The sequence below is a fragment of the Halorubrum sp. SP3 genome (assembly GCF_005435195.1).
Taxonomy (GTDB): Archaea; Halobacteriota; Halobacteria; order Halobacteriales; family Haloferacaceae; genus Halorubrum; species Halorubrum sodomense.
Genome location: NZ_SGTU01000019.1, coordinates 1 through 49,980, shown reverse-complemented (window position 1 = coordinate 49,980; position 49,980 = coordinate 1). Strand labels below are relative to the sequence as shown.

Here is a 49,980-nt window from a genome sequence, read left to right as displayed (position 1 = left end):
CTCGCGCGTGCTGTCTCGCGGCCGCCGATGGCGGCCGCTCGCAGGCACGCGCCACCGCACCGGGTTTATCAGTGGCCACGACTGTCGCTCGCGAGTTGCTTGCCGCAGGAGTGCGGGGGAAGGGATTCGAACCACAGTCGGACGTGCTCGCTTCGCTGCGCGCGACCTCTTTGATTCGAATCCCTATTGTCCGATTGCTGCTGCTCGCGAGTTGCTCGCGACAGCAATGCGGGGGAAGGGATTCGAACCTCACTCACTCCGCTCGCTTCGCTCGCTCCGTTCCCTGGTTCGAATCCCTTCTGCTCCTAGTGCTGTCGCTCACGTATTGTTCGCGACAGCATGCGGGGGAAGGGATTCGAACCCTCGAACCTCTACAGGAGCGGATCTTAAGTCCGCCGCTTTTGGCCAGGCTCAGCCACCCCCGCGCGGATTCGGCTACCGGCGGCGCGGTGAAACCCCTTTCGGAACTGGGGGCCGGACGCTACCAGTCGACCGAGAGCGTCCCGTCGCCGTGCGGGTCCGGCGCGATCTCCTCGTCCGTCCGGCGGTCGACGACGTGGATCACGCCCGCGTCCTTCTTGGCCGGACACGCCTCGGCCGCGGCGACGTTCTCTTCGAGGTCCTCCTCGCCGATGTAGTACGCCTCCGGCTTCGCCATCCCGCTCACGACGTCCATCACCCAGTTGTCCGCGACCTCAGCGCACTTCCCCGCCCCGAAGCACTTGTTCGCCTCGAAGACGATCTTGTACGGCTTCTCCTCGACCGGCGGCCCCTCGCCCCCGATGTCGCTGGCGCGGAGCACCTCGTCGCCGCCGTCCGTTTCGGCCTCGTCGCTCATGACGCCCCCTCGGCGGCCGCGGGACTTTCGTCTGTCGGTCGTTCCCGCTCGCTCGGGACGATCGACCGGGCCGGACGAGTCGGTCACTCCTCGATGTGCTCCGCGAGCAGTCGCTCCGCGTGGTCGGGGGAATCGGCCGGCTCCCAGCGCACCTTCGCGGCGTCGCCGTACGCGAGCGCCTCCTTCAGTTCGTCGCGGAGGACGCCCGTGCCGAACCCGACCGTGTCGCCGTCTGCGTCGCCGAGTTCGTACAGCGCGTAGCGGTCGGGGGCGCTCCCGACGGTCGAACGGTCGAGGTCGCGCCACGGCTTCGCGAGGCTCATCGCGTCGACTCCCCGCCCGGCCGCGCGCTCGGCGGCGTCACCGGTGGGCGTCCAGCCCGTCCTCGGGGCCCTCGACGATCTCGTAGCTCCCCTCGGTCCAGCCGTCCTCGACGAAGACGAACACCCGGCCGCCGGCGATCTCGGGGTCGGCCACGACCTCGTTGCGCTGCCCCTCGCGGCCGACGATCACGCCGGGGAACACCTCGTCGCGCTCGCCGTCCTCGACGATGACGCGGCCGACGCCGGACTCCGCTAGGATCTCGTCGTCGGTCTTGTAGTCGTTCACGTACGTCATCACGCCCTCAGTTTCCGTGGGGTCGGTGACGAGCACGTGGGTCTCCTTGCCGGGACCGGCGGTCACCGACCCCTCGGCGGACTCTGGGACGCCCCGGTAGAGGGTCGTCCGCCCGTCGAGGTACTCGACGACGACGCCCTCCTCGCGGAGGTCGACGCCGATCGACGTCGGCGGCACGTCGCTGCGCGATGGCGCGGACATACGCGACGCTCGGAGTGCCGGCCTCAAAAGGGACGCGCTCGGCCCTCGCGCCGACGCGCACCGGACGGCCACCCGACCCCGACGCCGCGCGGCGGGGCGCCTTCAGCCGCGAGAATCGGCGTGCCACATTTAAGTTCCTGCCGCGGGGAGTGCGTGTCATGCAACGGACGCGACGGACGCTTCTGGGCGTCGGCGCCGCCCTCGTCGGGACCGCCGGGTGTCTCGGCGTCGAGGGCGTCGAGTACCCCGCCGCCCCCGAGGAGGCCGGGTCGCCGGGAGACGGCGCCGCCCCCGGTGACAGCTCGTCCGGGGACGACGCCCCTCCCGACGACTCGGCGGACGCGGACGGCGACCCGCCGCCGACGAATCCCGAGCTGGCGGACGCGACCCGCGCGGTGGTCGACGACGCGGTGTGGTTCGCGACCGAGTACCCCGACGCGGTCGCGACCTACCGCGACGCGATAACCGACGCGGTCTCGACGGTCCGGTCGGTCCGCGCGACCGTCGACGAGGAGGCGACGATCACGGCCGAACAGGTCGATACGGTCGCGGAAGCCGCCGAAACCGCCGCCGCCCGCGCGGCCGACGCCCTCGAACCGCACTTCTCGCCCGGCCCGCGGATCCGCGCTCAGACGGAGTACCACGTCGACGTTCTGCGGGTCTTCGCGCCGCGAAACGACGTCGACCGCGCGCTCGAGGAACTCGACCGCATGCGGACCGACCTCGCGAGCGTCGGCACCGCCACCTACGTCGACGAGGAGTTCTCTCGGAACCCGATCCACAACCGGCTGTTCCGCCGCCTGCTGGCGCCGCTGCCGCCGGACGACCCCGAACGTGGGCGCGTCACGACCGGCACGCTCGTCGAGCTCGCCGTCGCGAGCCGGAACTTCTCGACGTTCGCACACCGGCCGTACGACCGCGACGAGGTCGACCGCGACCGGATCCCGCAGATCTACGGCGAGGCGTTTGCCCCCGATCGTCGGCGCGAACTGCGCGCACGGCTCGGCCCGATCCCGCAGCCCGCGGACCGGATCGAAGAGCTGTTCGTCGCGTTCGCGAGGCGCCCGCCGCTGGGGAACCGCCGTCGGGACGCGTTCGAGGGCTGGGCCCGCGAACTCGACGGCGTCCCGGTCCACGTCCAGCGGTATCCGGACCCGGAGACCGCCGAGGCGCGGCTCTCGACGGCCCTCGAGGCCGGTTCGACGGAGGGACGGGCGCCGATCGACCCCGAGGCGACCCTCGCCGGTTCGGACTTCGGCGGGAACGCCTCGGACGGCGGGAACGCCTCCGACGCGAACGCCGATACCGACGACGGCCCGACCGCCTGGCACCGCTTCTACCACCGCGAGGCGGAGGGCGAGCGGTACGGCTTCGACGAGCACGCCGGCGTCCAGTACGGCTACGTCGTCCGGGCGGGCGAGTTCCTGCTCGCGGCCGGCTTCTCCGGCGACGCGTGGGAGGAGCGGACCGGCTGGCACGGCAGACTGCGGTACGGATGGGTGACCGGCGCATGAACGCGAACGAGATCGGGCTCGTGGCGGCCGCGTTCGCGCTCGTCGGCGCCGGCGTCGGCATCGTCGGCGCGGCCGCGACGGGCTGGGCGGAGGCGGCGTTGGCGACCGCGGCGACCGGCGAGACCGCCCGGTTCGGCCCGGTGTTCGTCGCCCAGTCGTACCTCGCCGTGACCGCGACCGTCCTCGTCGCCGCGGTCCCGCTGGCCGGCGTCCTCGGCGTCCTCGTCGGGTCGCGGGCCCGCGGCGTCGTCGCCGCGGCGGCGACCTGCGGACTGGGGACCGGCCTCGGCGCGCTGACGTACGGGCTGATCGCGGTCACGGTGATCGTCGTCACGCAGGGCGACGCCGCCGCGCAGGCGCACGGCCTCGCCGACGCGTTCCTGCCGACGCTCGCCACGGCGTTCGTCTCCGGGGCCGTCGGCGCCTCGACCGGTGTCCTCGGGGCGGTGATGCGATGACCGCCGACCGAGACGAGCGGGACTCCGGCGACGGCGAGCGACCCGGCAGACGGACCCGACGCGCGTCGCGGCGCGGCGTCCTCGCAGTCGGCGCCGCCGGGCTGCTGGCCGGCTGCCTCGTGACCTCGGAGTCGGAGGGCGGGCCGGGTCCCCGGCAGACGGACGGCAACGGCTCCGATACCGGGAGCGACGGGTCCGACGGTGGCGGTCAGGGATCCGGCGACGACGACGGAAGCGGCGCCGGGGGCGACGCGGGCGGCGACGGCGGCGCCGGGAGCGACGGGGATTCCGGCGGTAGCGGCGACGAATCGACGCCGGAGACTGTCGCGCCGGACGGATCGGGACTGGTCGTCACCGACGCGACGGTCTTGGACGTGAGCGAAGGCGGGGGACAGACGACGGTTCGCGCTCGCCTCACCGTCGAGAACGCCGGACGGTTCGAGTACGGCGTCGTCGAGTTCCGGGTCGACGCGTACGCGACGCCGGCCGGGACCGACGAGCGCGAGCCGGTCGGGTTCGAGTACGACACCGAGCGGTTCACCGGCGAGAACCGGTTCGACGGCTCGCGCCCGCGGCAGTTCACGGTCGAGATCGTGTTCTCCGACGATCGGACCAGCGTGCGGCCCGACCCGGACTGGTACGCGGTCGACGCGGCGGTCAGGCGCGCGGAGCCGATCTGAGGCGGCGCGAGGGTAGCGATCGGGGTGGGGTCCCGGCAGAGAGACTCGCCGTTATCGCTACCTCTTTGTCCGCGCTCGCGAGCCGTGAACCCATGGAGGGACGGGCGGCGGCGCTCGGCGCCGGAACCGTGTTGAACGCGCTCGCGACCGGCACGGGCGCGGCGTTCGGCATCGACGTCGAGACGCGCGCGACGGTCGAGCTCGACCCCGCGGCCGACGGCGTCGACGGGGAGATAGCCGAGGACGCCGGCGCCGACACCGACCTGATCGAGCGCTGCGTCGCGCTCGCGACCGAGCGATGGGGCGACGGCGAGGGGGGCCGCGTCCGGACCGACAGCGACGTGCCCCTGGCCGCGGGGCTGAAAAGCTCCAGCGCGGCCGCCAACGCGACCGTCCTCGCGACCTGTAACGCGCTCGGGCTCGCGATCGGGGACGACCCGGAGGACCCCGCCGTCGACGTCACCCGCCTGGCGGCCTGCCGGCTCGGCGTCCGAGCCGCCCGCGAGGCCGGCGTCACCGTCACGGGCGCGTTCGACGACGCGACCGCCTCGATGCTCGGCGGCGTCACCGTCACCGACAACGACGCCGACGAACTCCGGACGCGAGAGGCCGTCGACTGGGACGTCCTCGTCTGGACTCCGCCAGAGCGGGCGTACAGCGCCGACGCCGACGTGGCGCGCTGCGAGGCCGTGGCGCCGATGGCCGATCTCGTCGCCGACCTCGCGCTCGACGGCCGGTACGGCGAGGCGATGACCGTGAACGGGCTGGCGTTCTCGGCCGCGCTCGGGTTCGACGCCGACCCCGCCGTCGAGGCGATGCCGCACGCGACCGCGGTGTCGCTCTCCGGCACCGGCCCGAGCGTCGTCGCCGTCGCGGACTCCGCCGACCCCGAGACCGACCTCGGCGCGGTCGCCGACGCCTGGGGCGATCGTCCCGGAACGCTGCGACGAACGACGACCAGAAACGACGGCGCGGCCGTCGAGTGAGCCCCCGTGACCACCACCCACTGACCCACTACCTACCAATGAGTGACACACCCAACACCGAGGACCGAAGCCTCGACGAACTGCGACGCGAGATCGAGGACATCGACCGCGAGATCGTCGAACTGATCGCCCGCCGAACCTACGTCGCTGACACCGTGGCGGCGGTGAAAGAGGAGCGCGACCTCCCGACGACCGACGAGGGCCAAGAGGAGCGCGTGATGGAGCGCGCCGGCGAGAACGCCGAGCGCTTCGACGTGGACGCCAACCTCGTGAAGGCCATCTTCCGGCTGCTGATCGAACTGAACAAGGTCGAACAGCGGGAGAGTCGCTAGAGTTCCCTCAGACCGAGGCTGTATTCGAGTGCCTCGTCGACTTCCTCCATACGGGACGCCGGCACTGAGCCGAGGCTGGTATTAATACGATGCTCGATGGACACCGTGCGAATCTGACTACAGAGAGCAACCGAGTCCTCTCGGAGCGGAGACTCGGCAGCCGAGACGAGTACCTCGAACGGGTACAGTTCGTCTCCTCGCGAGGTCGTAAACGGGACGACGATGGTCGTCGGCGCGTTCTCGTTCCCAACGTTGTTTTGCACGACTAGACACGGTCGTGTTCCTCGTTGCTCGGACCCCTCTGTCGGGTCAAGCTCGACGATGACGATGTCTCCGCGGCGAACGTCCATCGATTACCACTCGGGAACATCACCGAGGTACTCGTCGGCCTCGCGAGACACACCGTCCATCTCCTCCGCGAGGGCTTCGGATTCTGCTGCGCGTCGTCGGTACCCCTCAGCGAGCTCCTCACGAGACAGCGGTTTTTCGATGGTGATTTTCCCGTCCTCTTCGTGAACCAGTACCTCGTCCCCGCCGCGGATACCCAGTTTCTCTCTCAGTTCTTTCGGGAGGGTGACTTGCCCTCGTTCACCGACCTTACGTTCCTCGCTCTTGCTCATGAGCATTCATATCCTATTCATATCTAAATTCTTTTCGTTCGGAGAAGAGCTGAGAGGGAAGGGACCACGGGCGACATGCGCAACTTTCGGTCAGGGTGCGATATACTGGATTTCAGCTACCTGAACAAGGTCGAACAGCGGGAGAGTCGGTAAGCGCGTCGTCGCCGCGTCGTACCGCTCCCGAGGTCAGTCGTCGCCCGCGGGCCAGAGCCGACGCTCGGGCGCGAGCAGGGAGACGACCATCACCGCCGAGAGCCCGAGGAGACAGCCCGCCGCGACGGCGAACGCGACGAGTTCGATCATCGTGTCTAGTTGACGAACCGACAGGTATCAATCCCTCGGTTCGGCCGATTCCGCGTCAGAGGGTCCGGGAAATCCGAGGTCAATCGCCGTCCCGGATCAGCATCACTTTCACGCGGCGGACGGCGTCGAAGTCGCGGAGCCGGTACGTCAGTTCGCGGACCCGCGCGGCGTCGCCGCGACAGAACAGCGATTCGAGACACCACTCGCCCTGATGGGTGTGGCTCGTGTTGAGGATCACGTCCTGATACTCGTGTTGGACGCCGTGGAGCTCCCGGATCACGTCGTGATGGCGGTAGTCGAAGCCGACGAGCGCGACCACCTCGCCGGCCGTCTCCTCGAGCCGGGAGTGCGACTCGACGAACTCTAACATCGCCTCTCGCACCGCCCGCGACCGATTCTCTATGCCCTCGTCTCGCCATACCCGATCGAACTCCGCCACCACCTCGTCGGGGATGTTGAAACTCGTTCTCACGGTCTCGTGGTGAACGCCGCGGGCACAAGAACCTCGTTATGACGATACCCCCGGTCCGGTAGTAACAACTGCTAAACGCGGTCGTTTTCGAGTGTCACGCGAACGATGCTCCCAAGCGAACTGCTCGGCCCGCTCGCGGGTGCGGTCCTCCTCGGCGCGGTCCACGGGATCGAACCGGGCCACGGCTGGCCGGTCGCCGCCTCGTACGCGCTCGATCAAACCAACAAGTGGGTGTACGGGTTCGCGGCGAGTTTCCTCATCGGATTCGGCCACCTCGTCAGCAGCATCGCGATGGTTGCGGTCTTCTTCTACGCGAAGAACTACTTCGATCTCACGCAGGTCAACGAGCCGATCGCGGTGTTCGGCGCCGTCCAGATCGGTGGTCCGGTCAGCCTCGTGGCCGGCGTGCTGCTGATCGCTCTCGGGGTCCGCGAGTACCTCCACGGCCACTCTCACGGGACCGACGACGAGGGGCACGATCACGAGCATAGCCGTGATTCGACCGACCATCACGATCATGACCCGAGCGACCATCACGACCACCACGATCACGGCCCGAGCGACCGTCACGACCACCACGATCACGGCCCGAGCGACCATCACGACCACCACGATCACGGCCCGAGCGACCATCACGACCACAGCCATGATCCTGCCGGACCTCACGACCGGGGTCACGATCACTCGCACGACCACGGCGACGAAAGCGGCGGGCTCTACGCCCGCCTGAAGGGGTTTGTGCCGTTCGCCGGCGGTCACTCCCACTCGCACGGCGGTCTCGAGGAGGGGACCGACCGGGGGCTCCTCGGCATCGCGTGGTTCGCGTTCGTCCTCGGGTTCGCCCACGAGGAGGAGTTCGAGATCATCGCGCTCTGTGCCGGGTCGAACTACTGTCTCGAACTGATGAGCGCCTACGCGCTCACCGTCATCGCGGGTATCGTCGGACTGACGTTGCTCCTGATCGCGGGATACCACCGCTCGCAGGAGCGCGTCGAACAGTACGCCCCGTACCTGCCGGCGTTCTCCGCGGCGGTCCTCGTCGTCATGGGCGTCGGATTCATCTTCGGGCTGTTCTGAGCCCCCGCCGTCCGCGGTCCCCGGCAGCCGTGCGACGGAACCCGTCTCGGTCGGCCGATCGCTTTTGGTCCGCCCCGTCGAACACCGGCCATGACACGCGTCTGCGAACTCGTCGCCTACCCGCTGAAGTCCTGTGACGGCGTCGCCGTCGACCGCGCCGCGATCGGCCCGGAGGGCGCGCTCCGGGGCGACCGCTCGTACGCGCTCGTCGAGGCCGGCGTCGATCCGGGGGAAGCCTCCGTCGGCGGTGGCGGCGGCTACGTCAACGGAAAAAGCGAGCCGGCGATCCACGGGCTCCGCGCCGAGTACGACCTCGCGGGTCCGACGGACGCCACCCCGACGGCCGTGACGCTCTCGCGACCGGAGACCGAGCGCGCGCCGGCGGCCGAGCGCACCTTCGCACTGCCGGACGAGGGCGACGACTTGGCCGACTGGGTCGGCGAGTACCTCGGCTACGCGGTCGACCTCGTTCGCGACCCGGCGGGCGGCTTCCACGACGACCGCGCCGCCCACGGCCCCACGGTCGTCTCGCAGGCGACGCTGGAGACCGTCGCGTCGTGGTTCGACGAGATCGCGGACGCGACGGAGATGCGTCGCCGGTTGCGTCCGAACGTCGTGGTAGACGGCTGTCCCGCCTTCTTCGAGGACCGACTGTTCGCGGACTACGGGGAGGGCGTCCGCGTCGCGGTCGGCGGGACGGAACTGATCGGCGTCAACCCCTGTCAGCGCTGCGTCGTCCCTTCTCGGGACCCGGACACGGGCGCCGAAACAGCGGGGTTCCGCGAGAGATTCGTCCGGAAGCGCCGCGAGACGCTGCCGGAGTGGACCGAGAGCGACCGTTTCGACCACGACTTCCGGCTGATGGTCAACACCGTCGTCGAGGAGGCGTCGTGGGGCGACACGCTCGCCGTGGGCGACGAGGTCGCCGTCGAGGGCGTCGTCGCCGTCGACGAGAGCGGAACGCCCGTCGCGGACGCCGAGTCCGCGGCTGAGTGATCGACCGACGCCGTCGAAGCAATCGGCGGGAAGGGGACCACGCGGAGCCGCGTCAGCGGCCGCCGTCGGTCATCGCGACCGGTTCGTCCGCGTCGGTGTCGGCCGCGTCCGCCGCGGACTCGCCGCCCGTCGCGGGGTCGACGGCGGTGTCCGTGACCCCGAACTGCGTCCAGAGGGTGGCGACGACGACCGCGTACGCGACGAGGTCGTAGTGGACCGCGCCCTCCAGACCGGTGAACGCGGTCAGCGTGCTGTACCCGTAGAGGGCGACGACGCTCCCGACGAACGCGGTCTCGCCGGTGAACCGCCCGGCGCGCACGGCGGCGGTCGCGCGGCGGATCGCGGGACCGCAGGCGACGAGGAACGCGACCCCGGAGAGCGCGCCGAGGTTTATGAAGAAGTGCGTCGTCATCTGTGAGTCGAGGATCGACTGGAGGTACTGGACCGTCACGGGGTCGTAGAACAGCCACTCGACGCGCGTCGGGTACAGCACCGCGACGTACGGCGTCGCGACCATCAGGCCGAAGAGGACCGCGACCGCGACGCGGGCCGACGCGAACTGCGAGGCGCGGCGCGCCTCGAACGCCTCGTCGCCGGGCGCGACGACCAGCCCGCACTCCGCGAACACCTCCCGGAGCGCCTCGCGCGACAGCGACGCGTCGTGGTGGACGCCGACCGTTCCGTTGCGCCGCGTCGCCGAGGCGGCGCTGACGCCGTCGACGTCGCGCAGGACCGCCTCCAACAGTCCCTCGCGGCGGTCGGTGTCGATCCCCTCGACGGAGAACGTGTCGTGGTCGTGGTCCTCCGGCACGCGAGCGACCCGCGGTCTCGGCCCGGAGGTGTCGCTTGCGGTCGTCCCGCCTCCGGGCGACCCCGTCTCGTCCGACGGATCGGGCGCGTCGATTCCCCGGTCGCGGACCACGGCGTCGAGCGGCGTCTCGCCGCCGCGGTGGTCACGGTCTGCCATGAGACACACCTACGGTTACAGGAGCATGAAGTTTCCCCCGCGCGGTGCGGCCCGCGGCGGGCCTCGGAACGCGTAGTGCTGCCCACGGCGGGCCTCGGAACGCGCAGTGCGGCCCGCGGCGGCGAGGGAGCGCCGGCCGCTACGCGTTGACCGATTCGAGGTGCGAGCTCACGATCATCTGGCCCTTCCGAGTCAGCGTCGTCCCGGCCTCCCCGTCGGCGACGAGGCCCGCCTCGCGCAGCGAGTCGAGGACCATCGACGTCTGGGTGACGTCGCCGGTGACCACGTCGGCGATGGTCGCCTCGCCGCCGGCGGAGTAGATGGAGACGAGGATCTCCAACTGCTCTTCGGTCGGGTCGAACGACTCCAGATCCTCCATCGCCTCGTCGTACTCGATCTTGATGTACCGACCGAGAATGTTGAGCGCCCGCTCGTTCGGGACCGTCGTGATCGACGTCACCGTCTGCCCGTCGGCGACGTGTCGGAAGACGAGCGCCGGCCGTTTCTTCCCGCCCAGCGTGCGGTCGGTGCGCTCGTAGTCGATCACGGCCGAGAGGTCGACCGCGAACGGCTCGGGGCAGTCCCCGAACCGTATCTCTCCCGGCGACACCGACACCGAGGCGCGGTGGTCGGTGGCGTCCGTGACGCGGCCGCCGACCTTCGCCGGGTGTCGGACCGTGACGGTCACGTTCCGCAACAGCGTTTTGAACAGCAGCCTGACGAACCGGTCCATGTCCTCCGACTCGCCCTCCACGAGCGCCGAGCGCCGCGAGCCGTCGCTCTCGTAGGCGATCGTGACGCTCTCGTTGAAAAACGAGCGCAGGTCGCCGGGGACGCTTCCGACGACCACGTCGAACACCCGCGAGAGCGGGATCGTCTCCTTCCCGTCGTCCGTCGCGAGGACCAGCCGTCGCTGGCTCAACAGGACGCGGCCCGTCACCGGCTCGTCGGTCTCCTGACTCGTCGCGTGGACGCGGCCCACGAAGTCGGCGACGACGGACTCTCCCATCGATAGTTCCTGTGCGCCGTACGCTATTTATTGTTACTCACCTCGTATCAGTCGTGATAACGAACTGTCACTAGTGCGGTTCCCGGCGGAGAGAAACGGCAACTCCGCCCGTTCGAGACGTCTCCGAAATCCGTCGAAAACGCCGAGACGAATCGAACGTGTTCGGCTCTCCGGTGCGTCTCTCGGGGGCGGGGGATAAGGAACAGCAAAGCCTAATGAGGTGGGCATCAAACCAACTGGTGATGCCCACAGTAGAATACCTCAACTACGAAGTGCTCGACGACCACGGCTGGTCGATGGACGACGACGACCTCTTCGAACAGGCCGCCGACGCCGGCCTCGACGACGAGGATTACGGAACCCTGGAAGTCAATCAGGGCGAATACATCCTCGAGTCCGCCGAGGCGCAGGGCTACGACTGGCCCTTCTCGTGTCGCGCCGGTGCGTGTGCGAACTGCGCGTCCATCGTCAAGAAGGGCGATATCGACATGGACATGCAGCAGATCCTCTCCGACGAGGAGGTCGAGGAGAAGAACGTCCGCCTCACCTGTATCGGTAGCCCGGCCACCGACGAGGTCAAGATCGTCTACAACGCGAAGCACCTCGACTACCTGCAGAACCGCGTCATCTGAACGGCACTCTCTCACCGCGGTTAACGACCGCTCTCACCCGGGACCGCAGTCGCCGCGTCCCCGCATTCTCTCGTTTTCGTTCCGGATTAGTCTCGGCGTTCTCCGCCCTCGTCGCTCTCTCGGCGACGGCCGCGTCGCTCACTTCCCGAACTCGTTCGGGCGAATTTCGCGGCCGTGAGAACGCGCGAAACCCCGTTCGGGGGACCGTCCGTACGGGGGGTATGGTCGAGAAGACGAGTCGAAGCGAGGACGCGAACGGGCCGCGGTCGGCCGACGGTCGCCGGTTCGAGGTGTTCGTCCGCGAGGCGGAGTCGGACCCGCTCCGCCACGTCGGCACGGTCGCCGCGCCGACGCCGGACGTCGCCCACGAAGAGGCGAGCAAGCTCTTCGCGTGGTACGCCCGCGACGTGTGGGTGTGCCCGGCCGCCGAGGTGTCCCGGTACTCCGCGGCGTCGCTCGCTGACCAGGAGGACGGGGCGGACGCGGACGCCGAGGACGCCGACGAGCCGCGCGTCTACGAGGAGACCGAGGGGACGCCGACGGTCTCCTGCGGCGGGAGGCCAGTCGACGACGACGGAGAGGGTGCCGGGGAGCCGCCCGCGGAGGGATCGCGATGATCTCCGTCAGCAAGCTGCTGTGCGGGCTCGACGCCGAGAGCGACGGACTCCGCTACGACGCGGCCGACGGCTCGAAGGAGCCGCAGATCACCGAGGAGAAACAGCGGCGGCCGGTCGTCGTCTGGAACGCCACGAAGCGGTGTAACCTCTACTGCGAGCACTGCTACGCCGGCGCCGACGCTGACGGCGCCCCGAACGAGCTCTCGACGGCGGAGGGGAAGGCGCTCGTCGACGACCTCGCCGAGTTCGGCGTCCCGGTCCTGTTGTTCTCCGGCGGCGAGCCCCTCGTCCGCGAGGACCTCGCGGAGCTGATCGCGTACGCCGACGAGAGCGGGATCCGCCCGGTGCTCTCGACGAACGGGACGCTCCTCACCCGCGACCGGGCCCGAGAGCTGAAGCAGGCGGGGCTCAAGTACGCCGGCGTCTCCGTCGACGGCCTCCCCGAGCGCAACGACCGCATCCGCGGCGAGGAGGGCGCGTTCGACGCCGCGGTCCGGGGGATCGAGGCCTGCCTCGACGTCGGGCTCAAGACGGGGCTCCGGTACACGATCACCGAGCACAACGTCGACGACCTCGCGGGCGTCGTCGACCTGCTCGTCGACGTCGGCGTCGACCGCTTCTGCTTTTACCACCTCGACTACGGCGGCCGCGGCGCCGACATCTCGAACGTCGACCTCTCGCCCGAGGCGACCCGGCAAGCGGTGGCCGACCTCTGTGACCTCACCCGCGAGTACCACGAGCGGGGCGAGGAGATAGAGACGCTGCTCGTCGGCAACTACGCCGACGCCGGTCACCTCGTCGAGTACGCGGACCGCGAGATGGGGACCGACCGCGCCCGGCTCATCTACCGGTACCTCGAACGCAACGGCGGCGACCCCACCGGCGAGCGCGTCGCCGACGTCGACCCCGTCGGCAACGTCCACCTCACGCAGTTCTGGCAGGGGTACTCGCCCGGCAACGTCCGCGACCGCTCGTTCGGCGCGATCTGGACCGACGAGTCGAACCCGCTCCTCGCCGGACTCCGCGAGCGGGAGGAGCGCCTCTCCGGCCGCTGCGCCGACTGCGCGTATCAATCGATCTGCCGGGGCGGCTCGCGGCTCCGCGCGCTCTCGGCGCACGGCGACCCGTTCGCGCCCGACCCGAAGTGCTACCTCACGGCGGCGGAGCGCGCCGGCGAGGAGGCGCTTTCGCGGATCGACGCGGGGGACCGGTCCGCGCCCGCCGACGACTGAATCGCTTTCGGGCCCGGTCCTTATTCCCCGTTTCCGTCGGTGTCCGGTCCACCTCCCGTCCCGTACTTCGCGGAGAAGCGCTCCGCGGGCACCTCCCCGCGGGCGACGCCGATCGCGTCGCGCACGAGCTCGACGGTGGCGTCGTCTCGCACCGGCTCGACGGCCGGCGGGTCGTCGTCGCTCATGACCGGACGGAGGAGGTCGCGCCCCCTCGGCGTCCCGCTTTACCGGTCCACCGCTTCAAAGGCTCTCACCGCTCGGCGCCGTCAAAGACGTCCGTCACCAGCTTCGCCTGCGCGGTGCGGAGCCGCTGTGAGAGCGCGGACTTGCTGATACCGAGCTCGTCGGCGAGCTCGCTCAGGCGCACGTCGCGGTCGTCGTCGAAGTAGCCGCGGACGACCGCGAGCTCGAGCCCGCGGCGCTGCTTCGGCGTCAGCGCGGAGAGGTCGAAGGTGACCTGCTCGGTCGCGTCCGGCCCCTCGACGACCGCGAGTCGGACGAGGCGAACCCGGTCGACGACCCCGCGAAGCTCTTCGACGAGCCGGCGGACCGCGCCCCGGTCGTCGACGTACGCGGTGACGAGGATCGTCCCGTCCTCGACGCGCCGGAAGTGCGGGACGCAGCCGAGGCCCCCGAACGCGTGACAGAGGCAGTCGGCGTCGACCTCGCCGGTTCCGCGGCGCACGTCGCCGTCCGGCGTCGTCACGTCGACGACGCACTCGTCGCCGACCGCGTTGACCGCGACCTCGGTGGCCTCGTCGGCCTCGGAGACGATCGGACAGCCGCGGTCGCCGGTCGGATCGACGTCGAGGTCGACCCGCAGGCGACGGTCCACCTCGGCGCCGGCGGCGTCGGACATGTCAGTCGCTACGGACGGCGTCGGTTTTACTTTTCGGCGGATTCCCGCGATCCGGCGCGGCGGTCCGGGTCGGTTTCGAAAAAGTGAGTGAGAGAACGCGACCGCGTCGTCGGATTAGTCCTCGGACTCGGGGGCGGCCTCCTCGGCCGCGGGCTCGTCGGCTGTACCGCCCGACTCGGCCTCCTCGCCCTCCTCGGAGCGTGCGGCGACGAGGGCGCCGCTGGCGACGCTGTACATCGGCTCGTCGGCCGAGCGCACGCCGCTGATCGAGAACGGAATGTTCGCGTCCGCGAGGTGGTCGGCGAACAGGTCCTCGAAGCCGTTCGGGCTGGAGGTGCCGCCGGTGACGACGACGGGCACGTCGAGCCCCTCCTCGACGTCCTCCTCGTCCACCTCGCGGGTGATGTTCTCGATGACGTAGTCGAGCAGGTTCTCGTAGTAGATGGCGAGCGCGCCCTCGACGCCGCCCACGTCGGTGCGGAAGTCGAGTTCGAAGTCGTCCTCCTTGATGCTCGTCACCTTGTCGACGGGCGTGCCGGTCGCCTGCGAGGTCTGCTCGTCGATCCAGTCGCCCCCGCGGGCGATGGAGAACTTCATGACGGGGACCGCGTAGTAGGCGAGACAGACGTTCGTCATCCCCGCGCCGAAGGAGATCCCGAGGCCGGTGAAGTTGTTGTCGGCCAGCTCCGAGTAGATGACCGCCATCCCCTCGTTGATCGGCTCGGGATCGTACCCCATGTCCCCGAGCATCGATTCGAGCGTCTTTTCGTGGTACAGGGTCGTGAGCCCGGAGTCGATCGGGTCCGCGGGACTGGAGTAGAACAGCCGCTCGTTCGGCTTCGAGGGCTCGCCGACCACCTGCTCGGTAATGAGCTTGATCATCGGGATCGCGGACGCCTCCTCGCTGGAGAGGATGCCGTGCTGCATCGGCCGGCGGGTCTCCTTGTTGAAGATGTTCGCGAAGTTCAGGGCGTCGTCGCCGACGACGTACACCTTGTCGTCCTTTCGGATGTGGAGGACCTCGCTGCGCGAGAGCATCTGCTCGGCCATGTCGCTGTACTCGATCTCGACGAACGAGTTCCGCTGCTGTACGAACACCGTCTCCGCGCCCTCCTGCCGCCCGGAGAGGATGTTCATCGTCCCGACGTCTAGGCCTTTAGCCATGAACCAGTGTTTCATTTCGCAGGTGATAAACGTTCGTGGCAGGCCGGGCGCGGCCGCCTGCGTGGCCGGGGAGGTGTTCGGGACGCGGCGATCGCGGCGAGGCGCTCCCGGGCCGACCGATCCCGCACCGTTTATTTCTCGGCGGCGGAAGTACGGGGACGACGTGCGAGACACGCTCCGCGGTATCGTCGACCTCGCTCGCCTCGGCAACTGCGTCGCCGCCGGGGCCCTCACGGCGACCGGCGCGTTCGTCGCGGGCGCGAGCGGCGCCGCCGTCCCGACCGCGCTCGCGGCCGCGACGACCGTCTTCGCGGTCGCCGCGGGCAACGCGATCAACGACTACTTCGACCGTCAAGTCGACGCGGTCAACCGCCCGGACCGCCCCATCCCCCGCGGCGCGGTGTCGCCCCGGGGCGCGCTCGCGACCGCCGCCGTCTGGTTCGCGGTCGCGGTCGCGGTCGCGGTCCGCCTCCCGCCGTTAGCGATCGGCATCGCCGCGGTGAACCTCGTCGCGCTCGTCACCTACACGAGCCTCTTCAAAGGGACGCCCGGGCTCGGCAACGCCCTGGTCGCCTACCTCGTCGGCTCGACGTTCCTGTTCGGCGGCGCCGCCGTCGGAAACCCCCGCGCCGTCCTCGTCCTCGCCGCGCTCGCCGGGCTCTCGACGTTCACCCGCGAGGTGATCAAAGACGTCGAGGACGTGGCCGGCGACCGAGAGGAGGGCCTCGCGACCCTCCCGATCGCGGTCGGCGAACGCCGCGCGCTGCGGATCGGTGCGGCCGCGCTGGTTGTCGCCGTGGCCGTCAGCCCGCTGCCGTACTTCTCCGGAACGCTCGGCGCGGCGTACCTCGCGGTCGTCGTCGTCGCCGACGCGGTGATGCTGTACGCGACCTACGAGAGCGTCGCCGACCCCGGCGCCGCACAGCGCCGCTTCAAGTACGGCACGTTCCTCGCGGCGGCGGCGTTCGTCGTCGGCCGCGTCGCGGTGGTCGTGTGAGCCGAGCTGCGCGGCCGCTCGCGGACGAAGACCAACACGAAAACCGGTCGCGGTGCGAAACGATGCTCGACGGCGGACGGTCAGGTGACGGTCACGCGACGTTGAAACCCTTGTCGCGGAGGAAATCCTCCACGCGACCCGAGTGGTTCCCCTGGAGCTCGATGGCGCCGTCCTCGACGGTGCCCCCGCAGGCGAACTTGGACTTGAGATCCGACGAGAGGGAACTCATGTCCACGTCTTTCGGATCGAATCCTTCGATGACCGTTACCTCCTTACCGTACCTGCGCTCGTCGATGCGGATGCTGATCTGCTGGGACTCCTTCGCGACGTCTTCGCAGACGCAGAGTTCCTGGGGCAGTCCGCACGTCGAGCAGACTTCCGACATTACAGTCCGAATCTATAAGACGCCCGTATTAAATAGTGTCGGGTAACCCCCCGATCAGCGGACGAATCGCCCGATAAGCGGCACGCGTTCGAGCGCGAGCCGCCGCACCGCTCTGCGCGCCGCGTCGGCCTCGGCGCGGGTCACCGACCCGGCGTACGCGGCGTGCTCGTACGCCGTCGCGACGGTCTCGACGCGCTCGTCCGCGCCGAGCGTCCGGATCGCGTCGACGTAGTTCCGCGGCGTCTCCCCCGGCCGCCGCTCGCGGTAGCGCCCGGCGAGCAGTCGTTCGAGGTCCGCGAACGCCCGCTCGGCGTCCGCGATCGGACCGCGCCGCCGCCCCGGGAGCAGCGGTCCGACCCGTCGACTCGCTCGACCCGTGAGTCCGGTTCGGCGGGCGCCAGCGACGCCGAGCGCGGCAACGAGCAGCCAGTAGACGGCCGTCTTCGGGTCCGGTATCGATCCGAGCGCACCGTCGTCGTTCCCGCCAGCGGTCGACCCCGCGGTGGCGCTCGCGCCGGCCGGCGGCACCGTCCCCGTCTGCTCGCCGCCGAAGCGAGCGATATCGACGGGGCCGACCGCGCCGGTGCCGGTCGCGTTCCCCGCCGTCGAGTTGCTCGCCCCCGTGTCCCCGTCGGCCGAACCCGCGTCGGCCTCGGGCTCGTTCGGAGCGGGCTCCGGCGTCCGGTCGGGCGCGGAGGCCTCGGTGTCGACGTTCTCCGCGCCCTCGGCGCGCGCCTCCGCGAGCCGGGTCTCTCGGACCTCGTCGCGGGGGCCCGACGGGGTCGGATCGAACGCCACCCAGCCGTGGTCCGGCACGTAGATCGACACCCACGCGTGGGCGTTCTGTCCGCGCACGACGTACTCGTCCTCGCTAACCTGCTCGCCGGACGTGTAGCCCGTCTCGAACCGGGTCGGGATCCCCTGCGAGCGGAGCATCGCCGCCATCGTCGTCGCGAAGTACACGCAGTAGCCGGCGTCCATCTCGAACAGGAACGCGTCGGCCACGTCACCCTCGGGCCGCTCGACGGTCAGCGAGTACTCGTACTCCGATCGCAGGTACGACTCGATCGCGGCCGCCTGTTCGTACGGCGAGTCGGCGTTCGCCGCCGCGACGATCTCCTCCGTCCGCTCCCCGACCCGATCGGGGGTGCTCTCGGGCAGCTGGGTGTACCGCTCCTCGATCGCCGCCGGGTAGTCGGTGCTCGCGTTCCGGAGCGTCGCCGGATCGGCGTCGAGGACGCGGCTCGTCACCGTTACGCTCTCGCCCGGTTCGAGCGGCTCCGCGAGCCGGAGGCTGCCGCGCTCGTCGACCTCGACCGCTCCCGCGCCGTCGACCGAGACCGCCTTCCAGGGCGCCGGCAGCGCCGTCGACTCGGTCTCCGCGGTGATCGTCACGTCGACCGCCTCCGCCTCTCCCGGCGGGCCCGGCAGCGTGCCGTTCACCGCGGACCGCTCGCCGGTCCTGACCCAACCGTCGCCGGTGTAGGTGTCGTACGCCCCCGTGTGCCAGTTCCGCTCGACCGGGCTCTCGATCGTGTACCGGACCTTCGGGGAGAGCCGCGTCGTCCCGACGACGGCCAGCTCGTCGTCGCCGCTCAGGCTCGACTCCAGGGTCGGCGTCCCGCGGTCGAGCCCCAGCGGCTCCGCGGCGCCCGCCGGGATCACGGTGACGGTCGCGCTCGCGACGACCATCGCCGCGACCACCAGCGCGAACGTCCCGGCGTGGCCGCGGCGTCGGCTCGGCGTCGACAGCGTCGAGAGCCCGATCGCGAGCGCGATGCCGACGACCCCGGCGACCGCGGCGCCGGTCTCGGCGTCGCCGGTGAGCACGAGGAAGCCGAGGGTTCCGCCGGCGACCGCCGCGGCCGCGACGTGGCGCCCGCGCCCGACGAAATAGCCGACGAGGAACGTCGGCACCGGCGCCACCGCGAGCACCCAGACGTCCGCGAGCGCCAGCCGCAGCACGGACAGTCCGGTCGACAGCGCGAGGAGGTCCAAGGTGACGCTCCGGAGGGTGAACAGCGCTCGCTGGCTCTCGGGGATCGCGAGGAAGTACCCCGCGAGCCCCGCCGCGAACAGCAGTCCGGCCAGCCACAGCGCGGTCCGCTCGCCGACGGCCCGCGCCAGCGCGACCCCGCCGAGTCCCGCGACCGCGACGACGGCCGCGGTCCGCCCCGTCCCGCCGACGACGTTCGTCACCTGAAAGAACACGGCGAGGTACGCCGCGGCCACGACCGCGACGCCGATCACCGCCGGGTCGGCCGTCCGCCCGTCGCTTCGGTCCGACCCGCTCCCGGCCGATTCGCTCCCGGCCGACTCGCTCCGGGAGAGGCGCCCCCGAACGGCCGACTCGCGACTCACGGCGACGCCACCTCCCGGCGGTCGGTCGATCCGTCCGGTCGGCTCGACTGCGGGCCGTCGGTCGCGGTGCGCTCCTCGTCGGCCTCGCGGCGCAGGTCCGCGAACGAGACCGAGCGGTCCCCCGTTCGGAACCGGGCGCCGTCCGCCGCGGCGACGATCGTCACGTCGGCCTCGTCGTCGGTCACCGCCCCCGGACCGGTCCGGGCCGCGAGTTCGAGCACCTCGCGCCGGCCGCGTCCGCCCGGCGCCGCCGAGACGCGACCGCCGGGCAGTCGCACGTCGACGGGGACGCCGTCGTCGAGCAGCGCCAGCGCGAGGCTCGCGGTCGCCCGCGCGAGCTCGTCGGCAGCGGCCGCGTTCGCGGAGCGTCCGGGGGTTGAGTCGTCGCCGCGATCGACGGCGCCGAGCGAGCCGGCTCCGCGCCCGTCGTCGCGACCGCCGACCGGTCCGTCCCCGCCGCCGCGAACCTCCGTTCCGCCCGCGATCGTCACCCGGTTCCGGACGGTCTCGGCCGCGAACTCCTTGACGACGATCTCGTCGCGCTTGGCGGTCGTCGCCCAGTGGACGTCGCGGACCGCGTCGCCGCGGGTGTACTCGCGGAGGCGGTCGAACTCCTCGCGTTGGCGGCTCACGTCGACCGCGTCGGCCGCGTACAGCTCGCGGCGGAACCGCGTCGGGACCGGGTCGCGGGGCGGGTACACGGTCACCGCCGCGGTCTCGTCGACGACCAGCTCGCGCTCGAAGAGCCCGAACACGTCGGTGACGGTGAGCTCGACCGGGCCGAGCGTCCGCTCGCCGCGCTGGCGGTACGTGACGCGGTACGAGACCGGCTCCGTGCCCACAGACGCCCGGATCGGCGCCGCCGGGCCGTCGAGCCCCTCGTCGACACGGACGCGCACGTCGGCGAGAAACGACTGCGAGGCAGCCTCGTCGCCCCGCGCCGCCTCGGGTCCGAACGCCAAGCGGACCTCTCGCGTCTCTCCGGCGAACCCGTCGGCGGGCGTCACGTGGCGGACCGCGGGCACCTCGACGCGCGACACCTGGACGTAGCCGGCCGCGAGCGCGATGGCGACCGGGAGCACGACCGCGTCGAGCGCGCGCCCGCCGGCGGCGAGCGCGCTGGCGGCCGCGACGAGGCCGACGACGCCGGCGACGCGCCCCCGGCGGGTGAGTGCCGGCGTCATCCTGACCTGAGTGGGGTCGGCGTCACCGTCATCATTCCACCCGGATTCGGTCGAGCGCGTCGTCGACGATGTCCGCGCCGTCGGTCCCGCCCGATTCGGTCCGGATCCGGTGTGAGAGCACGGTCGGCGCCTCGGCCTGGACGTCGTCTGGGATCACGTAGCCGCGACCTTCGAGCGCGGCGCGGGCCTGCGACGCCCTGACGAGCGCGAGGCTTCCGCGCGGGCTCGCCCCGAGCCGGGCGTTCCGACGGGTGTACACCGCGAGGCGAGCCACGTAGTTCCGGACCGCCTCCGAGGTCTCGATCTCCCCGACGATCCGGCGGGCCCGCCGGACGTCCGCGATCGTCGCCACGGGCTCGACCGCGTCGACCGGGTGATCGCCGGCGAGGCGCCCGAGGATCGCGGCCTCCTCTTCGGTGTCCGGGTAGCCGAGCCGGATCTTCTTCGTGAAGCGGTCGACCTCCGCGACCGGGAGCTCGTACGTCTGTCCGGGCTCCACGTCGTTCTGGGTCGCGATGACGCAGAACGGGTCGGGGAGGTCGCGGGTCGTCCCGTCGGTGGTCACCTGGTTCTCCTCCATCGCCTCCAACAGCGCCGACTGCGTCTTCGGCGGGGCGCGGTTGATCTCGTCGCCGAGGACGACGTTCGCGAACACCGGACCGGGCTGGAAGTCGAACTCGTCGGTCCGGCGGTTGAAGACGTTGACGCCGGTGACGTCGGAGGGTAAGAGGTCGGGGGTGAACTGGACGCGCTTGAACGAGCCGTCGATCGACCGCGCGACCGACTTCGCGAGCGTCGTCTTCCCGACGCCCGGCACGTCCTCGACGAGGAGGTGGCCGCGCGCCAGCACGGTGACGAGGACGTGTTCGACGGCGTCGCGCTTGCCGACGATCACCTCCTCGACCTCGCTCACGATCCGGTCCGCGAGCGCGGCGACGTCGGCGGGGGTCTCGGGGGCGCTCGCCGCGGCGGCACCGGCCGCCGCGCCAGCGCGCTCGCCGCCGGTCGATTCCGCCTCGGCGTCCGCCGACTCCGCGGGACCGGTCCCAATCGGTCCCGGCTCTCCGGGGTCCGTCATGTTCGGTCGGCCTCGCCGGGGTCGGCTTCCCGTCCGGAGACGACCGTGCGAATGCTCCCCGTGATCATCGATATACCCCGGCTAAGGCGAGCAACGGCATATGCGTTCCGCCGCCGGCCGTCCGCTCGTCGCGGCCGATTTCGGCCCCTCGGCCTCCTCCGGACGGGCCCGCGATCCCCGACGGAGTCCCGAGTTTCGGGGCGCCCGAGTTTTCAAACTCCCCGGGGTTTCAGGCCACCTGAGGTTTCAGCGCACCCGAGGCTTCGGGCCGCCCGGGGTCCCCGGCCCGACTACGGCTCCCTGACGTTCCGCCCGACCGGATCGCCGAACGACGCGGCCCCGGTCGCCGGGTCGCGCTCGTAGACGACCTCGCCGCGGACGAGCGTGACCTCGGGGAAGACACCTCGAAGCCCCTCGAAGGGGGTCCACGCGCAGGCGCTGTGGAGCGCGGCGGCCTCCACCTCGCGCGGGTCGGCGGTGTCGACGAGGACGAGGTCGGCGTCGTACCCCTCGGCGACCCGTCCCTTCCGGTCGAGGCCGAATATCTCGGCCGGGTTCGCGGCGACGACGTCGCGGACGCGTTCGAGCGACAGTTCGCCCTTCCGGGCCGATTCGAGCAGGAGCGGGTACAGCGTCTCGACGCCCGGAACGCCGCTCGGCGCGTCGACGAGCCCCTCCCGCTTCTCCGCGACCGTGTGGGGCGCGTGGTCGGTCGCGACCACGTCGACCGCGCCCTCGGCGAGCCGGGCGAACAGCGCCTCCTGCCGCGACTCGGACCGGAGCGGCGGGTTCATCCGTCCGAACGTCCCCAGCGACCGCGCCCGCTCCCGGGAGAGGTAGAGGTGGTGCGGCGTCACCTCGCAGGTGACCCGCCGGGCGGCGGCGTCGGCTCCGTCGCCGTCGGCGTCGACCTCGTCCCCGTCGGCCGCCGTCGACTCGTCCTCCCGGGCCTCGACGACGGCGTCGACCGCCGCCGGCGTCGAGGTGTGCGCGACGTGGACCCGCGCGTCGCGGTCGGCGGCCGCCGCGAGCGCGCGCTCGACCGCGGCGATCTCCGCGTCGGCCGTCCGGTAGGCGGACCACGCGTCGGCGGTCGCGGCCGTGCCGACGCCGCCGAGGTCGCCGTCGAGCGCCGACTCGTCGAACAGCGTCGCGTCCTCGGCGTGGACGGTGACGGGGGCGTCGCGCGCCGCGGCCTCGTCGAGCGCGTCCGCGAACAGGTCGGCGTCGATCCCCATGTCGCCGGTCGAGTCCGCGAGGAACACCTCCCCCAGCGCGAACAGCGGGCGGTCGAAGAGGCTCTCCGGGTCCCAGTCGGGGGTGACGCCGCCGTTGATCCCGTAGTCGACGAGCGAGTCGGCCGCGAGGTCGGCCTTCTCGTCGAACGCCGCGCCGTCGACGGTAGGCGGCGAGGTGTTCGGCTGGTCGACGACGGTCGTGACGCCCCCCGCGGCCGCGCTCCGCGAGCCCGACGCCCACGTCTCCTTGTGGCTCCCGCCCGGCTCGCGGAAGTGGACGTGGACGTCGATCGCGCCGGGCAGGAGGTGCCGCCCGCCGGCCTCGATGACGCGCTCGCCGGCGTCGGCGCCGAGCCCCTCGCTGACCGCGGCGATCCGTCCGTCGTCGCCGATCCGCGCGTCCCGAACCCGGCCGTCGGCCAGCGTCGCGCCCGTGATGAGCATCGTTGTCGGCCGGTCGCGGCGCGCGGAATAAACGCTGGTGGTTCCCGGTCGCGAGATCGGCGGCCGTCGGCGGCGACGCGCTCCGAGCAACCACAAGACGTTTGTCGCCGGCGGGGGCTCTCCACCGCATGACGTTCCTTCTCCCCGCCCGCTCGGGAGTCGTCCCTCCGCTCCGGGGCTCGACCGCTTCTCTCGGGGTCCCCGCCGTCGCGGACGCGGTCGTCGGCTGGCTGTGGACGGTCGCGCTGTTCCTCTTCCCCGGCCTCGTCGCCGCCGGACTGTGCGCGCCGTGCCTCGCCGCCGAGCGCCTCCGGGCGCTGTTCGACGCGCTCCCGCCGGCGGGACGCGTCTTGCCCTCGTACCTCGGAGTGTCCGTGGGGCTCTCGGTGCCGTATCTCGTCGGCGTCGCGCTCACTGTCACGCGCGCCGGCGAGGCGGGCCCCGCCTGGAGCTCCGGATTCCTGCTCACGGCGCTGATCGGGGCGGTCGCGGTCGGCTTCGTCGCGCCGGCGGCCGCCGCGCTCGGTCTGCCGCGGCTGGGCGTCGACTGGGACCCGGCCGGGTACGGCCCGTCGACGTGGCTCCTCCTCGTCGGCGCCGGCCTGTGGTACGCGCTTGTCGCCGCGGTCCCGCTCGTCGCGCTCGCCGTCGGGATGGCGCTGCCGGGCGGGTACTGACGATTCAGTCACCGGTCGTCGATTTATAAATGGACGAGGCGGTCGGCGCGTGCCTCCGAGTGGCCGCCATCGGCGGCCGCGAGGAGCACGCGCGAGGGACGCCGCGAGCGACCGAAGGGAGTGAGCGGCAGCGAGGCGCGACGCGCCTCTGGCAGCCGGCGGCTTCGCCGCCGGCGACGAGGCTGGGGAGGTGAGAGGTGCGGTCGCGGTGCGGGACGGGGCGGGACTCAAAGGGGCAGTCGCGAGGACGGCGCAGGCGACGTAAGCACTGGAAGGAGCGAACGGAGTGAGCGACTGAAGCGCGCAACGAGCGTGCGCCGTCCTCGCGACTGGGGCTTTGGAGGTGTTCGCCGCCGATCACCGAGTGCTAACTAAAAGAAGACGCTGTGAGACGTTACCGACGCTCCGATACGGTTTTGGGTCGCCCCGCGGAACCCCCGACAAATGCTGTCTCGACAGTTCGTCCGGGAGCACCCCGAGGTCGTCCGCGAGGCGCTCGACAACAAGGGCGTCGACGTGGACCTCGACCGGATACTCGACGTCGACGAGGAGTGGCGGGAGCTGAAACAGCGCGGCGACGACCTGCGCCACGAGCGCAACGAGGTCTCCTCGACGATCGGCGAGCTGAAGGGGGCCGGCGAGGAGGAGGCGGCCCAGGAGGCCATCGAGCGCTCGCAGGAGCTCAAGTCGGAGCTTCAGGAGATCGAGGAGCGCGCCGACGAACTGGAGGCCGAACTGGAGGAGTCCTTACTCGAACTCCCCCAGATACCCCAGGACTCGGTCCCCGTGGGCGCGGACGAGTCGGAGAACGTCGAGGTCCGCCGCGAGGGGTTCGACGACCTCCGGGACGTTCCGGCCGACGTGGAGCCGCACTACGACCTCGGCGAGGACCTCGAGATCCTCGACTTCGAGCGCGGTGCGAAGGTCGCGGGCGGCGGGTTCTACGTCGCGAAGGGCGACGGCGCCCGCCTCGAGCACGCGCTGATCCAGTTCATGCTCGACGTCCACCGCGAGCAGGGGTACGAGGACGTGTTCCCGCCGATCCCCGTCAACTCCGCGTCGATGCGCGGGACCGGCCAGCTCCCGAAGTTCACCGAGGACGCCTACCGCGTCGAGGGGTCGAACGAGGACGCGTACGACGACGACGACCTCTGGCTGCTCCCGACCGCGGAGGTGCCCGTCACCAACCTCCACCGCGACGAGATCCTCCTCGGCGAGGACCTCCCGCTGAAGTACCAGGCGTACACGCCGAACTTCCGGCAGGAGGCTGGCGAGCACGGCACCGAGACGCGCGGGATCGTCCGCGTCCACCAGTTCAACAAGGTGGAGATGGTGAACTTCGTTCGGCCCGAGGAGAGCGACGAGCGCTTCGAGGGGCTCGTCGACGAGGCCGAGGAGGTTCTCCGTCGGCTCGACCTCCCGTACCGCATCCTGGAGATGTGTACCGGCGATCTGGGGTTCACGCAGGCGAAGAAGTACGACGTCGAGGTGTGGGCGCCCGCCGACGACATGGACGAGGGGCCCGACGTGGGCGGCCGCTGGCTGGAGGTCTCCTCCGTCTCGAACTTCGAGGACTTCCAGTCGCGCCGCGCCGGCATCCGGTACCGCGAGGAGCACCACGAGTCCGCCGAGTACCTCCACACCCTGAACGGCTCGGGGCTCGCGGTGCCGCGGGTCGTCGTCGCCATCCTGGAGTACTACCAGAACGACGACGGCACCGTCACCGTCCCGGAGGCGCTGCGTCCGTACATGGGCGGGACGGAGGTCATCGAGGGCCACGACGCGGTCGGCGAGTCGAAGCTGGGCGAGGAATAGGGGTCGACTCGGCGGGGAAGCCCGGCGGTCGCGAGCCCGCCCGACCGCTCTCGACGCCCACATGCTCTCCGATTCCCCCTCGGTTCGGGCCTCCCGTGACCTTTCCGCGTCCGCTATCTTCGGCATCTCGCGGACGAAGGCGACGAGCTCGTTGCCGCGTTCGAGCGTCCGTTCGACGAGGGGGCGGCCGGTTCGACCGCCCGCACCGAAAGTGGCGATTCGCACGCGACACATGGGTGCGCTCGGAGCATATCGGAGTGACTTCGATACTTCGAAGTAATGGGCTTTCGAGGACTCGCGACCAAAGGTACAATATCGCAAGTCTCGTGGTGGCGATCAATGACCGGTCCCACCGACCCACCGGCGGTCCCCGACCTCGACTCGGGGCTGTCACGCGAGGAAGCGATCGCGCTGCGCGAGTCCTTCGAAGACGCGGAACAGGAGCGCATTCGACGGACGGTGGCGGAACTCCTCGACCTGCTCGGGAAGGCCCACACGATGGCGGTCCTGAGCGAGTTCGCGTTCGCCGAGGGGCCGCTCCGGTTCAGCGACCTGGAGGCCGAACTCGGGGTCGCGCCGAACACGCTCTCGACGCGGTTGCGCGAGCTGAACGAAGCGGCGCTGCTCGAACGGGACGCCTACGACGAGGTCCCGCCCCGCGTGGAGTACACGCCGACGGAGAGGGCCGAGTCGCTGTTCCCCGTCTTCGCCCACCTCCACCACTGGGCGATCGAACACGAGCTGTAGCCGGAGCCGTCCCTCGCTACCGACCCTCGAAGTCGCACCTATAATTGTCGGCGGAGCGAACGGACGGCCATGGAACGAGTCTCCATCGACGAGGTCGAGCCGAACGCGTTCGGAAGCGACGTCGACCGACGCGGGCTCTCCGAGCCCCTCGGCGCGACGGACGTCGCGGTCAACCACTACCGACTCGACCCGGGCGAGCGGTTCTCCGGCGGACTCCACGCCCACATGGATCAAGAGGAGCTCTTCGTCGTCGTCGAGGGCGAGGCGACCTTCGAGACGCCGGCCGAGCCGGTGACCGTCGGCGCGGGCGAGGCGGTCCGGTTCGCACCGGGCGAGTTCCAGTCCGGCAAGAACGACGGCGACGAACCGGTCGTCGCGCTCGCGCTCGGCGCTCCCCGAGAGAGCGAGGACGTTCGAATCCCGCAGAAATGTCCGGCGTGCGGTCACGAGGACATGCGGGCCATTCCCGGCGACGACGGGTTCGACCTCCGGTGTCCGGAGTGTGACGCCGAGTTGGAGGGCTGAGCCGTGCCGGACGGCGACGGCGGGGTGCGCGGGTCCGACGGTCCGGCCGACAATTCGGCTGACGGTCCGGCCGACGACTCGGACGGGGAACCGGACCGCGTCCTCGTGACCGGTGCGACGGGGACCGTGGGAGAGCCGCTGGTCCGGCGGCTCCTCGAAGACGGGACCCCGGTGCGCGTCGCGACGCGGGACCCGGAGCGCGCACGCGACGAGTTCGGCGACGTCCCCGAGTACGTCGAGTTCGACCTCGGTCGCCCCGAGACGTGGGGGACGGCCCTAGCGGGATCTGACCGCCTGTTCCTGCTGTTCCCGCCGGAGAGCGGCGTCGGCGCCGTCACCGAGTTCGCCGACGCCGCCGAGCGGGTCGGCGTCGACCGCGCGGCCTTCCTGTCGATCCTCGGCGCGGAGAAGCTACCGGTCCTCCCGCATCGCCGGATCGAAACGCACCTGGCGGGGACGGGGATCGCGTGTACCTTCCTCCGCGCCTCCTGGTTCGCCCAGAACCTGAGCGAGATCCACCGTCGGGAGATCGTCGACCGCGACGAGATATTCGTCCCCGCCGGCGACGGCGTGTTGAGCTTCACCGACGCGCGGGACGTGGCCGCGGTGGCCGCGACGGTGCTCACCGAGTCCGGTCACGCGGACCGCGCCTACGACCTCACCGGCCCCGCAGCCCTCGACTTCCGCGAGGCCGCCGACGTGTTCTCGGACGTGCTCGACAGGCCGATCGGCTACGCGGACCCCTCCCGGCCGGCGTTCGGGCTGGCGATGTACCGGCGCGGGTTCTCGCCCGGGTTCGTCGCGTTCATGATCGCAGAGTACTCGCTGGTGCGACTGGGCCTCTCCGGCCGGACGACGGACGATGTCGAGACCGTCCTGGGGCGACCGCCGCGAACGCTCCGCGAGTTCGTCGACGACCACGCCGACGCGTTCCGCGCCGCCGGGGACTCGCCGTCCCGCCCGTAGCGCCCAAACCGGTCTCGGCGGCGTTTTCGGTGCCGTCATCCGTCGGCCGATTCGGCGCGGAGCGCCCGGGGAACGGCTTTGACTTCGATATTCGAAGTCACACACCTCCCTCGAAGTCGGGAGTATAACCCGCCGGGCGACCTAACGGACCCATGTCATCACAGGATCCCGGGGCCGGGGTCGAACCCTCGCGCGACGAGGGGAGCGCGGCGTCCGACGGGCCGGCGAACGCCGCCATCGACGTCGACGGCCTCGAACTGGTGTACTCGGACGGGACCGCCGCCGTCCAGGGGGTCGACATGACCGTTCCAGAGGGGGAGTTCTTCGGCTTCCTCGGGCCGAACGGCGCGGGCAAGACGACCACGATCAAGGTGTTCGCGACGCTCCTCTCGCCGACCGCCGGCGAGGTCAGCGTCAACGGCTTCGACGTGCGCTCCGAGCCGCGGGCGATCCGCGAGACGATCGGCTACATGGCCCAGGAGACGAGCATCGACCCCGAGTTGACCGCCGAGGAGAACGTGCGGTTCGCCTGCGAGGCGTACGGGGTCCCGTCGGCCGAGCGCGACGAACGAGTCACCGAACTGCTGGATCTCGTCGACCTCGCCGACGTCGCCGACAAGCGGTCCGAGGAGTTCTCCGGCGGGATGAAAAAGCGGCTGGACGCCGCGACCGCGCTGGTCCACCGGCCGCCGCTCGTCTTCCTCGACGAGCCGACGACGGGACTCGACCCGAAGGCCCGCAACCGGCTGTGGGAGTACTTCCGACGCATCAACGACCTCGGCACGACGATCTTCCTGACCACGCAGTACCTCGAGGAGGCCGACCAGCTCTGTGACCGACTGGCGGTGATCTTAGACGGCGAGATCGTCGCCGACGGGAGTCCGGCAGACCTGAAACGCGAGGTCGGCGGCGAGGTGCTCGACGTGGAACTCGAAGCCGACGGGGACGCGTCCTCGCGGGCCGCAACGATCGCGAGGGAGTTCGAGGCCTTCGCGGACGCGTCCGTGACCGAGACGGACGAGGGGATCAGCGTCACCGCCGAGACGGCCCGCGAGCACGGAACCGACCTGCTCGTCGCGCTCCGCGACGCGGACCTGACGGTCACCGGCTTCAACATCCGGGCGCCGACCCTCGACGACGTGTTCCTCGCGATCACCGGGGAAGAGCTCGACGCCGACGAGCCGAGCGAGGCGGACGCGGAGGGGTCGCGATGAGCGGCTCCGACGGCGACGGAGCGGTCGCGTCCGCGGACGGAGCGACTGCTGCCACCGACGAGACCCGCGCCGCCACCGACGAGACCCGCGCCGCCACCGACGGCCGCGGTCCCGTCGGCTCCGGAAACTCGTTCTTCGGCGACGTGTGGGTGAACTTCAAACGGTGGAATCTGAAGGCCGTCCGCAACCCGTTCGTGCTGGTCGTGTCGCTCGTCCAGCCGATCATCTTCCTCGTGCTGTTCACGGAGGTGTTCGGTACGGTGGCCGGCGGCGCGGTGAATCAGGGGATCCCGGGGATCAGCTACGAGACGTATCTGGTGCCCGCGATCGTCGTTCAGGTGGCGCTCGCCGCGGCGATAACCTCCGGCGTGGGGCTGGTCAACGACATCGAGAACGGGATGTTCGAGAAGGTGCTCGTCACGCCGATGAACCGCACGGCCGTCTTCGTCGGCAAGACCGCCGCCGAGGTGTTCCGGATCGCCGTCCAGATCGCGATCATCATCGGCCTCGGCGTCGCGCTCGGCGCCGAGGTGGTCAGCGGGGTGGTCGGCGTCGTCGGCATCGTTGCCGTCGGGATCCTGTTTTCGCTGTGGTTCGTCGCCTTCTCGAACGCGTTAGCGCTTCTCACACGCGATCAGGAGTCGACGATCATCGGCGCGAACCTGTTGCAGTTCCCCCTCCTGTTCTTGTCGAGCGCGTTCCTCCCGCTCGGAGCGCTCCCCGGCTGGATCCAGACGTTCGCGCGCTTCAACCCCGTCACCTACGGCGTCGACGCCGCGCGCTCGCTCATGGTCGACCGAGACGTGATGACCGTCATCGATGTCTCGTGGTTCGGCGGGACGCTCGACGGCGTCGCTCCCGGCGTTGCCGTACTGGCGGGACTCGACCTCCTGTTGGGCGGCGTCGCCGTCTACCTGCTGTCGCGCGCGTCGAGTTCCGACGTGAAGTGACGGCAGGGTAGGGGCCCGAGCGGGTCCGCTGTGCCTCGGGGCGTGACGCCTCGCGCTCGGGTCGTCCTACTGGTTCTCTAAGGCGTCGAGGATACACGCGGCGGCGATCACCGCCTCCTTCGGCACGTCGCTCGCGTCGTCGATGGTGACCGTGTAGGCATCGCGCAGCGAGAACTTCCCCTCGATGTCGCCGACGTGGCCGCCGTCGGCGTCGAATATCTCGTACTTGTTCGGGATGAGGTTCGCGGCGCCGACGAGGTGACGGAGCGCCGACAGCAGCTTGTTCTTCGACTCGATCGTCGCCAGCGCCTCCCCCGTTTCGGGGTCGCGGATCGTCCAGTTCTCGACGAACAGCGAGTAGTCCTCGTCTAGGACCACGACCTCCTCGCCGGTGCCCGCGTCGGTGATGGCGTAGTTCCCGCCGATGTCCATAATCCCGCCCGCCTTCACCGAGAAGGCGTCCTCGTCGTCGCCGGTGACGAACGGGAACTCCTCTTTCAGCTTGAACATCTTCTGTTTCCCGCGGAGGACGACGTCACCGGCGCCGTCGCGGACGGTGTACTTGTTCCGAACCATCGACTGTTTGACCTCGTACCGGTCGTCGCTGAGGTCGACGGTCGAGATATCGTACGCGCTCGACTCCGACGGGAACATGGAGGAATCGTCCATGGGTAGTTCGAGGGTCGTTTTCCGTTATAAAGTATTAGATCCGGTTCTGGAGGGAACTCCGACCGGAACGGCTCCAGCCTCCGGTCGATCCGATTCGATCCGAGCGGACGGCGACTGCGGATCGGACTCCCGGGCGGTCACGGCGTCAGGCGGTCAACCGAGAGCCACTCCACGTCGGCGTCGCGGGCCGCGTTACCGCCGTCTCCCGGGTGATCGTTCCCCTCCGCGGTCAGCGCGAACACCATCTCCTTCCGGACGCCCCCCGCGAGCCGCACGTCGAGCGACAGTTCGCGGGGCGAGAACTCGTGGTCCGGACCCACCACGCGCACGAGGTGTTCGGAGTGCGGGAGGTCCTCGACCGTCTCCACGTCCAGGTACGTCCGGAAGTCGGCGCCGAACTTGAAACCGGTCTTCGGGACCGCGTCGGCCGCCCGCAGGCGTCGGTAGACGACGAGTCGGCGGTCGAAGCGCTCGCCCTCGACGTCGCGGCCGCGGGCGACGATCCGGGCGGCCGCGGCGGGGGTCTCGCTCGCGTCCGTCTCCGAGCCGTCGTCGGCACCCGCGACCGACGCCGTCAGCGACAGCCGGCCGTCCGCGGCCAGCGACGCGGCCTCGACGAGGGAGAGCTGGAGCGCGCCCTCGACGTTCGCGGCCCGCCCGGTGAGCGGTCGCCCGTAGAAGCCGTGTTCGTAGAGACTCTCGGGGGCGTCCCAGACGACGACGCGGTCGGCGAGGAGGGCGCCGGTCAGGTCGGCGGGGGGATCGTAGTCGGTCGCGCCGTCGATGCGACCCTCCTCGGCCGCGAAGTAGGTGATGTCCGACTCCTCGTCGACGACGGCGAGCGTGCGCCCCGCGAGCCCCGCGGTCGCGACGGATTCGCGCTCGCCGACGACCTGGATCGGGTACTTCACGTTGCCCGTGTCGGGCGTCTCGCCGCGCTCGTAGGCGACGAAGTCGACCGCGTCGCCCGGCGCGTCGCTCCAGCCCGGCCACGGCTCCCGGGCGGGCGACAGGTAGAAGCCGCGGTCGCGGAGGTCCGAGTAGACGAGGAAGCGCACCGCGAAGCGGTCGGCCGCGGCCGCGCTCGCGACGAAGAAGCGCTCGAAGCCGACGGGATCCGACCCATCGCTCAGCGTTATCCCCGAGAGGTCGCCGCGGAACAGCAGGTGGGCGGCCTCGACCCGCGAGAGCGCGATCTCGTCGCCGTCGAGCGGTCGCCCGTATCCCCGGGCGTCGTAGAAGCGCTGGCGGGCGTCCCCGCCGACGCGGACCGCGTCGCCCCGCAGGTGGCCGGTCGGTTGCATACCAGCCATCGCGGCCGGCCGAGGGAAGGGGGTTGCGGTCGGGACTCGCGGGACCGCGGTTCGATGACGGGGAGGGGACCGGACAAGCGTAAAGAGCCGCCGGCGAGAACGACGCGGTATGAACGACACCGCAGGGCTCCGGCTCACGGTGCGTGCCGCCGAGAAGCGGGACGCGGGCCGGGGCATCGCCAGGCTCCCCGAGTCGGCCCGCAAGCGGCTCGCCCTCCTCAGCGGCGACACGGTCGAGGTGCGCGGCGAGCGCACCGCGGTCGCGAAGGTGTGGCCCGGCGGCCCGGACGCCGCCGACGGCACCGTGCTCATCGACGCCGACACCCGCGCGAACGCCGGCGTGAAGGTCGGTGACACCGTCGCCATCGCCCCCGTCGACGTCTCCGACGCGGAGCGCGTGACGCTGACCGCTCCCGGCCGCCTCGCCGAGGTCGACGTGAGCCGCGAGGTGGTCGAACGGGCGCTCTCCCGCGAGCTCCGGGACCGCCCCGTCACCGAGGGGGAGGCCGTCCACGTCGAGCGGCTCGGCGGGCTCCGCTTCGTGGTCGCCCGGACCGCGCCCGCGGGGACGGTCCGGATAACGTCCTCGACCGACGTGTCCGTCGAGTACGAGGGCGACGCGGAGCCGGCGAGCGGCGACGCCGACGCGCCGGCGAAGACCCGGGGCGACAGCGCCGGAGGACCCGCGACCGGCGCCGGCTCGGGGGCCGACCCGCCCGGCGACGGCGCGCGCCCGAAGGCCAGTGACTCCCCGCCGGCCGAACACACCGCGGGCGCGACCTACGAGGACATCGGCGGCCTCGACGAGGAGCTGGAGCTGGTCCGGGAGACGATAGAGCTCCCCCTCTCCGAGCCGGAGGTGTTCACCCGGCTCGGGATCGACCCGCCGAAGGGGGTCCTCCTCCACGGGCCGCCGGGCACCGGGAAGACGCTGATCGCCCGCGCCGTCGCCAACGAGGTCGACGCGACGTTCGTCACCGTCGACGGGCCGGAGATCATGTCGAAGTACAAGGGCGAGAGCGAGGAGAAGCTCCGCGAGAAGTTCGCGGAGGCCCGCGAGGCTGCCCCTGCGATCGTCTTCTTCGACGAGATCGACTCGATCGCGGGCAAGCGCGACGACGGCGGCGACGTGGAGAACCGCGTCGTCGGCCAGCTGCTCTCGCTGATGGACGGGCTCGACGCCCGCGGCGACGTGATCGTCATCGGGGCGACCAACCGCGTCGACACGATCGACCCGGCGTTGCGGCGCGGCGGGCGGTTCGACCGGGAGATCGAGATCGGCGTCCCCGGCGAGGCGGGCCGTCGGCAGATCCTCGACGTCCACACGCGGCGGATGCCGCTCGCGGACGACGTGGACTTAGATCGGATCGCGAGCCGCACGCACGGGTTCGTCGGCGCCGACATCGAGGGGCTCGCCCAGGAGGCGGCGATGACCGCGCTCCGCCGCGCACGGGAGTCCGACTCGCGCGCGCTCGACGACGTGACCGTCGGCAAGGCGGACTTCGAGGCCGCCCACGCGAACGTCGAGCCGAGCGCGATGCGCGAGTACGTCGCCGAGCAGCCGACCACCGACTTCGCCGACGTCGGCGGCCTCGACGACGCGAAGGCGGAGCTGGAACGCGCCGTCACGTGGCCGCTGTCGTACGGCCCGCTGTTCGACGCGGCCGGCGCCGACCCGCCGACCGGAGTCCTCCTCCACGGGCCGCCGGGCACCGGGAAGACGCTGCTCGCGCGCGCCATCGCCGGCGAGAGCGGCGTCAACTACATCCAGGTCGCCGGCCCCGAACTGCTCGATCGGTACGTCGGCGAGTCGGAGAAGGCGGTCCGCGAGCTGTTCGACCGCGCCCGCCAGGCCGCGCCGGCGATCGTCTTCTTCGACGAGATCGACGCGGTCGCGACCGACCGCGACGCGGCAGGCGGCGACGGCTCCGGCGTGAGCGAGCGGGTCGTCTCGCAGCTGTTGACCGAGCTCGACCGCGCCAGCGACAACCCGAACCTCGTCGTTCTCGCGGCGACCAACCGGCGGGACGCGCTCGATCCCGCGCTGCTCCGCCCCGGCCGCCTGGAGACCCACGTCGAGGTGCCCGAACCGGACCGCGAGGCGCGCCGCAAGATCCTGGAGGTCCACACCCGCGAGAAGCCGTTGACCGACGACGTGGACTTGGAGCGGGTCGCCGACGAGACCGAGGGGTACTCCGGCGCGGAGATCGCCTCGCTGTCGCGGGCGGCCGCGATGCGCGCAATCGAGCGCGTCGCAGACGAACACGGCGAGGCGGCCAACGACCACGCCGACGAGGTCGGAATTACCGGCGAGGACTTCGACGCCGCGCTCGAGTCCGTCCGCCCGCGGACCGCCTGACCGAGACAGCGCGGTCCGGACCGCCTGACCCGCGCCGCCCTCAGTCTTCCTCGGTGGCAGCGGTCTCGTCGTCCGGCCCGGGTCCGTGCGCGTGCCCCTCTCCGAGCGCGCCGGCGCCGAACTCGTCGACGGGCGTGACGCTGTAATCGACCGTGAGCGTGTCCCTCGTCGCGCGGACCTTCCCGACGAACGTCGATATCTCCGCCAGCTCGCCTTCCAGCACGAACAGCTCCATACAGTACTGCGACCCCACGTGGCTGTGGAAGTTCGAGGCGACGATCCCCTCCTGTTCGTGTCGCAGCCGCATCATCCGCTCTTCGACGTTCGTCGTCTCGTAGTTGAAAAGCACCGTCACCACGGCCATCAGGCTCCGGTCCTCCAGCTTGGCGTCCTCGAACTCCCCGAGGAGGTTCCGAGAGGCCTCGCGAACGACCTCGCTGCGGCCGGTGTACCCGTGTTCGTCGGCGAACCGGTCGATCCGATTGAGCAACTCCTCCGGCATGGACACGCTGACGACCGTCATATATTAACTCACGCCGCCGGAGTTGTTAATCGTTGAGGTCCGAACCGCCGCCGTCCGTCGGCGGGTTCGCGCCTCGCGCCCCCGGCCCTCCGCCTCCCTCGATCCGATCGCCGAGCCACGCGTAGTGGTCGAGCAGCGCTGTCTCGCCCGTCTCGGTGAGCGCGTACACGTCCGCGATGCCCTCGGTTCGGCGGTCGAGGTAGCCGGCCTCGACCAGCGCGGAGAGGGTCCCGTAGAAGGAGCCGGGGTCGATCCGCTCGTCGTAGTGGGATTCGAGCCGGCTCTTCAGCGACTGCGCGCGCAGCTCGCCGTGGTCGTACAGCAGCGCGCAGAGGTCGCGGCGCCGGCCGCTGTGGAACCACTTCGTCATGGGTCGCGCCTCGCCCCGGAACGCAACAAATCGCTCACGACGCGTCCACCAGTTCGTCGAGCCGGTCGACGCGCCGGTCGCCGAGGATACACCGCCCGCGCTCGTCGCGGCCGACGCGCTCGACGTGGACCGCGTCGAGACCGGCGTTCCAGGCGGCCGCCACGTCGCTCTCGCCGTCGCCGACGTAGTAGCCGCGGCCCCGGTTCGGGTCGACGCCGAGTTCGCCCATCGCGGCCTCGATCGGACCGGGATCGGGCTTCCAGCCCGTCTCGTCGGTACAGCAGACGACGGCGTCGAACCGGCCGTCGAGGCCGACGCGGTCGAGGACGGGCTCGGCCAGGAACTCCTGACAGTGGGTCACGAGGCCGGTCGGGCCGCCGACCTCGCTCACGCGGTCGAGGAGGCGCGCGGCGTCGTCGTGGAGGTACGTCGCCTCCGCGCGGGCGACCGGGTCCTCCACGGCGTGGAACGCGGGCCAGAACGCGTCGGGGTCGACCCCCATCTCGCGGAGCGTCTCGGCGCGGGAGCCGCCGAGACCGTTCCAGAGGACGCGGGCCTCGCGGTCGGAGAACTCGCGGCCCAGCCGGTCGCCGACGCGGTCGAACACCGTCCGAGTGTACTCCCACTCGGCGTCGACGAGGGTCCCGTCGAGGTCGAAGAGGTGGAAATCGTAGTCGGCGAGGGCCATCGACCTCACCGTACGTCGGGGGCCGGCAAGTGCGTTGCGGGTTCGGTTGCCCGGGTCGCGGCCGCGGCCGTCCGCCTGGTCCTGTTCAGAGGGTCACCGCTCACTCCCGCACGTGGACGGACGAACCGAGGTACTTGCGCAGGACCTCGTCGACCGAGTCGGCGTTGAACCGGCCGAGGTCGTCGGCGACCGCCGCCTTCAGCGCGTCCAGGTACGCCTCGTCGGTCCGGAGCTCGCGGAAGTCGGCTGCGGCGACTTCGACGCCCGCGGCGTCCGCGATCCCCAGCCGTTCCTCGGCCGGCCGCCGGAACGAGGGCTCGTCGCCGATCTCGCCGCGCCACAGCCGGTCGCGGAAGAAGAGCCAGCCGTCGGTTCCGGGGTCGTCCGCGGGTATCTCCATCGTCGTCTCGAACCGATCGGGGTCGACGGTTGCGGCCGGCGGATCCAGCCGGACGCCGACGCGGAAGACGTACGCGGCCTCCATCCGTGGAGGCGAGAGGGACTCGGAGGGTAAAAGTACATACCGCTCAGCCGTCTGTGTCAGGGAAGATGCTGGACCGACTCCGCGGGCTCGTCGGGCGCGCGTACCGGCGACACCTCCGCCGTGAGATCGACGACGTCCCCGACCACGTCGCCGTCATCCAGGACGGCAACCGGCGGTACGCCCGCGAGCGCGGCGACGACGCGCCCGAGGGCCACCGCGCCGGCGCCGACACCACCGAGCGCGTCCTCGACTGGTGCGCCGACCTCGGCGTCTCGGAGCTCACCCTCTACGCCTTCTCCACCGAGAACTTCGCTCGCCCGGACGAGGAGCTGGAACCCCTCTTCGACCTGTTGGAACACAAGCTGCGCGAGTTCGCCGACGCCGACCGCGTCCACGAGCAGGGGGTTCGCGTCCGGGCCATCGGCGACGTGCCCCGGCTCCCGCCCCGCGTCCGCGACGCGGTCGACTACGCGGAGCGACGCACCGCCGACAACGACCGCTTCACGCTCAACGTCGCGCTGGCGTACGGCGGCCGGACCGAGCTGCTGGACGCCGCGCGCGCCATCGCCCGCGACGTCGAGGCCGGCGAGATGGACCCGGAAGACGTCGACATCGATGCCGTCGAATCCCGGTTGTACGACCGCCCGATCCGCGACGTGGACCTGATCGTTCGCACCGGCGGCGACGAGCGCACCTCGAACTTCCTCCCGTGGCACGCGAACGGCAACGAGGCCGCCGTCTACTTCTGTGCGCCGTACTGGCCGGAGTTCTCCGAGGCCGACTTCCTGCGCGCGATCCGCACCTACGAGTCGCGAGAGGAGTCGTGGCAGCGGGCCCGGGCGGAGCGGGCCGCCGCGCTGGTGCGCGCGCTGGCCGAGGTGGAGTTCGCGGAGGCCCGCGCCGCGGCCGCTCGGCTTCGCGAGCGCGTCCCCCGGCTCGACGGGAGCGACCTCTCCGACGACGCCCTCGGTATCACCGAACGCGACGGCGTTGGTCCGGGCGACGGCGACTCGGGCGGTCGGATCGACGGCGACGCCGCGGACTCCACGGGGGCCGACTAACACGCCCCCGGCGCGATCCCGTCCTCGCGCCGCGTCAGCAGGTACAGCGCGAACGAGGAGAGCCAGTGCGACCCCGCGTAGTCGTCGGTGAGCACGTCCGCGGCCCCCGCCTCGGCGTGACGGCGCGCCGCCTCGTCCAGCGGCTCGCGGAGCCGGGCCGCCGCCGGTCCGTCCCCCTCTGCCAGCGCGTCAGCCAGCCCCGCGAGACACCACGCCCGGGAGACGTTGAGGCCGATCAGGTGTATCGCGGCGCCGTCGCCCTCGTCCGGTTCGACGTCGACGGGCGACAGCAGCGCGTCGTGCGGCGGCGCGGTGAGGTCCGGGAGGAAGCCGTCGAGCCACGCCGCGAACGGGTCGGGATCGAGGACGCGGCGCAGCAGGTCCGCCTCCGTCAGCGCGGGCGAGAGGAAGTCCCACCCGACCGGCTCCGCGCCGACGACCGCGGCGGTGTCGTCCCCGTAGAGCCGGCGCGCCGTCGCCTCGGCCTCGCGTTCGAGGTCGGCGTCGCCGACGACCCGCGCGTAGTCGAGGACGCCGGCGAGCGCGAACGCGGTGTTGCCGTGCGTGCCGACGCGGTGCGGGCGGTCGATCTCGAGGAACGACTCGCGGGTCCCGCGGCGGACTCGGTCCTCCAGCGGGCGGAGCGCCTCGCGCCACGCGTCGGCGCGCGGGTCGTCCCACAGGGCGAGCTCGGCGGCGAGCCGCAGCAGCCACGACCGGCCGTACGGCTCCTCGAAGCCGGGGTTCTCGTCGAGGTACGCGACCTCGCGGGCGACGTTCTCGGGGGTCAGCCGCCCCTCGATGCCCGCCGCGATCTCGGCCTCGTTCGGGTGACTCGGGACGAGCCGCAGCGCGCGGACGAGCGCCCAGTGGCTGTGGACCGCGGAGTGCCAGTCGAAACAGCCGTAAAAGACCGGGTGCCTCTCGGCGGGACGCGGCGGCGCCTCCGCCCCCTCGACGACCCCCTGATAGTGCGGATACTCGGTCTCGACCCCGTCGAGCGGGTGGGCGGCCAGCGCCGTCGCGACGGCGTCGTCGACGGCGTCCGCCCGTCCGGCGCGGAGCGCGTCCGGCGACAGCTCCTCGAAGGCGTTCATGACGAGCGGTCGGCGGGGCGCCTGTTCAATCGGTCGGTCGCCCGCGGGACGCCGGCACGCAGAATCAGTTTCAGTTCGGACGTCGCTACGCTCTCGGCCCGCTCACGCCGGGTTCTTCCGCGTCAGGTCGCTGCCGCAGATCGGACACCGCTCCTTGTTCTCGTCGAAGGTGCGGTTACAGCCGACGCACTGGAAGCGCCACTCGCGCTCCTCGGAGATGCCGTCGCGGGCGATGGCCTCCACCGGGAGGTCGAGCCGCTCGGCGACGTTCTGCATCGCGTAGTCGTCGGTGACGAGCGTCGCGTGAAGCTCTAAGGCGGTCGCGATCAGCCGGACGTCGGTGTCGGACAGCTCCGCGGCGTCGCCCGACCCCTTCGCGGCGCGGCGGACGCGGTCGACCGCCTCCGGCGCCGGGACGTGGACGGTCATTCCGGAACCCTCCATCGCGTCGAAGCGGAGGGCAACCTCGCCGGTGAGCTCGTCGTGGACCGCCGGGATGGAGACAACGTCGTCGTCGGTCGTGTACTCGTGGATGAACGCGGACGAGTCGAGGACCTGCATCAGCGGGCGACGACGATGTAGTCTTTCACCGCCTGGACGTTCGCGACCGGGACGCGGAGCCGCCCCATCTCGTCGACCTCGAAGTCGACGCGCTCGGGCCTGAGCTGCTCGTGCGGGCTGACGAGGAGGTGGTTCAGCTCTCCGGACTCGAGGTTCATCGTGATGTTGTACAGGTCCCCGAGTTCGGTGCCGTCGGCGCTCATTACCGCCTTCCCGGAGAGGTTCTCCGCGAGGATGTCGACCATACCTCACGGTCCCGGGCGACGGTATTAAACGCCACGGGGCGTCGGACGGGCGACCGACGCGAGAGCGCTCGTCGCCGGCCGAACCACGACCGGCCGAACCACGACCGGCCGAACCACGACCGGACGGTCCGGCTCCGCCGTCGCGGTTCGTCGCGGCATTTTGAAAGGCTTAACTGACGGCCGGGCGGAAGAGACGGTATAACCTTCTCGGGGCGATCACATATGACCGACCACACACACGCGGACACCCTGCGAACCCCCATCGTCGCCGTGCTGGGCCACGTCGACCACGGCAAGACGAGCCTGCTCGACACGATCCGCGGCTCCGCCGTCAGCGAGGGCGAGGCCGGCGCGATCACCCAACACATCGGGGCGACGGACATCCCGCTCGACACCATCTCCGGGATGGCGGGCGAGCTCATCGACCCGTCCGACTTCGACCTCCCCGGCCTGCTGTTCATCGACACGCCGGGCCACCACTCCTTCTCGACGCTGCGCGCCCGCGGCGGCGCGCTCGCCGACATCGCGGTACTCGTCGTCGACGTCAACGACGGCTTCCAGCCGCAGACGGAGGAGGCGATCGACATCCTCCGCCGGACGGGCACCCCCTTCGTCGTCGCCGCCAACAAGGTCGACACGACGCCCGGGTGGAACCCGCAGGACGGCGAGCCGATCCAGCGGAGCATGGAGGCGCAGTCCGAGCGCGCGAAGTCGATGCTCGACGAGAACCTCTACGAGATCATCGGTCAGCTCTCCGACGCCGGGTTCTCCGCGGACCTCTACTGGCGCGTCCAGGACTTCCAGAAGAACATCGGCGTCGTCCCGCTGTCGGCGCTCACCGGCGAGGGCGTTCCGGACCTCCTCACCGTCCTGATGGGCCTCTCCCAGCGGTTCATGAAAGAGGAGATGGCGATCGACGTCACGGGGCCGGGCGAGGGGACGGTCCTCGAAGTGAAAGACGAGCGCGGGTTCGGTGCCACCGTCGACACCGTCGTCTACGACGGCGTGATCCGCAACGGCGACACCGTCGTCGTCGGGGGGCAAGACGAGCCGATCGTCACCGAGGTCCGCGCGCTACTCCGCCCGCGCCCCCTCGCGGAGATCCGCACCGAAAAGGAGTTCGAGAAGGTCGGGGAGATCGGCGCCGCGGCCGGCGTGAAGATCGCCGCGCCCGACCTCGACGAGGCGATGGCGGGCGCGCCGGTCCGCGTCGTCCGCGACCGCACCGTCGACGAGGTCGTCGAGGAGGTGAAGGCGGAACTGGCGGAGATCGAGGTCGAGACGGCCGACAACGGCGTCGTCGTCAAGGCGGACACCCTCGGCTCGCTGGAGGCGATGGCGAACGCGCTCCGCGAGGCCGAGGTCCCCATCCTGCGCGCCGAGGTCGGCGACATCGCGCCGCGCGACATCGCGGTCGCGGAGACCGCCAACCAGGACGAGCATAAGGCCATCCTCGGCTTCAACGTCGACCTCCTCCAGAACGCGGAGTCGGACTTAGAGAACGCGGACGTGAAGCTGTTCAAGAACGAGGTCATCTACCAGCTGGTCGAGGACTACGAGCGCTACGTCGAGGAGAAGCAGCGCGCGCAACAGGAGACGGTGTTAGACAAGGTCGTCCGCCCCGCCCGCTTCCGCATCCTCCCCGACCACACGTTCCGGCAGAACGACCCCGCGGTCGTCGGCGTCGAGGTCATCTCGGGTACGCTCCAGAACAACCGCAACGTCGGCTTCTTCGACGGCAACGAGTTCGAGCGCGTCGGCGGCCTCTCCGGGATTCAAAAGCAGGGCGAGGACGTCGACGAGGCGCGCTCGGGCGAGCGCGTCAGCATCGCCATCGACGGGCCGACCGTCGGCCGCGACATCGAGGAGGGCGACACGCTCTGGACCGAGGTGCCCGAGAAGCACGCGAAGATCTTAGAACAGGAGCTGAAGGAGGAGATCACCGCGGACGAGCGCGAGGCGCTCCAGGGGTACCTCGACACGCGCCGCAAGCGAGACCCGTTCTGGGGGAAGTGACGAGCGCGGTCGAGGCTCCTCACCGCACGGTCGACCCCCTCACCGCACGGCTTATTCGCGTGCGCCGGCAATCAGCGGGGGATGACAGCGACGGACACCGACTCGCGAGACGAGCCCGAAGACGACCTGACCCTCATCAGGGAGGGCCGAGACTTCGAACAGGAGTACCGCCTGACTGCCGCCGAGGCCGGCCGCTTCCTCGTCGAAGTCGGCGAGCAGCTTCAGGAGGGCGACGAGCTCACCCTCACCGGCGACGAGTGGACGCTCCCGTTCTCGTTCGGCGAGCCCGTCGAACTCGAGGTCGAGTACGAGGGGTACGGCGAACGGGCGCTCGAGATCGAACTCGAGATCCCGGGGACGACCGACGAGGAGGCGCCGACCGTCGAGTGAGCGGCGCGGCGTCGAGTACCGCCCCACAGAGTATTTGTCGTTCGAGCGGTCAGCGACGCGCATGGTCTCCCGAGAGAACGCGGTCGTCCTCCTGTTCATGGCTGCCGGGCTGGCGTTGGCGTACGGCGGTCGCGTCGCGACCAGTCTGAGCGACGACCTCCTGATCGGCGTGCTGATATTCGTTTCCGTCGTGGCGCCGCAGGCGGTGATCGGCTACTTGGACGCCGAGGACTCGGACTGACGCCCGAGCGCGACCGTCGACCGCGTGTCGCCGTTATGTGTGTCGAGCGCGTAGGCGACGTATGGAGACTACTGCGGTCGAACACGACGGCGCGATCCTCGCGCGGCTGGAGAGCGACGACCGGGTGTTCGAGGTACGCTTCGACGCGCTCGAACCGACCGACGTGACGCTGCGGTTCCTCCGCGACGGCGAGCGCGTCGGGAGCGTCTATAACGACGACGGTACGAAGCGAACAATGGCGCGGCTCACGACCGCGCGCGAAGGCACCGACTTCATCGGCGTCGAGGTGCCGAAGGAGTTCGTCGCCGAGGTCCTCGACGCGGCGCTGGATGCGGGGCGCGTCACCGACGAGACCGCCGCCGAGGGGTACCGACTCCGCGTGCTTTGAGCCGACGCGCCGCGACTTCGACTCAGGCGTACACGAGGATGATCACCGCGACGAACGCCAACTCGCCGCCGACGAGCAGCGCCGCGAGGAGCCACGCCCGGTAGGTCCAGAGCCACTCGCGGGCCGCCGCGAACCGGTTTTCGCCGCCTTCCGCCGACTCGCCGCGGTACTCTGGGTCGACGCGCCAGCCGGTTTCCGGGTCGTACGTCGCCGGCACCCGGGTCCCGACGAGTTCGTCGACGTCCAGCGGCGAGACGCCCGCAGCCTCGAGAAATTCGAGGAACTTTTTCGACTCCCGAAGCGACCCGTCGCGGGGCGCGTCGAACCGCTCGGTGTGGGTCGCGTCGCCGTGGGGCGGGCGCATCTCGACGGCGACGCGGTCGCCGACGGAGCGCACCCGCGTGACGATCAGCACGTTCTCCTCGTCGTTGAGGTACGCCTCGCGGAGCCGGCGTTTCACCTCTTCGTCGACGCCCGCATCGTCGAGGTCGTCGGGGAGGGCCTCGGCGTCGGCCGAGATCGGATCGCCGTTGACGTCGTCGGCGCTTTCGGGGTCGGCGGTCGTCGAGACGCTCCCGTCACCGCCGGATCGGTCCGCCATCGACCCGGGGTTGGCGACGCGCTCTCATAAGGTCACGGCCGCTATACGTGACTGCTTTCGTAGCGGACGGCTCGTGGGCCGAGCCACCGAAGGCTCGGCCGCTATGTGATACGTGCTCACCGACTCGAACACGACCGCCGAAGCCCCAGCCGCGAGGGAGGCGCACGCTCGCTGCGCGCTTCAGTCGCTCGTTACACTCGCTCCTTCCAGTGCTTGCGTCGCCTGCGCCTCCCTCGCGGCTGCCCCTTCGAGTCCCGCCCCGCACCGCCCAGCACCTCACACCTCCCCAGCCTCGTCGGCCGCCCTCCGCTTCGCTCCGGGCGGCCGACTCCCTCGCGCGTGCTGCTCGGCCGCGGGGCGGCCTCGCAGGCACGCGCCACCGCATTTCGACTGTCAGCCGCTCACTGGAGCCGGTAGCGTAAGATTGCGGCGATACCGCCGAGGTTGGCGAGCTGCTCGCCGGGGGCGAACTCCGAGGAGAAGACGACCACGTCGCCGCCCTGCCGCTCGACCGACTCGATCACCTCGTTGACGTCGATCTCCCAGTCGCCGTCCCCCTGCCGCTCCGTCCGGAGGCGCTCGTCGACGACGAGCAGCGTCTCGACCGCGCCGAACTCGGCGGCCTCGGCGGTGTCGTCGGGGCCGTACGTCGCCTTCTCCTCTTTGGCGATGTTCTCGGTCAGCTCGTCGATGAGGCTCGCCTCCTTCGAGATGCGAGTCTCCTTCTGGACCTCGTCGACCGCGCCGCGCTTGAGTACCTCGTGGACGCCGCGGTCGCCCGCGGCGGAGGTGTCGACGGTGGTGATCCGGTCCGAGAGGTCGCGGTACTCCTCGTCGATGTAGTCGCGCGCGTCCTGCTTGGTGAACCCCGGGCCCGCCAGGATCACGGCGTCGGCGTCGAGGTGCGCGAGCGCCTCGCCCAGCTCCGCGAACAGCTCCTCGCGCGGCCGGGAGAACTCGCCCTTCCCGGTCGGCTTCGTGAACGAGGCGTACTCCTCGGTGCCGTACTGCTGGACCGTGTGGACGTAGGCCGCGCCCTCCTCGACGGTCGCGATGGCCACGTCGGGGTTCTCCGCGGCCTCCGTCGCCTCCTGAAGCCGCTCGGTCTGGTCCGGCTTGAAATGCTTCTCGACGGTTATCTCGTCGTGCTCCTCGACGTTGAGCGTGTGGTGGGCGTTGAGCTGGTCCTCCCGCGAGCAGCCGACGATGACCCCGGAGACGCGGAGGCGGTTGGCGAACCGCGCGAACTCCACGTCCTCGACCCGGAGCGTGACGAAGATGTGCTCGCGCTGCCCGCCGGTGTCCCGCATCTGGTCGTCGTTCCGCTGGATGCGTCGGGTGGTGTCGCCCTCGACGAGGTCCCCGGGTTCGAGGACGTGCGCGAGGTGCCAGAGGTCGTCCACGTTCTCGGGGACCAGCGTGAGCCGCTCCCGGCCCTCCTCGCCGTACCCCCGCTCGGAGATGCGCATGCCCGTCGGTTCGCTCGCGGCCGTATCAACTCTTGTCTTCCGCGTCGTTCAGGACCGACCCCCACTCGAAGCCGGTTTCGTCCGGCTCGTTCGCCCCGGCCGCCTTCTCCGCACCCGTCCCGTCGTTTCCGTTGCCGTCGCTCCCGTCACCGATCGGGACGGCGCGGCCGACCTGTACCGCTGCCGACGGCTCGCTCCGGATCGGTCGCCCGCCGTCGCCCGACACGACCGGGACCGGCGATGACTCGGGCGACCGGACGGTGCTGTGAACCCCGCGCTCGTCGGGGTCGGGCCGAGCGGCTGGGCCTCTCGTCGCGTCTCCCCCCAAGGCGTCGGCCGCACCTCGTCCGTAGAGCCCGTGGGCGACGACGCGGGCCGCGAACGCGAGCGCGACCCCGACGACCAGCGGCGCCGCGGGCGCCGCGACCGCGTAGCCGACCGCGAGCGCCCCGACCGCGAGCGCCCACCCGGTGGCGTACGGTCCGGTCGCGGCCACGCCGGCCACCGTCCGCGGATCCAGTCCGTCCCTGAGCCGCCCGGACGCGGCGAACGCGGCGAGCGCCGCCGGCCGGACGTACGCGAACGCGAGGAGGTACGCGCCGACGAGCGCGGCGACGCCCCCGCCGGCGACCGCGGCGGCGGCGGCCGGTCCGTTCGGCCCGAGGGCGGATTCGACGGTCGTCGCGGTCGCTTCCGGGTCGACGGGGCCGGCGACGAGCGCGGCGACGCCCCCGCCGGCGACCGCGAGGCCGCCAGCGAGCGGTGCGAGGAGGACGGCCGACAGCAGCGCCGACTTGGCGCCGTCCCTGACCAACTCGCCCCACGCGACGAGCGACGGCGCGCCGTCCGCGTTCCCGGCCTCGACCGCGAGGCGCGTGACGCGGACGAAGTAGCCGCGCGCGACGAGCGACGGCGCGAGCGCGACCGGGGCCGCGACGGCGACCGCCGGGCTGACGAAGAGGACGCCGACGAGCCACAGCGGCGTCAGGACCCACGCGAGCAGGGTCACGGCGCCGCCCACGAGGACGACGCCAGCCGCGTCGTCGGTTCGCGCCAGCGCCGCCGCGGCCGCGGTGAGCATGTGACTTGGTACAGAACGGGAGCAGCATAAATGGTCCCCGGCCCGAGCGTTTATATCACTCCGGGGAGTATTGTGGGCTGGCCGCGCGGGACAATCGTGTGCCTCTGACAACCCACCCGCGGCCGCCCTTCGGCGGTCGAACCCCCGTCCGCGGCTTTTGCCCGACGCGCTCCGCTTCCCCCAGACGGGTCTCCGTCGCGTGCCGGTACCGATTTATCCCGCCCCGCCGACGGATCGGGTATGACCGGCGACGAGCGGACGGCCGATCTGGAGCCGGAGCTCAGGAGCTACGGCGTCAGCGTCGAATCGATCGACGGCGGCGACCCGCTGGAGCTGACGTACATGACCGCGTTCCCCGGCCGCGAGATCCACCGCGGCGAGATCGGACGCGCGCTCAACGCGCTCATCGACCGCGCGGAGGCCGACGAGTGGGACCCGGTCCGCGTCGAGGGCACGGTCGTTCGGTCTCCCGGCGACGTCCTGGGGACGTGGCGAGCCGAGGCAGCGTGGTTCGAGGCGCTCATGAGCTACGAGATATCCGAGACGGAGTTCTCGAGCCGCGTGTTAGAGACCGTGAGCCACGAGCCCGCGGACGGTCCCGAGGGCGAGGACGCCACGGCGACCGGCGGCGAGAGCGAGGGCGGGGCCGATACCGGACCCGAAAGCGACGCGGAGGCCGACCGGTGACCCGCCGCGATCCGGTCAACCGCGCGCAGCGTCGCCTCGCGCGTCCGGCCCGCGAGCGGTTCGCCACCCGGGCGGTCGCGTTCGACGTCGACGGCGCGACCTGTCGCGGGACGCTGTACCTCCCCGGCGGCGACGCGGACGACCCCCCGATCGTCGTGATGGCGCCCGGCCTCGGCGCGGAACGGACCTTCGGCTACCCCGCCGTCGCGGAGCGGTTCGCGGACGCGGGCTACGCCGCGCTCCTCTTCGATCACCCCGAGTTCGGCGGCTCCGACGGCGACTCGCAGGCCGTCGACCTCGCCCGCCAGCGCGCGGCGTACGAGGGCGCGGTCGACCGCGCGGAGCGCGTCGACGGCGTCGGGAACGACCTCGTGCTGTGGGGCGCGTCGCTGTCGGCCGCGCACGTCCTGACGCTCGCCGCGGAGCGCCGCGACGTCGACGCGGTCGTCGGGCTCGTGCCGATGCTCGACGGGCGCGCCGTCGCCGCGCGGCGCGGCGGGCGGTACCTCCTCCGCTCCGGCGTCGCGGGCCTCCGCGACCTGCTCGGTCACCGAGTCGGTCGCGGCCGCACGGTCCCCATCGTCGGCGGCGCGGAGGAGTGCGCGGCGATCACCGAGCCGGGGACGAAGCGGAAGTACCTCGACCTCGTCGACCGCGAGTCGGCGTGGCGCAACGAGACCCCCGCGCGGTCGCTGCTCGGCCTGGTCGGCTACCGGCCCGTGACGCGGCTCGACAAGATAGACGCCCCGACGCTGCTGCTCGCGGGGACCGACGACGCGATCGTCGACGCCGACTCGGTCGCCGCCGCCGGCGAGGGGCTCTCGCGAGGGACCGTCGTCACCATGCCCGCGGACCACTTCTCGGTCCTCGGGGACGACTTCGAGGGCGCGATCGGTCACCAGCTCTCCTTCCTCCGCGACGCGCTGGAGTGAGCGGGCGCGGCGACGCCCCCGCTCGCGGGTCGACGGCGGGCCGACCGCTCGCGGGTCGACGGCGGGCCGACCGCTCGCGCGACCACTTAAGTGAGCCCGCGGCGCACGCCCGGGTATGACAGCCATCGCGATGCTGAGCGTCGCACCGGTTATCGAGGACAGCATGGCCGAGGAGGTGGCGAAGGCCGTCGCCGCGCTCGACGAGTTCGACGTGAGCTACGAGACGAACCCGATGGGGACCGTCATCGAGGCGGACGACGCCGAGACGCTGTTCGCGGCCGCGGCCGCCGCCCACGACGCCGTCGACGGTGACCGCGTCTCGACGGTGCTGAAGATCGACGACAAGCGGACGAGCGACGGGACCGCCGCGGAGAAGGTCGACGCCGTCGAGGAGCACCTCGGACGCGCGGCGAAGCGGGAGCGCTGACCCGGCGCAGCGGCCCCGCTGGCGGTCGCGCCCGGCTCACCCCTTGATGTTACAGACGGGGAAGGTGCGGGCGACCTTGTCGCCGATGCCGAGCTCGTCGCTGACGCGGATCACCTCGTCGATGTCCTTGTAGACGCCGGGCGCCTCCTCCGCGATGGTGGCGCCGGACTGCGCCTTCACGTAGATCCGCTGGCCGTCCTCGAGGTCGTCGCGGACGTCTTCGCCCCAGAACTCCTGTTTCGCCTGCGTCCGGCTCATCAGCCGCCCGGCGCCGTGGGCGGTCGAGCCGAAGGAGACCGACATCGACTCGTCGCCGCCGCGGAGGACGTACGAGCCGGCGCCCATGCTGCCGGGGATGATGACGGGCTGTCCCACGTCGCGGTACGTCTCGGGCACGTCCTCGTTGCCCGCGGGGAACGCCCGCGTCGCGCCCTTGCGGTGGACGTACAGCTCGCGCTCCTCGCGGTCGACCGCCTCGTCACCGAGGGCGGGGCGCCCCTCGGCGTCGACGCCGACCTCGTGCGTCTCCTTCTTCGCGATGTTGTGCGCCACGTCGTACAGCAGCTCCATCCCGAGGTCCGCGATCGGATCGGCGTCGAACACCTCGCCGAACGTCTCGCGGGCCTGATGGGTGATCAGCTGGCGGTTCACCCACGCGAAGTTGATGCACGCGCCCATCGCGCCGTAGTACTCCTCGGCCAGCGCCGACCCGGCCGGCGCGGCCGCGAGCTCCTTGTCGGGGAGCTCCGCGACGAGGTCCGCGTGCTCCGTCTCGATCCGGCGGAGGTAGTCGTTACAGGTCTGGTGGCCGAGCCCGCGGCTCCCGCAGTGGATCAGGACGACGATCCCGTCCTCCTCGAGGCCGTACGCCTCGGCAACGGTCTCCCGGAACACGTCGGTGACGCGCTGGACCTCCAGGAAGTGGTTGCCCGAGCCGAGCGACCCCATCTGGTTGCGCCCGCGGTCGGTCGCCTTCTGGGAGACGTACTCCGGGCGGGCGTCGGGGCGCCGCCCCTCGTCCTCGCAGCGCGCGAGGTCGCTCTCGATCCCGTACCCCGCCTCGACCGCCCACTCGACGCCGCGTTCGAGGGCGCCCTCTATCGCGTCGGCGTCGCCGTCGATCACGCCGCCGCCGCCGAGCCCGGCGGGGACCGCCTCGAACAGCGCGTCCACGAGCTCCTCCTCGCGGCCGCGCACGTCGTCGTAGGTGAGGTTCGTTCTCACCATCCTGACGCCGCAGTTGATGTCGTAGCCGATCGCGCCGGGCGAGATACAGCCGGTCCGGGCGTCTATCGCACCGACGCCGCCGACCGGGAAGCCGTACCCCTGGTGGCCGTCGGGCATACAGAGGGCGGGCTCGACGATGCCGGGCAGGTGGGTCGCGTTCTTCAACTGCTGAAGCGAGTCGTCGTCGCCGATCTCCTCCAGCAGGCTCTCGCTGGCGAGGACCCGCGCCGGGACGTTCATCTCGCCCTCGCGGGGGATCTCCCAGACGTGCTCGCGCACCTTCTCCAGCCGGATCCCGTCGAACTCGCGCGTGGTCATACCCGGCGTTCGACGCGGGGAGGCAAGGGCGTTGCGTCAGCGGGGCGCGGGGGCCGTCGGGTTCCGCGGGCGCCGAGGCCGTCCGCTCGCCCGCGATCTCACCGATCGACCGGATCGATCGGGAGCCAGCCGATCTCACCGTCCGCGAGCGTGAACGCGGCGAAGACCCGTCCGAGCACCAGCCCGTACAGCAGGTGTGCGACCGCGATGACCGCGCCGAACTCGAAGCTGGCCGTCAGTCCCGGCACCGGGAGCGTCGGCACCGGCAGCGAGGTGGCGCCTTCGATCGCGATCGCGGCCGGCAACAGCAGGCCGCCGGTTATCACGCCCAACAGCGCGGAGTGGGCGACGCCGAGCGAGAGACACCCGCCGACGTCCCCGCGCAGGTCGGCGAAGAACGGCCGGTCGAAGACGGCGACGAACAGCCCGCCGAACAGCGCGCTGTTGAACAGGTGGACGGCCCACCCGGCGAGGACCGTCTCGACCCCGATCAGCGCGCCGATCGTCGACATGAGCCCGAGGCCGAAATGTAACACGGCGCCCATCGCGGCGCCGGCGACGAGCCCGCCGACCGCCCCCGCGCGCCAGCGCCGACCCGGGGCGGGCGATTCGCTCCCCTCGCTCCGATCTGAGTGCGACATACGTTAGCAACGCACTCGATAAATATAACGGTTTTT

The 49,980-nt window shown here is 71.2% G+C and carries 57 protein-coding genes and 1 tRNA gene; 27 read left to right on the top strand and 31 right to left on the bottom strand.

Features of this window, described 5'->3' with window-relative positions:
- Positions 1-340: 340 nt before the first annotated feature.
- The 4 genes from EXE42_RS13335 to EXE42_RS13320 form a co-directional block, all read right to left on the bottom strand.
- Positions 341-425, bottom strand: a tRNA-Leu gene (locus EXE42_RS13335).
- A 56-nt stretch (positions 426-481) separates the two neighbouring features.
- Positions 482-838: a ferredoxin gene (locus tag EXE42_RS13330; protein WP_092920253.1), complete on the bottom strand. Its 357-nt coding sequence runs from the start codon at positions 836-838 to the stop codon at positions 482-484.
- Positions 839-921: 83 nt separating this feature from the next.
- A complete protein-coding gene (locus tag EXE42_RS13325; RefSeq protein WP_092920254.1) occupies positions 922-1,161 on the bottom strand; it encodes a hypothetical protein in 240 nt (79 codons plus the stop codon).
- A gap of 37 nt (positions 1,162-1,198) precedes the next feature.
- Positions 1,199-1,657, bottom strand: a complete 459-nt coding sequence (locus EXE42_RS13320) for a DUF5796 family protein (RefSeq protein WP_092920255.1) — start codon at positions 1,655-1,657, stop codon at positions 1,199-1,201.
- A 158-nt stretch (positions 1,658-1,815) separates the two neighbouring features.
- Here EXE42_RS13320 and EXE42_RS13315 point away from each other — a divergent pair, with 158 nt between their 5' ends.
- The 5 genes from EXE42_RS13315 to EXE42_RS13295 all read left to right on the top strand — a co-directional run bounded on the left by EXE42_RS13315 (position 1,816) and on the right by EXE42_RS13295 (position 5,627).
- Positions 1,816-3,171 (top strand): hypothetical protein, encoded by a 1,356-nt coding sequence (locus EXE42_RS13315; protein ID WP_137706699.1) that lies wholly within the window; start codon positions 1,816-1,818, stop codon positions 3,169-3,171.
- Positions 3,168-3,629 carry a hypothetical protein gene (locus EXE42_RS13310; RefSeq protein WP_092920257.1) on the top strand — a complete coding sequence of 154 codons (462 nt, stop codon included), beginning with the start codon at positions 3,168-3,170 and terminating at the stop codon, positions 3,627-3,629. Before EXE42_RS13315 ends, EXE42_RS13310 begins: the two co-directional genes overlap by 4 nt.
- The gene (locus EXE42_RS13305) at positions 3,626-4,309 is read left to right on the top strand and encodes a hypothetical protein (protein ID WP_092920258.1); all 684 of its coding nucleotides are present in this window, start codon (positions 3,626-3,628) and stop codon (positions 4,307-4,309) included. Before EXE42_RS13310 ends, EXE42_RS13305 begins: the two co-directional genes overlap by 4 nt.
- Positions 4,310-4,401: 92 nt before the next feature.
- Complete coding sequence (locus tag EXE42_RS13300) at positions 4,402-5,295, top strand: shikimate kinase (protein ID WP_092920259.1); 894 nt, start codon at positions 4,402-4,404, stop codon at positions 5,293-5,295.
- Positions 5,296-5,333: 38 nt separating this feature from the next.
- A complete protein-coding gene (locus tag EXE42_RS13295) occupies positions 5,334-5,627 on the top strand; it encodes a chorismate mutase (protein ID WP_092920260.1) in 294 nt (97 codons plus the stop codon).
- Here the strand turns inward: EXE42_RS13295 and EXE42_RS13290 are convergent.
- From EXE42_RS13290 to EXE42_RS13280, 3 genes are all read right to left on the bottom strand, one after another.
- Positions 5,624-5,977, bottom strand: a complete 354-nt coding sequence (locus EXE42_RS13290) for a type II toxin-antitoxin system PemK/MazF family toxin (RefSeq protein ID WP_049908936.1) — start codon at positions 5,975-5,977, stop codon at positions 5,624-5,626. The two genes, EXE42_RS13295 and EXE42_RS13290, sit on opposite strands and share 4 nt — an antisense overlap.
- 3 nt (positions 5,978-5,980) lie before the next feature.
- The gene (locus tag EXE42_RS13285; RefSeq protein WP_092920494.1) at positions 5,981-6,247 is read right to left on the bottom strand and encodes an AbrB/MazE/SpoVT family DNA-binding domain-containing protein; all 267 of its coding nucleotides are present in this window, start codon (positions 6,245-6,247) and stop codon (positions 5,981-5,983) included.
- A gap of 382 nt (positions 6,248-6,629) precedes the next feature.
- Positions 6,630-7,022: a CopG family ribbon-helix-helix protein gene (locus tag EXE42_RS13280; protein WP_092920261.1), complete on the bottom strand. Its 393-nt coding sequence runs from the start codon at positions 7,020-7,022 to the stop codon at positions 6,630-6,632.
- Positions 7,023-7,127: 105 nt separating this feature from the next.
- Here EXE42_RS13280 and EXE42_RS13275 point away from each other — a divergent pair, with 105 nt between their 5' ends.
- Both EXE42_RS13275 and EXE42_RS13270 read left to right on the top strand, forming a co-directional pair.
- On the top strand, positions 7,128-8,099 hold the full coding sequence (locus EXE42_RS13275) for a hypothetical protein (protein ID WP_137706698.1): 972 nt from the start codon (positions 7,128-7,130) through the stop codon (positions 8,097-8,099).
- A gap of 90 nt (positions 8,100-8,189) precedes the next feature.
- Entirely contained in the window at positions 8,190-9,095 is a 906-nt protein-coding gene (locus tag EXE42_RS13270; protein ID WP_137706697.1) for an MOSC domain-containing protein, read from the top strand.
- 52 nt (positions 9,096-9,147) lie between these two features.
- On the opposite strand, the gene EXE42_RS13265 is transcribed toward EXE42_RS13270, so the two are convergent.
- Together EXE42_RS13265 and EXE42_RS13260 are read right to left on the bottom strand one after the other, a co-directional pair.
- Complete coding sequence (locus EXE42_RS13265) at positions 9,148-10,062, bottom strand: hypothetical protein (RefSeq protein WP_137706696.1); 915 nt, start codon at positions 10,060-10,062, stop codon at positions 9,148-9,150.
- Between the two features lie 139 nt (positions 10,063-10,201).
- Positions 10,202-11,071 carry a CheF family chemotaxis protein gene (locus tag EXE42_RS13260; RefSeq protein WP_137694470.1) on the bottom strand — a complete coding sequence of 290 codons (870 nt, stop codon included), beginning with the start codon at positions 11,069-11,071 and terminating at the stop codon, positions 10,202-10,204.
- Positions 11,072-11,313: 242 nt separating this feature from the next.
- On the opposite strand from EXE42_RS13260, the gene fer reads away from it, so the two are divergent.
- The 3 genes from fer to EXE42_RS13245 all read left to right on the top strand — a co-directional run bounded on the left by fer (position 11,314) and on the right by EXE42_RS13245 (position 13,552).
- Positions 11,314-11,703 carry a ferredoxin Fer gene (gene fer / locus EXE42_RS13255; protein ID WP_092920266.1) on the top strand — a complete coding sequence of 130 codons (390 nt, stop codon included), beginning with the start codon at positions 11,314-11,316 and terminating at the stop codon, positions 11,701-11,703.
- A 221-nt stretch (positions 11,704-11,924) separates the two neighbouring features.
- The gene (locus EXE42_RS13250) at positions 11,925-12,320 is read left to right on the top strand and encodes an Htur_1727 family rSAM-partnered candidate RiPP (RefSeq protein WP_092920268.1); all 396 of its coding nucleotides are present in this window, start codon (positions 11,925-11,927) and stop codon (positions 12,318-12,320) included.
- Positions 12,317-13,552, top strand: a complete 1,236-nt coding sequence (locus tag EXE42_RS13245) for a TIGR04347 family pseudo-SAM/SPASM protein (RefSeq protein ID WP_092920269.1) — start codon at positions 12,317-12,319, stop codon at positions 13,550-13,552. The genes EXE42_RS13250 and EXE42_RS13245 overlap by 4 nt, the downstream gene beginning before the upstream one ends.
- A gap of 20 nt (positions 13,553-13,572) precedes the next feature.
- Here EXE42_RS13245 and EXE42_RS18600 read toward each other — a convergent pair whose 3' ends face one another.
- From EXE42_RS18600 to EXE42_RS13235, 3 genes are all read right to left on the bottom strand, one after another.
- Positions 13,573-13,737, bottom strand: a complete 165-nt coding sequence (locus EXE42_RS18600) for a hypothetical protein (protein ID WP_158293709.1) — start codon at positions 13,735-13,737, stop codon at positions 13,573-13,575.
- A gap of 65 nt (positions 13,738-13,802) precedes the next feature.
- On the bottom strand, positions 13,803-14,411 hold the full coding sequence (locus EXE42_RS13240) for a helix-turn-helix domain-containing protein (RefSeq protein ID WP_137694469.1): 609 nt from the start codon (positions 14,409-14,411) through the stop codon (positions 13,803-13,805).
- Positions 14,412-14,525: 114 nt separating this feature from the next.
- Positions 14,526-15,575: a cell division FtsA domain-containing protein gene (locus EXE42_RS13235; protein WP_174548986.1), complete on the bottom strand. Its 1,050-nt coding sequence runs from the start codon at positions 15,573-15,575 to the stop codon at positions 14,526-14,528.
- A gap of 163 nt (positions 15,576-15,738) precedes the next feature.
- Between EXE42_RS13235 and EXE42_RS13230 the strand changes: the two genes are divergently transcribed.
- Positions 15,739-16,572: a geranylgeranylglycerol-phosphate geranylgeranyltransferase gene (locus tag EXE42_RS13230; RefSeq protein WP_137694468.1), complete on the top strand. Its 834-nt coding sequence runs from the start codon at positions 15,739-15,741 to the stop codon at positions 16,570-16,572.
- Between the two features lie 91 nt (positions 16,573-16,663).
- Here EXE42_RS13230 and yciH read toward each other — a convergent pair whose 3' ends face one another.
- From yciH to EXE42_RS13205, 5 genes are all read right to left on the bottom strand, one after another.
- The gene (gene yciH / locus EXE42_RS13225) at positions 16,664-16,957 is read right to left on the bottom strand and encodes a stress response translation initiation inhibitor YciH (RefSeq protein ID WP_004046732.1); all 294 of its coding nucleotides are present in this window, start codon (positions 16,955-16,957) and stop codon (positions 16,664-16,666) included.
- Between the two features lie 54 nt (positions 16,958-17,011).
- Entirely contained in the window at positions 17,012-19,207 is a 2,196-nt protein-coding gene (locus EXE42_RS13220; RefSeq protein ID WP_321167823.1) for a transglutaminase domain-containing protein, read from the bottom strand.
- A 107-nt stretch (positions 19,208-19,314) separates the two neighbouring features.
- Positions 19,315-20,502: a DUF58 domain-containing protein gene (locus EXE42_RS13215; RefSeq protein WP_092920274.1), complete on the bottom strand. Its 1,188-nt coding sequence runs from the start codon at positions 20,500-20,502 to the stop codon at positions 19,315-19,317.
- A 31-nt stretch (positions 20,503-20,533) separates the two neighbouring features.
- Positions 20,534-21,580: a MoxR family ATPase gene (locus EXE42_RS13210; RefSeq protein ID WP_137706694.1), complete on the bottom strand. Its 1,047-nt coding sequence runs from the start codon at positions 21,578-21,580 to the stop codon at positions 20,534-20,536.
- A gap of 290 nt (positions 21,581-21,870) precedes the next feature.
- Positions 21,871-23,262 carry a dihydroorotase gene (locus tag EXE42_RS13205; protein WP_137706693.1) on the bottom strand — a complete coding sequence of 464 codons (1,392 nt, stop codon included), beginning with the start codon at positions 23,260-23,262 and terminating at the stop codon, positions 21,871-21,873.
- A 128-nt stretch (positions 23,263-23,390) separates the two neighbouring features.
- Between EXE42_RS13205 and EXE42_RS13200 the strand changes: the two genes are divergently transcribed.
- The 7 genes from EXE42_RS13200 (at position 23,391) to EXE42_RS13165 (ending at position 30,156) form a co-directional block, all read left to right on the top strand.
- Positions 23,391-23,939, top strand: coding sequence for a hypothetical protein (locus tag EXE42_RS13200; protein WP_137706692.1), 549 nt, complete (start codon positions 23,391-23,393; stop codon positions 23,937-23,939).
- A gap of 444 nt (positions 23,940-24,383) precedes the next feature.
- The gene (gene serS / locus EXE42_RS13195; RefSeq protein ID WP_137706691.1) at positions 24,384-25,754 is read left to right on the top strand and encodes a serine--tRNA ligase; all 1,371 of its coding nucleotides are present in this window, start codon (positions 24,384-24,386) and stop codon (positions 25,752-25,754) included.
- Positions 25,755-26,093: 339 nt separating this feature from the next.
- On the top strand, positions 26,094-26,501 hold the full coding sequence (locus EXE42_RS13185; RefSeq protein WP_137706690.1) for a helix-turn-helix domain-containing protein: 408 nt from the start codon (positions 26,094-26,096) through the stop codon (positions 26,499-26,501).
- 69 nt (positions 26,502-26,570) lie between these two features.
- Complete coding sequence (locus EXE42_RS13180) at positions 26,571-27,026, top strand: cupin domain-containing protein (RefSeq protein ID WP_137706689.1); 456 nt, start codon at positions 26,571-26,573, stop codon at positions 27,024-27,026.
- A gap of 105 nt (positions 27,027-27,131) precedes the next feature.
- Positions 27,132-27,992, top strand: a complete 861-nt coding sequence (locus EXE42_RS13175; RefSeq protein WP_369333746.1) for an NAD(P)H-binding protein — start codon at positions 27,132-27,134, stop codon at positions 27,990-27,992.
- Positions 27,993-28,144: 152 nt separating this feature from the next.
- Positions 28,145-29,206 (top strand): ATP-binding cassette domain-containing protein, encoded by a 1,062-nt coding sequence (locus tag EXE42_RS13170; protein WP_137693580.1) that lies wholly within the window; start codon positions 28,145-28,147, stop codon positions 29,204-29,206.
- Positions 29,203-30,156, top strand: a complete 954-nt coding sequence (locus EXE42_RS13165; RefSeq protein WP_199240754.1) for an ABC transporter permease — start codon at positions 29,203-29,205, stop codon at positions 30,154-30,156. The genes EXE42_RS13170 and EXE42_RS13165 overlap by 4 nt, the downstream gene beginning before the upstream one ends.
- A gap of 66 nt (positions 30,157-30,222) precedes the next feature.
- On the opposite strand, the gene EXE42_RS13160 is transcribed toward EXE42_RS13165, so the two are convergent.
- Together EXE42_RS13160 and endA are read right to left on the bottom strand one after the other, a co-directional pair.
- On the bottom strand, positions 30,223-30,825 hold the full coding sequence (locus EXE42_RS13160) for an LURP-one-related/scramblase family protein (protein ID WP_092920282.1): 603 nt from the start codon (positions 30,823-30,825) through the stop codon (positions 30,223-30,225).
- Between the two features lie 137 nt (positions 30,826-30,962).
- Complete coding sequence (gene endA / locus EXE42_RS13155; protein WP_092920283.1) at positions 30,963-32,129, bottom strand: tRNA-intron lyase; 1,167 nt, start codon at positions 32,127-32,129, stop codon at positions 30,963-30,965.
- A gap of 118 nt (positions 32,130-32,247) precedes the next feature.
- Here endA and EXE42_RS13150 point away from each other — a divergent pair, with 118 nt between their 5' ends.
- Entirely contained in the window at positions 32,248-34,497 is a 2,250-nt protein-coding gene (locus EXE42_RS13150) for an AAA family ATPase (RefSeq protein WP_137693582.1), read from the top strand.
- A 40-nt stretch (positions 34,498-34,537) separates the two neighbouring features.
- Here EXE42_RS13150 and EXE42_RS13145 read toward each other — a convergent pair whose 3' ends face one another.
- The 4 genes from EXE42_RS13145 to lwrS form a co-directional block, all read right to left on the bottom strand.
- Positions 34,538-35,020, bottom strand: coding sequence for a CopG family ribbon-helix-helix protein (locus EXE42_RS13145; RefSeq protein ID WP_092920285.1), 483 nt, complete (start codon positions 35,018-35,020; stop codon positions 34,538-34,540).
- Positions 35,021-35,045: 25 nt separating this feature from the next.
- The gene (locus EXE42_RS13140; RefSeq protein ID WP_092920286.1) at positions 35,046-35,390 is read right to left on the bottom strand and encodes a PadR family transcriptional regulator; all 345 of its coding nucleotides are present in this window, start codon (positions 35,388-35,390) and stop codon (positions 35,046-35,048) included.
- Positions 35,391-35,424: 34 nt separating this feature from the next.
- Positions 35,425-36,078 carry an HAD family hydrolase gene (locus tag EXE42_RS13135; RefSeq protein WP_092920287.1) on the bottom strand — a complete coding sequence of 218 codons (654 nt, stop codon included), beginning with the start codon at positions 36,076-36,078 and terminating at the stop codon, positions 35,425-35,427.
- 100 nt (positions 36,079-36,178) lie between these two features.
- Complete coding sequence (gene lwrS, locus EXE42_RS13130) at positions 36,179-36,562, bottom strand: LWR-salt protein (RefSeq protein WP_137693583.1); 384 nt, start codon at positions 36,560-36,562, stop codon at positions 36,179-36,181.
- A 65-nt stretch (positions 36,563-36,627) separates the two neighbouring features.
- On the opposite strand from lwrS, the gene uppS reads away from it, so the two are divergent.
- Entirely contained in the window at positions 36,628-37,623 is a 996-nt protein-coding gene (gene uppS, locus EXE42_RS13125) for a polyprenyl diphosphate synthase (protein ID WP_092920289.1), read from the top strand.
- On the opposite strand, the gene EXE42_RS13120 is transcribed toward uppS, so the two are convergent.
- The 3 genes from EXE42_RS13120 to EXE42_RS13110 form a co-directional block, all read right to left on the bottom strand.
- Complete coding sequence (locus tag EXE42_RS13120) at positions 37,620-38,720, bottom strand: DUF2891 domain-containing protein (protein ID WP_137693584.1); 1,101 nt, start codon at positions 38,718-38,720, stop codon at positions 37,620-37,622. The two genes, uppS and EXE42_RS13120, sit on opposite strands and share 4 nt — an antisense overlap.
- A gap of 102 nt (positions 38,721-38,822) precedes the next feature.
- Positions 38,823-39,281, bottom strand: a complete 459-nt coding sequence (locus EXE42_RS13115) for an NOB1 family endonuclease (RefSeq protein WP_092920291.1) — start codon at positions 39,279-39,281, stop codon at positions 38,823-38,825.
- Positions 39,281-39,526, bottom strand: a complete 246-nt coding sequence (locus EXE42_RS13110) for a PRC-barrel domain-containing protein (RefSeq protein WP_092920292.1) — start codon at positions 39,524-39,526, stop codon at positions 39,281-39,283. The genes EXE42_RS13115 and EXE42_RS13110 overlap by 1 nt, the downstream gene beginning before the upstream one ends.
- A gap of 222 nt (positions 39,527-39,748) precedes the next feature.
- On the opposite strand from EXE42_RS13110, the gene infB reads away from it, so the two are divergent.
- From infB to EXE42_RS13090, 4 genes are all read left to right on the top strand, one after another.
- On the top strand, positions 39,749-41,542 hold the full coding sequence (gene infB / locus EXE42_RS13105) for a translation initiation factor IF-2 (RefSeq protein ID WP_137706688.1): 1,794 nt from the start codon (positions 39,749-39,751) through the stop codon (positions 41,540-41,542).
- Between the two features lie 81 nt (positions 41,543-41,623).
- Complete coding sequence (locus EXE42_RS13100; protein WP_092920294.1) at positions 41,624-41,932, top strand: amphi-Trp domain-containing protein; 309 nt, start codon at positions 41,624-41,626, stop codon at positions 41,930-41,932.
- Between the two features lie 61 nt (positions 41,933-41,993).
- Positions 41,994-42,173, top strand: a complete 180-nt coding sequence (locus EXE42_RS13095) for a hypothetical protein (protein WP_137693586.1) — start codon at positions 41,994-41,996, stop codon at positions 42,171-42,173.
- A gap of 61 nt (positions 42,174-42,234) precedes the next feature.
- Positions 42,235-42,561, top strand: a complete 327-nt coding sequence (locus tag EXE42_RS13090; protein WP_092920296.1) for a hypothetical protein — start codon at positions 42,235-42,237, stop codon at positions 42,559-42,561.
- 22 nt (positions 42,562-42,583) lie between these two features.
- On the opposite strand, the gene EXE42_RS13085 is transcribed toward EXE42_RS13090, so the two are convergent.
- From EXE42_RS13085 to EXE42_RS13075, 3 genes are all read right to left on the bottom strand, one after another.
- Positions 42,584-43,162 (bottom strand): hypothetical protein, encoded by a 579-nt coding sequence (locus EXE42_RS13085; RefSeq protein WP_137706687.1) that lies wholly within the window; start codon positions 43,160-43,162, stop codon positions 42,584-42,586.
- Between the two features lie 401 nt (positions 43,163-43,563).
- Positions 43,564-44,631 (bottom strand): mRNA surveillance protein pelota, encoded by a 1,068-nt coding sequence (locus EXE42_RS13080; protein WP_137706686.1) that lies wholly within the window; start codon positions 44,629-44,631, stop codon positions 43,564-43,566.
- Between the two features lie 25 nt (positions 44,632-44,656).
- Positions 44,657-45,712 carry a DUF4013 domain-containing protein gene (locus EXE42_RS13075; RefSeq protein ID WP_092920299.1) on the bottom strand — a complete coding sequence of 352 codons (1,056 nt, stop codon included), beginning with the start codon at positions 45,710-45,712 and terminating at the stop codon, positions 44,657-44,659.
- A 240-nt stretch (positions 45,713-45,952) separates the two neighbouring features.
- Here EXE42_RS13075 and EXE42_RS13070 point away from each other — a divergent pair, with 240 nt between their 5' ends.
- From EXE42_RS13070 to EXE42_RS13060, 3 genes are all read left to right on the top strand, one after another.
- Positions 45,953-46,399 carry a hypothetical protein gene (locus EXE42_RS13070; protein WP_092920300.1) on the top strand — a complete coding sequence of 149 codons (447 nt, stop codon included), beginning with the start codon at positions 45,953-45,955 and terminating at the stop codon, positions 46,397-46,399.
- Positions 46,396-47,331 carry an alpha/beta hydrolase gene (locus EXE42_RS13065; RefSeq protein ID WP_137706685.1) on the top strand — a complete coding sequence of 312 codons (936 nt, stop codon included), beginning with the start codon at positions 46,396-46,398 and terminating at the stop codon, positions 47,329-47,331. Before EXE42_RS13070 ends, EXE42_RS13065 begins: the two co-directional genes overlap by 4 nt.
- Before the next feature lie 115 nt (positions 47,332-47,446).
- Positions 47,447-47,758 (top strand): MTH1187 family thiamine-binding protein, encoded by a 312-nt coding sequence (locus tag EXE42_RS13060; protein WP_092920302.1) that lies wholly within the window; start codon positions 47,447-47,449, stop codon positions 47,756-47,758.
- A 36-nt stretch (positions 47,759-47,794) separates the two neighbouring features.
- Here EXE42_RS13060 and EXE42_RS13055 read toward each other — a convergent pair whose 3' ends face one another.
- The gene (locus EXE42_RS13055) at positions 47,795-49,303 is read right to left on the bottom strand and encodes an RtcB family protein (RefSeq protein WP_137706684.1); all 1,509 of its coding nucleotides are present in this window, start codon (positions 49,301-49,303) and stop codon (positions 47,795-47,797) included.
- Positions 49,304-49,401: 98 nt separating this feature from the next.
- Positions 49,402-49,944, bottom strand: a complete 543-nt coding sequence (locus EXE42_RS13050) for a hypothetical protein (RefSeq protein ID WP_092920304.1) — start codon at positions 49,942-49,944, stop codon at positions 49,402-49,404.
- Positions 49,945-49,980 lie beyond the last annotated feature (36 nt).

Bases quoted from the DNA above. Each gene is read 5' to 3' on its own strand.
- EXE42_RS13310 (WP_092920257.1), top strand. From the start codon at position 3,168: ATGAACGCGAACGAGATCGGGCTCGTGGCGGCCGCGTTCGCGCTCGTC.
- EXE42_RS13305 (WP_092920258.1), top strand. From the start codon at position 3,626: ATGACCGCCGACCGAGACGAGCGGGACTCCGGCGACGGCGAGCGACCC.
- EXE42_RS13160 (WP_092920282.1), bottom strand. From the start codon at position 30,825: ATGGACGATTCCTCCATGTTCCCGTCGGAGTCGAGCGCGTACGATATC.
- EXE42_RS13270 (WP_137706697.1), top strand. From the start codon at position 8,190: ATGACACGCGTCTGCGAACTCGTCGCCTACCCGCTGAAGTCCTGTGAC.
- EXE42_RS13320 (WP_092920255.1), bottom strand. From the start codon at position 1,657: ATGTCCGCGCCATCGCGCAGCGACGTGCCGCCGACGTCGATCGGCGTC.
- EXE42_RS13245 (WP_092920269.1), top strand. From the start codon at position 12,317: ATGATCTCCGTCAGCAAGCTGCTGTGCGGGCTCGACGCCGAGAGCGAC.
- EXE42_RS13290 (WP_049908936.1), bottom strand. From the start codon at position 5,977: ATGGACGTTCGCCGCGGAGACATCGTCATCGTCGAGCTTGACCCGACA.
- EXE42_RS13285 (WP_092920494.1), bottom strand. From the start codon at position 6,247: ATGAGCAAGAGCGAGGAACGTAAGGTCGGTGAACGAGGGCAAGTCACC.
- EXE42_RS13170 (WP_137693580.1), top strand. From the start codon at position 28,145: ATGTCATCACAGGATCCCGGGGCCGGGGTCGAACCCTCGCGCGACGAG.
- EXE42_RS13275 (WP_137706698.1), top strand. From the start codon at position 7,128: ATGCTCCCAAGCGAACTGCTCGGCCCGCTCGCGGGTGCGGTCCTCCTC.
- EXE42_RS13295 (WP_092920260.1), top strand. From the start codon at position 5,334: ATGAGTGACACACCCAACACCGAGGACCGAAGCCTCGACGAACTGCGA.
- uppS (WP_092920289.1), top strand. From the start codon at position 36,628: ATGCTGGACCGACTCCGCGGGCTCGTCGGGCGCGCGTACCGGCGACAC.
- EXE42_RS13265 (WP_137706696.1), bottom strand. From the start codon at position 10,062: ATGGCAGACCGTGACCACCGCGGCGGCGAGACGCCGCTCGACGCCGTG.
- EXE42_RS13095 (WP_137693586.1), top strand. From the start codon at position 41,994: ATGGTCTCCCGAGAGAACGCGGTCGTCCTCCTGTTCATGGCTGCCGGG.
- EXE42_RS13325 (WP_092920254.1), bottom strand. From the start codon at position 1,161: ATGAGCCTCGCGAAGCCGTGGCGCGACCTCGACCGTTCGACCGTCGGG.
- EXE42_RS13115 (WP_092920291.1), bottom strand. From the start codon at position 39,281: ATGCAGGTCCTCGACTCGTCCGCGTTCATCCACGAGTACACGACCGAC.
- EXE42_RS13150 (WP_137693582.1), top strand. From the start codon at position 32,248: ATGAACGACACCGCAGGGCTCCGGCTCACGGTGCGTGCCGCCGAGAAG.
- EXE42_RS13235 (WP_174548986.1), bottom strand. From the start codon at position 15,575: ATGGCTAAAGGCCTAGACGTCGGGACGATGAACATCCTCTCCGGGCGG.
- EXE42_RS13070 (WP_092920300.1), top strand. From the start codon at position 45,953: ATGACCGGCGACGAGCGGACGGCCGATCTGGAGCCGGAGCTCAGGAGC.
- EXE42_RS13300 (WP_092920259.1), top strand. From the start codon at position 4,402: ATGGAGGGACGGGCGGCGGCGCTCGGCGCCGGAACCGTGTTGAACGCG.
- EXE42_RS13330 (WP_092920253.1), bottom strand. From the start codon at position 838: ATGAGCGACGAGGCCGAAACGGACGGCGGCGACGAGGTGCTCCGCGCC.
- EXE42_RS13250 (WP_092920268.1), top strand. From the start codon at position 11,925: ATGGTCGAGAAGACGAGTCGAAGCGAGGACGCGAACGGGCCGCGGTCG.
- EXE42_RS13185 (WP_137706690.1), top strand. From the start codon at position 26,094: ATGACCGGTCCCACCGACCCACCGGCGGTCCCCGACCTCGACTCGGGG.
- EXE42_RS13315 (WP_137706699.1), top strand. From the start codon at position 1,816: ATGCAACGGACGCGACGGACGCTTCTGGGCGTCGGCGCCGCCCTCGTC.
- EXE42_RS13215 (WP_092920274.1), bottom strand. From the start codon at position 20,502: ATGACGCCGGCACTCACCCGCCGGGGGCGCGTCGCCGGCGTCGTCGGC.
- EXE42_RS13080 (WP_137706686.1), bottom strand. From the start codon at position 44,631: ATGCGCATCTCCGAGCGGGGGTACGGCGAGGAGGGCCGGGAGCGGCTC.
- EXE42_RS13180 (WP_137706689.1), top strand. From the start codon at position 26,571: ATGGAACGAGTCTCCATCGACGAGGTCGAGCCGAACGCGTTCGGAAGC.
- EXE42_RS18600 (WP_158293709.1), bottom strand. From the start codon at position 13,737: ATGAGCGACGACGACCCGCCGGCCGTCGAGCCGGTGCGAGACGACGCC.
- EXE42_RS13050 (WP_092920304.1), bottom strand. From the start codon at position 49,944: ATGTCGCACTCAGATCGGAGCGAGGGGAGCGAATCGCCCGCCCCGGGT.
- EXE42_RS13055 (WP_137706684.1), bottom strand. From the start codon at position 49,303: ATGACCACGCGCGAGTTCGACGGGATCCGGCTGGAGAAGGTGCGCGAG.
- EXE42_RS13165 (WP_199240754.1), top strand. From the start codon at position 29,203: ATGAGCGGCTCCGACGGCGACGGAGCGGTCGCGTCCGCGGACGGAGCG.
- lwrS (WP_137693583.1), bottom strand. From the start codon at position 36,562: ATGGAGGCCGCGTACGTCTTCCGCGTCGGCGTCCGGCTGGATCCGCCG.
- EXE42_RS13210 (WP_137706694.1), bottom strand. From the start codon at position 21,580: ATGACGGACCCCGGAGAGCCGGGACCGATTGGGACCGGTCCCGCGGAG.
- EXE42_RS13090 (WP_092920296.1), top strand. From the start codon at position 42,235: ATGGAGACTACTGCGGTCGAACACGACGGCGCGATCCTCGCGCGGCTG.
- EXE42_RS13145 (WP_092920285.1), bottom strand. From the start codon at position 35,020: ATGACGGTCGTCAGCGTGTCCATGCCGGAGGAGTTGCTCAATCGGATC.
- EXE42_RS13100 (WP_092920294.1), top strand. From the start codon at position 41,624: ATGACAGCGACGGACACCGACTCGCGAGACGAGCCCGAAGACGACCTG.
- yciH (WP_004046732.1), bottom strand. From the start codon at position 16,957: ATGTCGGAAGTCTGCTCGACGTGCGGACTGCCCCAGGAACTCTGCGTC.
- EXE42_RS13110 (WP_092920292.1), bottom strand. From the start codon at position 39,526: ATGGTCGACATCCTCGCGGAGAACCTCTCCGGGAAGGCGGTAATGAGC.
- EXE42_RS13075 (WP_092920299.1), bottom strand. From the start codon at position 45,712: ATGCTCACCGCGGCCGCGGCGGCGCTGGCGCGAACCGACGACGCGGCT.
- EXE42_RS13240 (WP_137694469.1), bottom strand. From the start codon at position 14,411: ATGTCCGACGCCGCCGGCGCCGAGGTGGACCGTCGCCTGCGGGTCGAC.
- EXE42_RS13260 (WP_137694470.1), bottom strand. From the start codon at position 11,071: ATGGGAGAGTCCGTCGTCGCCGACTTCGTGGGCCGCGTCCACGCGACG.
- EXE42_RS13140 (WP_092920286.1), bottom strand. From the start codon at position 35,390: ATGACGAAGTGGTTCCACAGCGGCCGGCGCCGCGACCTCTGCGCGCTG.
- infB (WP_137706688.1), top strand. From the start codon at position 39,749: ATGACCGACCACACACACGCGGACACCCTGCGAACCCCCATCGTCGCC.
- serS (WP_137706691.1), top strand. From the start codon at position 24,384: ATGCTGTCTCGACAGTTCGTCCGGGAGCACCCCGAGGTCGTCCGCGAG.
- EXE42_RS13200 (WP_137706692.1), top strand. From the start codon at position 23,391: ATGACGTTCCTTCTCCCCGCCCGCTCGGGAGTCGTCCCTCCGCTCCGG.
- EXE42_RS13085 (WP_137706687.1), bottom strand. From the start codon at position 43,162: ATGGCGGACCGATCCGGCGGTGACGGGAGCGTCTCGACGACCGCCGAC.
- endA (WP_092920283.1), bottom strand. From the start codon at position 32,129: ATGCAACCGACCGGCCACCTGCGGGGCGACGCGGTCCGCGTCGGCGGG.
- EXE42_RS13120 (WP_137693584.1), bottom strand. From the start codon at position 38,720: ATGAACGCCTTCGAGGAGCTGTCGCCGGACGCGCTCCGCGCCGGACGG.
- EXE42_RS13060 (WP_092920302.1), top strand. From the start codon at position 47,447: ATGACAGCCATCGCGATGCTGAGCGTCGCACCGGTTATCGAGGACAGC.
- EXE42_RS13205 (WP_137706693.1), bottom strand. From the start codon at position 23,262: ATGCTCATCACGGGCGCGACGCTGGCCGACGGCCGGGTTCGGGACGCG.
- fer (WP_092920266.1), top strand. From the start codon at position 11,314: ATGCCCACAGTAGAATACCTCAACTACGAAGTGCTCGACGACCACGGC.
- EXE42_RS13135 (WP_092920287.1), bottom strand. From the start codon at position 36,078: ATGGCCCTCGCCGACTACGATTTCCACCTCTTCGACCTCGACGGGACC.